We start from the raw sequence: 57,495 nt of genomic DNA on the forward strand, positions 1-57,495 counted from the left end.
GCGTTCGGCTCGTGACCGAAGTAGTCAGCGGCAAACTCGGTAGCTTGAAACTCATCTTGGGGAGCGCATTCCCACAAAAAATTGATATCCAAGGTTTGAGACAGTGTTTCTGCCTGCTCGAGCAGTGTGCTGGGTTCGGGCTGTTCAAATTCAAAAAAGACGGTGTTTTTTTTGATTTTGCTGCGTTTTCCGCTAGCAGACTCTACTTGCAGGGTGCTGTCTGCGTCGGAAAATATTTTTTCAGCTTTGAACTTACCGCTGTCTTCAAAAAGGACGTACATAAATCGGGGTGTAACTTGGAAAACTAGGGGTGGGTAGTAGTGCGGAGTTTCTCGAGAATAAAGGCGAGAATCTCGTCCTCGTACTCTGCGAAATCAGAAATGCCGTGATCACTACCTTGTATGATTTTGCCTTGGCTACCAGCGTAATGGTCAGCCATTTCTTGCCAATTTAGAACCTCGTCGCCTGTGCAGGCTAATAGATAGTAGCGCTGCGGATCTTTTGGGGGGTGTTCGGCTAATGCTTCGAGTTCAGCGACGTACTGTTCTAGAAAGTGGAACGGTTCGTCGCTATGAAATAAGGTGTGTGAACCCACGTGTTTTCGTAGGTCGCGCGCTGCATGTACTACTGGGTTCAATAATACAGCCGGAGCGCGATAGTGTTCAGCTAAATGTGCGGCGTAATAACCGCCTAGTGATGAACCCACCACAACCAGAGGTTGGTCTGGTGTGGTGGCTTGGTGTTGTGCAATGAGCTGGTGACACAAAGCAATGGTTTCCGCTGGGCTAGCAGGTAATTGTGGGCATACCCATGAGTTTTCTAGCCCTAATGCTCGTAGTCGCGCTGCCAAGCGCTGTGCCTTGAACGAAGAGGGGGAAGAGCGGAACCCATGCAAATAAAGAATCATGATGTGTACGTTAGACTGTAGTGGACAACGCGTTCAGTAGTTTTTGGTGTATGCCACCAAAACCGCCATTACTCATGACCACAATATGATCACCGGGCTGTGCTTGACGGACGATGGCCTGAATCATGGTATCTAAATCATGCCATACCGAGGCTTTATCACCCAGTGGGGACAGTACGAAGGCCGCGTCCCAACCTAGCATGTGTTTACCTTGGGATTCACCGTAGCAGAAACTAAGATCAGCCTCTTGCAGTGCTGTAGGGAGTCTGGCTGCCATGGCGCCAAGCTTCATCGTGTTAGAGCGTGGCTCAAGTACCGCCAGAATGCGGGCATTGCCTACTTTGGCACGTACACCTTCTAATGTTAGAGCAATAGCAGTGGGATGGTGAGCAAAGTCGTCGTATACCTTGATACGGTTGACCTCACCGCGCAACTCCATGCGACGCTTCACGCCTTTAAAGTTAGACAGTGCTTCACATGCAACTTCTGCCGAAACGCCTGCGCTTTGTGATGCAGCAATCGCCGCCAGCGCGTTGAGTACGTTGTAGGAGCCGGTAAGTTCCCATTGGATACGGCCACATAACTTTTGCTGATGGTAGACCAGCAAATCGCTGCCATCTAATTCAGCATGCCATTCACCACCGTTACCAAAGCGGGTAACGGGTGTCCAGCAACCACGTTGCAACACATGATCTATATTAGTATCTTGTGCAGGTGCAATGATTTGCCCTTCGGCAGGGATGGTGCGTACCAAATGATGGAATTGGGTTTCGATGGCAGACAGATCCGGGAAAATGTCAGCGTGATCGTATTCCAGATTGTTCAAAATGGCCGTGCGTGGACGGTAATGCACGAACTTGGAACGCTTATCGAAGAAAGCCGTGTCGTATTCGTCGGCTTCAATCACGAAATAGCGTTGTTCAGGTTGGTAGCGTGCTGATAAGCCCAGATCGGGGGCGACGCCGCCAATCAAGAAGTTAGGCTGCAAGCCCGCGTGCTCTAGAATCCACGCCAACATAGAACTGGTAGTGGTCTTACCGTGTGTGCCAGCTACAGCGAGTACATGTTGGTTACGCAGTATGTGTTCACCTAGCCATTGAGGGCCAGAGATATAAGGTAGTCCTTGGTTGAGGATGGCCTCCATCAGCGGGTTACCGCGTGACACTACGTTACCAACTATATATAGATCAGGGTTGAGTTGTGTCTGGCTAGCATCAAAACCTTCAATCAGTTCTATGCCTTGCTCTTCCAGTTGGGTACTCATGGGGGGATAAACGCCTGCATCACAACCAGTGACGGTCATGCCAGCAGAACGAGCGATCAGGGCCAAACCGCCCATGAATGTGCCGCAAATGCCTAAAATATGTACGTGCATGGGAAACCTCCGGCGTTCATTGTAGTCAGTTATGTATTGGCTTGGGTAGAGTGTGTACAGTAGTATTTAGGCAGTTCAAATTGAGTAGAAACATGGATAGACGCAATTTTATGAAAGCCTGTGCGGCAGCCGGGCTATATGGGTCAGCAATATCATCAGTATGGGCCACTGATGTGACAGCCAGCGGTTTCTACCAGCAGTCATTTACCACGCTGGATGGCGAAAGCCGTGGCATGGAAGATTACCTGGGTAAACCGCTGTTGGTGAACTTCTGGGCGACATGGTGCCCGCCTTGCGTCAAAGAGATGCCAGATCTTGATGCTCTGAGCAAAGAGTTTCCGGATGTGCGTTTTCTGGGAGTTGCCGTCGATACCACTGCAAATGTGAACAAGTTTCTGCTGAAAACTCCAGTCAGTTATGACATTTTGGTGGCAGGCCATCGTGGCATACAAATCATGCGCGATTTGGGTAACCGACAAGGTGGTTTACCGTACACGATGCTGTTTGATGCTGAAGGTAGTGAGCAGCATCGCGTATTAGGGCAAATTAGTAAGGCATCTTTAGCATTAGAATTGGCAAGCCTCGCCGGGTAGGCGTAGAATTGTGCGGATGCTATGATGCGGTATTTATAGACATTTAGCGCATTTTGGCGTAAAAAGTCGAACTGTCTCCACGAAAAGATAAAGCATGGCGCAAAACATTCTGGTTCTGCATGGGCCCAATCTGAATCTGCTCGGTATGCGTGAACCCGATATTTACGGGCGACAAACCCTGGCTGATATCAATACACATCTACTGGATGTGGCTACTGGTATGGGAGCTCAATGCCATGTTTTTCAGAGCAATCACGAAGGTGCTCTGGTAGACCGCATTCAAGCGGCTGCTGGTGAACGCATCGATTACATCATCATTAATGCTGGTGCCTACACTCACACCAGTGTGGCGATTCGTGATGCTCTGGCTGCAGTATCCATTCCTTTCGTGGAGGTTCATCTTTCAAACGTATATCAGCGGGAAACTTTTCGCCATCACTCGTATCTGTCTGCGATGGCTAAAGGTGTTATTGTGGGGCTGGGTGCATATGGCTATGAAGCTGCATTGCGCTTTGCTTTGGCACAATAAGTTTCGCTAATGGATATGTCCGATTTGACCAATTTTTTCCGCACCGTATCAGCTTTAGCCTGAGGCGGTGTAGCAGGAAGCACGCATGGATCTTAGAAAACTCAAAACCCTGATTGACCTAGTAGCAGAATCCGATATTTCTGAGCTGGAAGTAACTGAAGGTGATGGCAAAGTACGCATCGTTAAAGCGTCTGCTGCTGCCCAGCAAGTAGTGTATGCAGCCCCTCAAGCGGTTGCTCCTGCTGCTGCACCAGTTGCTCCCGTTGCTGCTGCACCTGCCGCTGAAGCTGCACCTGCAGTGCAAACTGGCCATGTGGTGCCTGCACCAATGGTTGGTACTTTCTACCGTGCGCCTAACCCAGGTGCTGCACCGTTCGTAGAAGTAGGTCAGTCCGTGAAAGAGGGTGATGCCCTGTGTATCATTGAAGCCATGAAACTGCTGAACGAAATCGAAGCAGACAAGAGCGGTGTGATTAAAGAAATTCTGATTGAAAACGGTGAACCCGTTGAATTTGGTCAACCTTTGTTCGTGATCGGCTAAGTCCATGTTTGACAAGATCCTCATTGCCAACCGGGGCGAAATCGCCCTACGTATCCAGCGCGCATGTCGTGAAATGGGCATCAAAACGGTGGTGGTGCACTCGGATGTTGACCGTGAAGCCAAGTATGTACGATTGGCTGACGAGTCCGTGTGTATTGGTCCAGCGCAGGCTCGTGATAGCTACTTGAGCATGCCCGCCATCATTTCCGCCGCCGAAGTCACCGACGCTGAAGCCATTCACCCTGGCTACGGTTTCTTGGCTGAAAACGCCGACTTCGCCGAGCGTGTGGAAAAATCGGGGTTTGTTTTCATCGGTCCTCGTCCTGAAACCATTCGCCTGATGGGCGATAAGGTGACGGCCAAGAAAACCATGATCGAAGCAGGTGTGCCGGTAGTACCGGGCTCTGCTGGCGCATTGCCGGATGACCCTCAAGAAATCACACGTATTGCTCGTGACATCGGGTATCCCGTGATTGTTAAAGCCTCTGGTGGTGGCGGTGGCCGCGGTATGCGCGTGGTCTTCACCGAAGGCGCATTGCTGACAGCCGTCGCGACAACGCGTACTGAAGCTGCAGCAGCGTTTAACAATCCCGAGGTATACATGGAAAAATACCTCGAGAACCCACGTCACATTGAAATTCAAGTGATGGCTGATGGTGGCCGTAATGCAGTGTGGCTAGGCGAGCGTGATTGTTCCATGCAGCGTCGTCACCAGAAAGTTATTGAAGAAGCGCCTGCTCCAGGTATTCCACGCAAGCTGATCGAACGTATTGGTGATCGCTGTGTAGATGCATGTAAAAAGCTGGGCTATCGCGGTGCAGGTACATTCGAGTTCTTGTACGAAAACGGCGAGTTCTACTTTATTGAGATGAACACCCGTATTCAGGTTGAGCACACTGTGACAGAAATGATCACAGGCTTAGACTTGATTCAAGAACAAATTCGTATTGCTGCCGGCGAGAAATTCACTCTGCGTCAACGTGATATCGTGTTTGAGGGCCACTCTATCGAGTGCCGTATCAACGCTGAAGATCCATTCAAGTTTATTCCTAGCCCAGGGAAAATCACCAACTGGCACACACCAGGTGGCCCAGGCGTACGTATGGATTCGCACGTGTACTCTGGTTACACAGTTCCGCCTAATTATGATTCCATGATTGCGAAGCTGATTACCTACGGTGCAACACGTGAACAAGCGATCGCACGTATGTCTATCGCATTGTCTGAAATGGTGGTGGAAGGTATCAAAACCAATATTCCTCTGCATCGCGAACTGATGCAAGATGGTGCGTTCCGTGAAGGCGGGGCCAGCATCCACTATTTAGAGCAAAAACTTGCCCAACGCCCATAAGGCAAACGGTAAAATAAGAACAGGGGTTTAGTACCCCTGTTTTCTTTTGGTGGAATAAATTATGCGAGAACTGATACTGCATTGCAGCGAACAACAGGCTGAGAGCTTGTCCGATGCCTTGCTGGAGCTGGGCGTGCTTTCGGTGTCGGTTGAAGATGCTGATGAGCACACCGATCAAGAAAAACCGTTGTTTGGTGAGCCAGGCCTAGAGCCTGAAGTATTGGCATGGCAGCGTAACCGTGTGGTAGCGCTATTGCCAGAAGACGTAGAGCCCGAAGATATGGTGGCTCAGCTTCAAGAGCATGTGGATATCTCTGTGCCGGCTAATGCATGGTCGGTGCGTGAAGTTCCAGATAGCGATTGGGTACGTATTACTCAAGCGCAGTTCGGCCCCATCCGTGTGGGCGAAAAAGTATTGATTGTGCCCAGCTGGCACCGTGATGATCCTGACTTGGTTATGCCAGATCAAGGCGATGAAAGCGGTGTGCGTATAGAGTTGGATCCAGGTCTAGCTTTTGGTACGGGTAGTCACCCCACCACGCACCTGTGTTTGCACTGGTTGTCTGACGCCAACTTGGCTGATCAGCGCGTACTGGATTACGGCTGTGGTTCGGGGATTTTGGCTATTGCTGCTAAAAAACTGGGTGCCAGTTCCGTAGACGCGGTAGATATAGACGAGCAAGCTGTTAGCTCCACAATCTACAACGCTGAAGTCAATCAGGTAGCTGTGAATGCAAGTCTGCCTGATGCCTTAGAAGATGGGCAGTACGATGTGGTAGTGGCGAATATTCTATCTGGCCCGCTAAAAGTGATGGCTTCTATGCTGTGCGGACGTGTACGTCCGGGCGGCTACTTGGCATTGTCTGGTATTTTGGATTGGCAAGCCGAGGACCTGATTAAAACCTATGGACAGTGGATTCCCATGGAGGTATGGCAAGAGCGCGAAGGCTGGGTATGTTTGGCAGGTCGCCGACCCGCTTGATTAGGTAGTGATGGCTATGGAACTGGTTACGCTTTGTCCGCATTGTCAGACGCGTTTTACGGTAAACGTTGAGCAGTTGCAACGCCGTAAAGGGTATATACGTTGTCCACAGTGCGCAGCCATTTTCGATGGTTTTGAGCAGGTAGTTCCTGAAGGGCCGCAACCGCAAACGCCACGTTCAGTGACGCAAGCAGATGGCTTACAACAGTGGCAGCCTGAGCCTACCCCAGCTCCCGTTAGCCGTACTCCATTAGTAGAAATACCACAGTCGTTTGTTCCCGTAGAGGAAGAGACGGCTGAGTACGATGAGACAGACTACGTTGATGATCAGGACGATTACGACGATCAGGATGCTCAAGAAGACGCAGAAGAGCAAGAATCAGAGCCAATCGTAGACAACGTAGAATGGATTTCTGCTCGCTACGAACCTCCTGCGGATGATGAACATCATCAACCTATTTATGAAGATCCTGATGATCATCGTGAAGAGGAAGACAGGTTCTTTGTGTCACCACGAAGTGGTGCAGCAGCAGCCCCACGTGAGCCAGCATGGCGTATAGGTGCTGGGCAAGATGACGAGTCGCCGGTGTTTATTGCCAGTGGCCGTGCACGCGACGAAGAGCGTCCCTATCACCGTTATGATGAGCCCCACGACCTGCCGCGTAGCTTTAGGCTAGCCAGATTGTTCTGGGCACTCGTGGCTCTGCTACTCTTAGGTGTGTTGGCGGTGCAAGCCCTGTATGTATTTCGTTTGCAAATAGCCAGTGCCGTACCGATGACGCGCCCTGTGTTGGAAGCATTGTGCGAAAAATTAGGCTGCACAGTACCCTATGTACGTAATATTGCTGATATCAAAGTGGTTTCGTCGGCGTTGCAGGTACAGCAAGCAGGTTCGGGCAATAGTGTGCAGCAATATCAGCTACGTGTACGTCTGCGTAATGCCGATGATCAAGCGCAAGAATGGCCAAGTTTGGTGGTGACGTTTACCGATGTGGCTGCAGCCGTGGTGGCACGCGTGGAAGTATTACCCAAACAGTATCTGACTGCTCAACAGCTAGAACAGCCTTTTGCGGCACAGTCGGAAATTGAGTTTGTGTTGCCGGTGCAATCAGCAACACGCATCAATGGTTATAAAATCGATAAATATTTTAGGTAGGCTTATGTCTGAGCGAATTCTGGTATGTGGGTCGTTGGCTTTTGATACTATCACGGTATTTGAAGGGTGCTTTAAAGATCACATTCTGCCTGATAGTGTGAAATCACTGAGTGTGTCTTTCCTAGTTCCTAGCATGCGTAAAGAGTACGGCGGTTGTGCTGGGAATATTTCCTATAACCTGAACTTGCTGGGCGCTCAGGCAGTACCTGTGGGCACTATTGGTATAGATGCTCAAGATTACCTGCAATACCTGAATAATTTGGGTATTGATACCAGCATGATTCAGATGCGCCCCGAGACGTTCTCGGCGCAGTGCCACATCACTACCGACTTAGACGGTAATCAGATTGCAGCCTTCCACCCCGGAGCGATGCAATACTCTAGCGAGAATGACCTGTCAGGCCAAGAGGCTGGTTGGGCTATTGTGGCCCCAGATTCTAAAGCAGGTATGTTTGCCAATGCAGAGCGCTTGCACCGTCAAGGCACTCCGTTTATTTTTGACTTGGGCCAAGCAATGCCTTTGTTCGATGGTGACGACCTGCAACGGATGATCAGCATGGCCAGTATTTTGACTGCAAACGACTACGAAGCTGAAGTCATTGAGCAACGCACACAGCGCTCTATTACTGACATCGCCAAGGGGTTACAAGCAGTAATCATTACGCGTGGTGCCGAAGGTGCTAGCCTGTATACTGACGGTCAGGAAATCACCATTGCTCCTATCGCTGTGAGCGATTTGGCTGACCCTACAGGATGCGGTGATGCGCATCGCGGTGGTTTGCTTTACGGCTTGGCAAAAGGTTGGAGTCTTTACGATTCTTGTTGCTTGGGTAATGTGATGGGTGGGATTAAAATTGCATCCCAAGGTCCTCAGAATCACCAGCCTTCGCGTGCAGAGATCAGTGCATTGCTGAAGCAACATTACGATCTGGATGTGAAATTCTAAGGCGTAGCGCCTTAAGGGCATCGTTCCCGTATTTAATAATGGAGTACCTATGATTAGTCTAGCAACAAAACAAGGCGCAGCACGACGTTTTGCTGCGGTTGCCTTGGCCGTGTCTCCTTTAGTGTTCTTGGCTGGTTGTGCCAATAAATCTGCATCCAGCAATGTGTATACCTATGGGCAAGCACAACGCGAACAAATTGTGCGCATGGGTACAGTGATTTCTAGTCGCCCTATCGTCATTCAAGACGAACAGAGTTCTGGCGTAGGCATGGGTGCTGGCGCGGCGATTGGTGGCGTTGCCGCAAGCACTATTGGTGGTGGTCGTGGCCAAACGTTGGCGACTATTGGTGGTGCGTTACTTGGCGGTTTGCTGGGTAATGCCATTGAAAATCGCGTAGGTAAAACAGACGGTTTGGAAATTACCGTACGTTTGGATAACGGTGAAACTCGCGTTATCGCCCAAGAGGCTGATATCCAGTTTGTACCTGGTCAACGCGTACAGTTGTTGAGCGGCACAGGCCCAACTCGCGTGGTACCTGCTCCGGCGCAGTACTAATACTGCAGCAGTTACAAAAAACGGGACACTACATCGTGTCCCGTTTTTTTATTCCCGACTGGAAATAGCACGTCCAGCTTCTATCAGTAACGAGGCGATGCGTAGCTCATCGTCCGGGCCTTTCCAGCGCGATAGTGACACAGCTATATTGATTGCACCCACAGGTCTATTGTCGGAATTCACAATCGCCACAGCCGTGGAAATATCGCCCAGATACAGCTCGTTTTCTGCATGCGCATAACCTTTCATGCGTATGTCTTCTAAGCGCTTCAGAATGCTAGGTTTGTCGTAGATGGTGTGCTGTGTATAGGGCACCAGCTCAGACGCATCCAAAATAGCTTCTGCTTCAGCGGTAGGCAGTGCGGCCAGCATGGCCAACCCTGACGACGTACAGTAAGCCGGTAGACGCGTACCAACAATCACTTCAGGTGTTAGCACGTGACGGCTCACAATACGCTGCAAATACACAATTTCAGTGTTATCTAACGTCGAAAAGTTGACGGTTTCTTCTGTTTCTATGGCCAGTTGCTGCAAAAACGGTGTAGCACGACTTACTGAGTCATTAGAAGAAATGTACTGATGCGACAGGTCCAGCATACGAGGCGACAGCTCATAGAGCTTTGACTCCTCATCTTTCATTAAAAAGCCTAAATGCTGCAGCGTAAATGTAAAGCGCTGTGTAGCGCTGATGTCCAATTTGGATAGTTGAGCAATCTGCGATAACGACAGTTTGCGATGTTTATGGTTGAACACTGCCAGTACCCGAAATGCTTTCTCTACCGAGTTCACGAACAGCGACGACTCGGTAGGGGCTTTGACGGCACGACGACGTTTTGGGGACTGAGCAGCAGTTTGGGAAGAGTTCACAGTCATGTTTGAGTGTTTGTAAATATTTATCGCATAACAATAACATGCGATTTTTCTGTTTTCAACGCAAACCAAAGTCTACGTTCTTATGTGATTGTTATAGAAGAAATTTTACTTATTGTTGATGTTTTTCCTTTTATGCATCGGGGAAGGAATATGTCTCTGTTAATGGATTTCCCTAGTTTTTTTACTTTTACTAAGAAAATATCATTGTTTTCACTAACAATTAATCGCTATGCAATAAAAGGTTATTTTATGAGCAATAAGTTTATCGAGACAGAAAAAATTGGCAACGTTGCAGTGATCCGTTTGAACCGACCAGCGAAGCTAAACGCATGGCATGGCGCGATGCGCGAAGAAATTATGCAGGCGCTAAAAACCTTTGATCATGATGACAGTGTTCGCTCATTGATCATGACGGGTGCTGGCAATCGTGCGTTTAGCGCGGGTCAAGATTTGGAAGAAGCGCAAAACTTTGACGTCAGTGATTCAGGGGTATGGATTCAGTCTTGGGAACGTTTTTACGATGTGCTGCGTAATCTGCAAAAACCATTAGTAATGGCGTTGAACGGTACCGCTGCAGGTTCAGCCTTCCAAGTCACCTTATTGGGTGACGTACGGGTTGCGCACGCAGGCGTGAAAATGGGCCAGCCTGAAATTAACTCCGGTATTGCGAGCGTGACTGGGCCGTGGATCATGAATTTGATGTTGGGTATGTCCAGAACCATTGAGCTCACTTTGACTGGCCGCATGATGGAAGCCGACGAAAGTCATCGTATTGGTTTGATTCATCACTTGGTGGCAGAAGACCAAGTGTTTGCTAAAGCGTTGGAAGTAGCCCAAGAGTTAGGCGCTAAGCCGCCTGTAGCGATGCGCTTGAACAAGCAGCGCTTTAGAGAAATGTCTGCAGCCAGTTTTGCAGAAACAATGGATGCCGCCACACGCCTACATGCCGAATCGTATGCCAGTGGTGAACCTGTACGCATGATGGAAGAGTTCTTCAAAGTGCGTAGAGATCGTAAAGCCGCACACTAATCTACATACCTAAAAATCAGTTGTGGCTGTGCTGTGAAGAACCACTAAACGAGTGCACTGGAGAGAGACATGGATACACCTAAAAGTATGATGCGCCGCCGAATATTACAAGCCACAGGCGGTTTGGCATTGGCGGGGACTGGCCTAGGCGCGTGGGCCAAAGACCAAAAACTTATCGTTGCTGACCCTGGTGGTCCGTACTCTGCAGCGTACCGTAAAGCCTTTTACGATCCGTTTGAAAAAGAAACGGGAATACGTGTGGTGAACGTGGCGCGTGAGGCGCAGCCAGTGGCTCAGATTAACGCCATTGTGCAGACCAAAAACTATATTTGGGATGTGACCACACTCACCCTGTCGGCAGACATTCCGTATTTGGAATCGCAGAACTTGTTGGAGCCTTTGGGCTTTACGTTAGCCGACGTGCCAGGGTTGATTCCAGAGGCGCTAACGTCTACATGGATGGGTGTGGATATTTATTCCACGGTATTGGCCTATAGAACCGACAAGTACGGTGAGCAAGGCCCACAGACATGGGCTGATTTCTGGAACGTAGAGAAGTTTCCAGGGCGTCGCTCGCTGCGTCGTAATCCGCTCGATACCTTAGAGCAAGCGCTCATGGCAGATGGTGTACCGATGGATCAACTCTATCCACTGGATGTAGACCGCGCTTTTCGTAGTCTGGACAAGATCAAACCGCATATCGCTATTTGGTGGACATCTGGTGCACAAGCTATGCAAGCCATCCAAAACGGTGATGTAGACATGATTTCCACATGGAATGGGAGGGCGCAAGCTGCTATAGATAATGAGGCGCCTGTCAAAATCGTGTGGAATGAAGGGTTGTACTCCATCGAAGGGTGGGGGATTCCTCGCGGCACACCACGTGCCGACATAGCCAAACAGTTTGTACGTTTTTGTGCCGATAAACAGCGCCAAGCTTTGTTCACCGATGAGCTGGCATATGGGCCTACCAACCAAGAAGCGTTTGAGTTTATTTCTCCAGAACGGGCAGAAATCCTTCCTAGCGCACCACAGAACTTTACAAACATGGCATTGCCAAGCCCTGAGTGGTGGGCAGCGAACCGTCAGGAAGTGACGGAGCGCTTTAACAACTGGATTATTTCTTAAGAGTCTCTGGTATGTACAAGTTGGAAACTAAAGGTCTCGCCAAACGTTATGGCGAGACGGACGCTCTGTTGCCTACAGATTTGCAAGTGAAGGCAGGTGAGTTCCTGACCTTGCTAGGGCCATCAGGCTCGGGCAAGACCACGTTGCTGATGATGATTGCTGGTTTGGTGGACCCTAGCGGTGGCCAACTACTGATTGATGGGAAAGATGCCACCCATGCCGCAGCAGGTCAGCGCGGCATAGGGATGGTGTTCCAAAGCTATGCCTTATTTCCGCATATGAATGTGTGGGACAACGTTGCCTATGGTTTGCGTATGCGACAAGTTAAAGGCGCAGCGTTGAACTCAGCAGTAGAGGACGCGTTGGCCATGGTCAAGATGAGTGACTACGCCAAACGCTTGCCTAAAGAGTTATCGGGTGGGCAGCAGCAACGGGTAGCACTGGCGCGATGCTTTGCTTACCGTCCATCCGTGGTGCTGCTGGATGAGCCTCTGGGTGCGTTGGATAAAAAACTGCGGGAACACATGCAGCTGGAAATCCGCCGTTTACACGATGATTTAGGTGCCACCTTTATTTATGTGACCCACGATCAAGACGAAGCGCTGACCATGAGTGACCGCGTCTGCTTGATGAATCAAGCTCGTATTGAGCAACTGGGTACCCCACAAGAGTTGTACGACCGCCCTTGTTCACGTTTTGCTGCCGACTTTATTGGGCAGTCCAACCTCTTAGATGGATGTATGACAGCCACGCAAACCTTTGCAGCGGGTGCATACAACCTGTCAGTAGAGTCGGCCTATGTGCCAGCGAACCACCACCACGAGGCGTCTACGTTACTGGTACGTCCAGAAATGGCCGAGCTAGTCACACCTGCAGACGGTTTCGTACAGGGCACGGTAGCTGAAATGGTGTTTCTGGGTTCAGAGATACGCGCACGCGTGAAGCTGGATGGGATGGCAGACTCTGACGAATTGTTCAGTGTTCGTTGCCATAGACGTCATGCAGCAAGTTTGGGTGACAAGGTGGGCATTCGTTGGGATGTAGCCTCTACCAGTGTGCTGATGCAGTAGGAGCAAGTCATGAACAATAGGGCTGCGACGCTCTCGTTAAGTGAGCCTAGACCATCCAAACTGCGAAAAAACTTACGGGTATGGCTGCCAGCTTTGCCAGCCATCGTTTTTTTGGGTGTCTTTTTTCTATTACCGGTACTGCAAATTCTGCAGGGCGGGTTTATGTCTGCCGAGGACGAGTTCAGCATTAAGCAGTTTGCACGACTGTTTGAAACGCCGGTATACGTCAAAGTGCTGTGGACAACCTTTGGTATTTCCGTCTTAACCGCTGTATTTTCAGTGGTGTTTGGCTATCCCATTGCGTTGCTACTGAGTAGCTTCAATGAGCGCCGCAGGAACCGCTGGTTACTGTGGATTATGCTGCCGTTTTGGACCAGTTATCTGGTGAAAACCTATGCATGGATGCTGCTGATGTCACGTAGTGGGGTATTGACCAGCGTGGCCGAAGCCTTGGGGCTGATTGATGGCAATGCGTCCTTGATGCCTTCGTTGTCAGGCGTGCTAGTGGGTATGGTGCATGCCATGTTGCCCTTAGCCGTGTTGACCATGCTACCTATTATGCAAGGCATTAGCAGACAACTGGGACAAGCCGCTGAAACCTTGGGTGCAGGTAGAGCAACAGGTTTTCTGACCATCTTCTTGCCGCTTTCTATGCCGGGTGTGGCCGCCGCCGGGTTGTTGGTGTTCATTACTAGCTTGGGCTTCTTTATTGTGCCTGCTTTGCTGGGTACGCCACGCGAAACCATGATTGCCCAGTTGGTAATTTCTTCCGTGCTGGAGCTGTTTGATCTGAAGTTTGCAGGAGCGTTATCAACGGTATTGCTGTTGTGCTCCATTGTGGTGTTCTACGTGTATGACCGTATGGTGGGGTTGACGTCCTTAGCCGGTGCCGAGGCCAAGCGCAGTAGTAAGTCTGGCTCCGGAATGATGCTGAAACTGTTGCTGTTTATAGGCCAACGGTTGGATAGATTCTTGCCGCTCGCCTCGCCAGCCTCATCATCGTCGAATCGTGTGCTCAATGGTTATACCTGGCTGATTCTGCTGTTTCTAGTGTTGCCCGTCATTATTGTTGTGCCCATTGCGTTTACTAAGAATGCTGTTGTGGCGTTCCCGCCAGAGCTATTCAGCCTGCGGTGGTTTAAAGAGTTCTTTAACTCTTCGGTGTGGCAAGCCGCGGTGATTCGTTCTTTTGGCATAGGGCTGACGACGGCATTTTTAGCGGTGGTACTGGGTTTTGGGGCCACCTTTGCGTTGACTAAATTGCCTTCCAAATGGACCAAGCTGTTGTTTGGGGTGTTTGTTGCACCGTTAATCGTGCCTCGTATCGTGATTGCCATCGGCTTGCTGTACTTGTTTGCCAGCACTGGCTTAGTGGGCACGGATCTGGGGATGGTGATTGGTCACACCGTGTTGGCATTGCCTTATGCGGTGGTCACGTTATCGGCAGGATTGCGGTTGTTTGATTGGCGCTTGGATGATGCTGCACGTATTTTGGGTGCGTCCGTGATGGCGCGTCTACGTACGGTGATTTTGCCATTATTGGCTGGCAGTTTAGCGTCAGCGTTTTTGTTTGCATTCATCGTGTCGTTTGATGATCTGACCATCGCTATTTTTGTCAGTGGCGGTATCAACACCACGTTGCCTAAACAAATGTGGGATGACATCCAGTTGGCGGTAACGCCTACGTTGGCAGCGGTATCAACAGTATTGCTGATTGTGGTGACTGCAGTGATTTCAATTTCTTCCTATTTCAAAAACAGGCGTAGTGGACTATGAACGGTTTTGAGCAGTATTTTGCAAAACGTATAGAAAATGATCAGTGGGATGTGGTGCCGCTCTTGTACCGAGGGCTGAGTCAAACTGCTGAGCAAGATGTGATTGAGTTTGAGTCTGTGCCGCTTTCTAGGAAACAGTTAGGGCAACAGGTAGCGGGATTCCAGCAATGGTTGGCGGCGCGTGGCATCCAAAAAGGGGATAGTGTTGCAGTCATGCTGAGCAACACAGCCGAGCATATAGCGTTGTTGTATGCACTGATGTTGTCTGGGGTGATTTGGATTCCTGTGAATACCAAAGTGAAGGGGCCAGGCGTACGTTACATCGTAGAGCATGCCGTGCCATCCTTAATTATTGCGGAAGCTGAATTTGCCGAGGTGTTGGCTGATGCCGGAGTCAGCGCAGAGGCCTGGGTAGAACTGCAGCATATACAGATAGCGAGTGATGCGGTGTTGCAGAATCCTGCTATTGCGCCATCGGACACCTTATGCATTATCTACACATCGGGAACCACTGGTGCGCCTAAAGGCGTGGTGTTCACCCATAGGATGATGCGTGTAGCCAGTGAGGCGGCGATTCAGGTTGCAGGTGTCAAAGAAGGAGCACGCTTGTTTTTGTGGGAGCCCTTATGTCACATAGGGGGCGCACAGATGTTGTTGGTGCCGTTCTTAGAGCGTGTTTGCCTACTGATTGTGAAGCGTTTCTCAGCCAGTCGTTTTTGGTCGCAATGGCAAGCAGCCAGAGCTACCCATTTACATTATCTAGGTGGCATTCTGGATATTTTGGTGCGATTACCGCACGACGAAGTACCAGAAGGCGCAAGCATTCAAACGGCATGGGGGGCTGGCGTTTCTAAAAATGCATGGCAAAGCGTGCAAGAGCAATTAGGCTGCGAGTTACGCGAGTGCTATGGCATGACGGAATGCTCCAGTTTTGCCACTTTTAATGCATCCGGGAAACCAGGCTCTATAGGTACGGCGTTGCCGTGGATTCGGGTAGAACTACTGAATGACGAAGGGCTAGCCGTTGGCGAGGGTGAAATTGGTCAGATGGTGCTGTCCAGTCCGCTAGAGGGCGTGTTTTTACCTGCCTATTTGCATAACCCAGAAGCCACACAAAAAGCGTTAATACAGGGCAAGCTCTACACCGGTGATGCTGCATGGCGTGATGCGGATGGTGATCTATTTTTTGTAGGTAGAAAAACCGATAGCATGCGAGTACGCGGTGAAAACGTCTCGGCATGGGAAATTGAGCGGGTTTTTGCCGAGCATGATGCCGTAGAAGCCTCTGCAGCGGTAGGGGTAGCTAGCGACATTGGCGAACAAGAAATCATGTTGTACGTGAAGTTCAGACCCGATAGCGAGGTGGAATGGAGTACGCTGATAGAGTGGGCAACTAAGAAACTGGCGTCGTACCAAATGCCGCGTTTTTACCGTGTAGTAGATCGTTTCGAGCTAACACCGAGTGAACGCATCAAAAAGCATTGTTTGGATAAAAATAGTGCACTGGCTTGGGATAGACTCGCCACGGTGGCATGACAGCAGTAACCTAGGCATATTAAAAAAGCCCGCAAAAGCGGGCTTTTTTGATGGGGCGTTGTAGCGGGCAAGCACTTAGAATGCGCCAGTAAAAACGCCTAATTTCAGTCTACCCAAAATAAAGATGCAGATTTGGGCCAGTACCAGCAATGCCAATGGCGAGAAGTCAAAAGCGCCAGTGCGTGGCAACAGTCTGCGTATGGGGTTCAGCAATGGTGCTGTCAGCGTATTGAGTATAGGCATGACAGGCGCCATTGGGTTGATCCAAGACAGCAGAGCTTGAATCAATGTGACCCACAACACCATGTTGGCAATCCAGCCGCCTACTGTGAACACAGCTGACAGCAATGCACGCAGCCAGAAGTCACTTGGCACAAACAAACCGGCATCGGTGAGCAGCAGCAAGGTCAAGGCGACGTGTACGTAGGCCACGATGTAGGCGGCGGCAAGACTTGGCCAGTCTACGTGTTGTTGATTGGGGATGAATCGGTGCAAGGGGAGTACCGCCCAATCAGTCACTTTGAAAATGGCTTGGGAGTAGGGGTTAAATGGGTGCAGGCGTATGGCATACAACCATGCACGCAGCACAAAAGCTATGCCCAGCAAACTGAGGGCAATATTCGCAATAAAGTACAAAATATCAGTGAACATGGCAGAGAGCGAAGAAAAAGCAGAAAGGGTAGATCCAGAAGGTCAAAAAACACGGGCCAGTCTTGATGCGCTGGCCCAGATGTTTTTTGGTCTTACCTTATGGGCGGTTACCGGTAGGAAACGGCCAGGAACCTGCAGGGTTCACATCACGCTTTGCGGCGGGTGCTTTCGTGGCAGATTTGGCAGGTTTTTTGGTAGCCGCTGCTTTGCTAGCGGTGGTACTGCTGGCTTTTTTTGCTGTGGCCATAGTGAGGCTACTCCTTGCGTGTAAGTCATAGCAGTGGCGAGGTGGCAAATGCCGGCACACTGGCTATAGAGATTCAATCATGCCTATTTTACAGGCATGAGTCTGCTTTCTAGTGTCCTATTTTAGTCCTCTCTGCGGTTAATGTTTTAGCTACCTACAGAGAAATACCTAGGGCCTCTCTAGGGTAACAAAATGTAGGTGCTTACAGTGTGTAGAGAAATTCCCATATAGGGCAGGCAAAGGCTATGAGCTGAGGTAGAATATTTTGCTAGGACACAGAGATAGTGCTCTGTTCAATACAGTATTCGCAAAGGTGACTTATGCGTGCAGGCGCACAGATGAAGCGAAAAGGGATGAATTACCTGGCAGGTTTGGCAACACTGGTTTTGGCTGGTTGTGTGACTATGCCTACTGAAACACCAACTACTCAACCTACTGCGCCAGTGGAAACGCGTCCTACCGCGTGTACACCGGCTAGCCCAGAAGATCCGGTGATCGGGAACTGGTTGAGCAAGCGTAACGAAAAAGGTATTAAAGGCGAGCTGCGTACACTGGTGACGCTGCAGGCTAATGGGCAAATGCTGTATACCGAGCAAGTGAAACGTCCACGCCAACCGTCCCAAGGATTATCCGAAGCCGGATGTTGGGTACGTGATGGCCAAGCTGTGGTGCTGCAAACCTTGGAGTCCAACGGTTTGGCGGTAGAGCCGGATGATCCGTTGTTCACTAACCGATTCGTGATTGAGCGTCAGCAAGGTAAACGATTGGTAGTGCGTTCTGAAAGCGGTACACGCTACAGCCTAGAGCAGGTGTCCCCAGGATACCGACTGCCGTTCTAAGTCAGTCATTAAGCTGTTTCCATCAAACCCCTGTTAGCGTACGGTTAACAGGGGTTTTTCTTGGTCATTACACAACACTTTAGTTGTAGATATGTGCTGTTATAGGGGTGATGTTCGTATCGCACAGCAAAAGACTTTATCGCACACAAAAAATCGTTAATTATTTTAATAGCCTAATCAATAGGTATAGCTCACCGCATAAGGATGATAACGATGAGAATAGGGATACCCAGGGAGACAATACCCGGTGAAACACGAGTAGCCGCTACACCTAAAAGTGTGGAGCAACTACTGAAGCTGGGTTTTGATGTGGTGATAGAAACTGACGCAGGAAAAGCCTCCAGTTTTGATGATGCACTGTACAGCGCTACTGGCGCAACGGTAGCGGATGCAAGCAGCGTATGGGAATGCGAATTGATTTATAAGGTCAATGCGCCTACTTCCCTCGAAATTCAGCTCATACAACCCGGTACTATGCTGGTGTGCTTTATTTGGCCAGCCCAAAACCCCGAATTGTTGCAAAGCCTACAAGCAAAGCAGATTACTGTGTTGGCCATGGATATGGTGCCGCGTATTTCTCGAGCACAAGCGATGGATGCCTTGTCGTCCATGGCGAATATCAGCGGTTATCGAGCGGTAGTTGAAGCAGCCAGTGCATTCGGGCGCTTTTTTACGGGTCAAATTACCGCCGCTGGAAAAATGCCTCCTGCCGAGGTGTTGGTGATTGGTGCGGGCGTGGCAGGGTTAGCTGCTATAGGGGCAGCTCGTCAACTAGGTGCGATTGTGAAAGCCTTTGATACCCGCTTGGAAGTGGCTGAACAAATCACCTCCATGGGGGGCCAGTTTTTGAAGTTGGATATCCCTGTAGAAAATACGGGTAGTGGTGATGGCTACGCCAAAACCATGAGTGATGAATTTATCGCCGCCGAGATGAAACTGTTTGCTGACCAGGCGAAGCAGGTAGACATCATCATCACGACAGCAGCGATTCCTGGTAAGCCAGCCCCTAAACTGATTACTCGCGAAATGGTAGACAGCATGAAAGCGGGTTCGGTGATCGTGGATTTGGCCGCGTTAACGGGCGGAAACTGCGAATACACCGTGCCAGGCGAAGCCATTACGACGGCAAACGGCGTGACGGTAATTGGTTATACCGATTTGGCCAACCGTTTAGCAGGTCAAGCATCGCAGTTGTATTCAACGAACTTGGTGAACTTGGCTAAATTGCTCGCACCCGCTAAAGATGGTGTGGCGGTGCTAAACCAAGAAGACGTAGTGCTGCGTAATATGCTGGTCTGTCACCAAGGCGAGCTATTGTATCCACCGCCACCTATTCAAGTGTCGGCAGCACCTACGCAAGCTAAAGTCGCTAAACCGACTGAGGCCGTTGCCGCACCGCCCATGGCGCTGTGGAAAAAATTACTGGCAGTGGGCGTAGGTGGGCTGTGCTTCCTATGGTTGGGCGCGAATGCACCCGCTGCATTCTTGAATCACCTAATTGTGTTTGTGTTGTCGTGTGTGGTGGGCTACTACGTGGTCTGGAATGTCACACACTCTCTGCATACGCCATTAATGTCGGTGACCAATGCGATCTCCGGCATTATTGTGGTGGGGGCTTTATTGCAGATAGGTCAAGGCAATGGTTGGGTGTCATTTCTAGCTTTTATTGCCATCTTGATTGCTAGTATCAATATTTTCGGCGGGTTTTTTGTGACTCACCGCATGCTCAAGATGTTCCGTAAAGACAAATAAAAGGAAAAGAAATGTCTCAAGGTCTAGTAACAGCTGCTTATATCATCGCAGCATTGATGTTCATCCTGAGTTTGGCGCGTTTGTCCAAGCAGGAAACCGCACGTAGCGGTAATTACTTTGGTGTGGCTGGCATGACGCTGGCGTTGATCGCGACAGTTTTCAGCGATCAAGCCTCTGGTTTTGGCTGGATTATTCTGGCCATGCTCATTGGTGCAGCTATTGGCCTGATCCGTGCTCAGCGCGTAGAAATGACCCAGATGCCTGAGCTGATTGCATTACTGCACAGCTTTGTGGGGTTGGCAGCCGTATTGGTGGGCTATAACAGCTACGCCAATGCCGACAGCGTATCCCCTGATATGCACACTATTCACTTAGTAGAAGTGTTTGTGGGTGTGTTTATTGGTGCTGTGACATTTACAGGGTCGTTGGTGGCGTTTGGTAAGTTAAATGGCCGTATTTCCAGTAAACCTTTAGTGTTGCCGCATAAACATAAGCTGAATTTGGCTGCGTTGGTGGTCGCGTTCTTGTTGTTATTGGTGTTTGTGAGTGCCGATGGTTCTACCATTGCCTTGCTGTTGATGACGCTGATTGCGCTAGCTTTTGGATGGCACTTGGTGGCCTCTATTGGTGGTGCGGATATGCCCGTAGTGGTGTCTATGCTGAACTCTTACTCTGGGTGGGCAGCAGCGGCAGCTGGGTTCATGCTAGAAAACGACCTGCTAATTGTGACGGGGGCGTTGGTGGGTTCGTCGGGTGCGATTCTGTCGTACATCATGTGTAAAGCCATGAATCGCTCATTTTTGTCAGTGATTGCGGGCGGTTTTGGCACCGAAAGTGGAGCGTCAGATAGCGCCGAGCAAACTGGCGAGCACCGCGAAATCCAGCCTGCCGACGTGGCTGATATGCTGAAAAATGCACGCTCTGTCATCATCACCCCCGGTTACGGTATGGCAGTGGCTCACGCACAAAATGCGGTGTCTGAGATCACCGAGTTTTTGCGCCAAAAAGGGGTAACGGTGCGCTTTGGCATACACCCTGTAGCGGGGCGTTTGCCGGGACACATGAACGTCTTGTTGGCTGAGGCTCGCGTACCTTACGACATCGTGTTAGAAATGGACGAAATCAACGATGACTTCGCCAATACGGATGTGGTGTTGGTGATCGGTGCTAACGATACGGTGAACCCAGCAGCCGCTACTGACCCGCACAGCCCTATAGCTGGCATGCCGGTATTGCATGTGTGGGAGGCACAAAACGTGATTGTGTTCAAACGCTCTATGAACTCCGGTTATGCAGGCGTGCAAAATCCGCTGTTCTATAACGAGAACTCGTTCATGTGTTTTGGGGATGCCAAAGCAACGGTAGAGCAGATATTAAAAGCGCTATAAACCATTCAAAGGCCTGTTTAACAACAGGCCTTTGTTCCTTGCGGGCTGGCGTCAGCGTAATGTATGTAGACGCAATGGCCATTGGCATCGTGCTGTATGTGTAAATCCCAGCCCAGCTTCTCACACAATAAGGTCACGATGTAGAGTCCAAGACCGCTACTGCCTTTTTGAGGTGGGGTGGTAGATAATCTAGTCACAGGCAGCCCAGTACCTTGGTCACAGATGCCTATGTGTGTGTGTTCTAAGGTGATGGTGATGGGGCCGCTGGTGTGCTGTAAGGCATTGTGTATCAGATTACGCAGCAAAATTCTGACCAACACAGGGTTGCTGATGAGTAGTACTTCTGAGGACGGCGCTTGCAACGATACCCGTTGGTTGGTGTCATAAAAGTGCGATGTATCTTGGATAATCTCTTGTACAGTTTGCGTCAGCGCAATGGATTCTATAGGAATATCTTGGGCGTCTTGGCGCGACAGTTTCAGCAGCGCATCCACGTTATCCGCCATTTCCGCCGACGCACGACGAATTCGCAGCAATGTCTGTTTATCGTTAGGTGATAACTGATTACGGTGCTCAATCACATCTAAGGCACCCGACACCACTGCAATAGGCGTGCGTAGTTCGTGACTGGCTAAGCTAAGTAGCTGCTGCTCACGAGCAATGAAGGACTCTATTTCAGTCAGAAATAAGTTCATGGTCACGGCAATGTGATGCAGTTCCTTGTCTTGGTAATGTAAATCCAAGGGTGGGATTTTTTTTCCAGTGGGCAACGAGGCAATTTGTTCGCTCAGTGTTTTCAGTGGCGAAATCAGTTTGCGGCTGCTCCAGTACGCCAGTAGCAAACTCAGCAGTACCATCCCTATCATGATGGCGGCGACGGTAAGCAATAAGTCTGATTCGCGCTCTTCGAAAGCGGTAATGTCACGTGCCCAGTACAGAGTGCCTTGCTCAGTCTGTTCTACATTGATCAGATAGGTCTTATTGCCCAGAGTGACTTCTGCCTTAGTGTGTTGATCCGTAGGTGAAAAAGGGGCGGGTAATGCTTCAGGTATAGGAGTACCAGTAGGCACAAAGGCAATTTTGTTCAGTGATCCATCCCAAATGAACAGGTTTTGCTGATGTTGAGCATTTAAAAGTTCAGGCGGAATGTGGTCTGCCTCTGCACCCAGTAAGACATCCTCTAGGTTTTCATTGGTCAGCAGCACAGTAATGACAGTCACCAGCATGCTGATGACCGAGAGTGCAAACAGGGCTTTGTAAATTCTAGAGGAAATGCTTTTCATGGGTTACTCAGCCGTGTGCAAAATGTAGCCCCGCCCGTGCAGTGTTTTCACTAGCGGCTGCTGGGTGAACTCGGTGAGCTGTTTACGTAGCGCATATACGTGTGTGCGTACCGTATGGTGTTCAGTGGCTCGGCCATCCCATACTTGCTCCACCAATTGTTCATGGGTGACCGGTCTGGGATAGGCACGTAATAGCACCTCAAAAATCTTCGCGCTGTAACCCGTTAACGTACCTACACGCTCTTTTTGCATAAACACTGTGTACGTATCGGGGTCAAAGCTGACGTCTTTAAAGTGCAGCAAGGGGTCTGATGATACTGTTCTACGACGGGCCAAAGCCTGTACACGTAGGCTAAGTTCTTTAAGGTCAAAGGGTTTGACCAGATAGTCATCTACGCCTGCATTAAACCCCTGAGTTTTGTCATCAATATGGTCTTTGGCTGTAATCAGGATGATGGGTGTGCAGCAACGTAAGTCGTGGCGTACCCGTTGGCTAATTTCAAAGCCGTTAATACCGGGTAGCATCACATCCAACACAATCACGTCATATTGGTTAGTGGCTAGCAGGTGTAACGCAGTGAGCCCATCCGAGGCAAAATCAGGAGAGTACTGCGATTCATCATTAAAGTATTCAAACAGATTTTCAGCCAGAGAAACATTGTCTTCAACGATCAACAAGCGGATTTTGCCAAAGTTTTGTGTCATATCAAGGTTGTGAACGCATAAATAACTGATAACGCTTGGAATAAGCAATAGCGGTGTAGGGCTGGTCTGTTATGGTTTTCAACGTTTGGGTATTGTCGTTCGCGATCACAACAAATCGAGGGGCAGCAGCTTTGTCGTTGCTGTTAAAGACTGCCGGATCTATTGATGCGGTGCGCTCCTGACTGTAAAACCTAGCGGAAAAGGTAGGTTTGCTTACGAAGTATAAGGTATCGCTAGGTGTGGCACGCGCTAAAAATGCTTGGACAATAGGGCGTTCAGTCTTGGTAATGGTGACATCCTGTAAGCTGAAGCCTGCCAACACGAGCCCGGCCATAGGGACTAATGCCGTAGAGGCCGTAACTATACGCTGGATAGGGCGGTTGATAGGAGGGCAGTAATACGCCGTCAAGATAGCCAGAGGGGCTAAACCAGGTAACAAATACGTCCATAAGATGTTGCCGGCTGCGGTAAAGAATATCGCGGGAAACAGCGCCAAAATAAACAGGTACAGGCTACAGGTAGGTAGCGACATAAAGGCGCGTAAACCATGTTTGTGCCACGCTTTAATCAGCAAGCACAGACTGAGTAATCCCCACGGGAAAGTAGCGGGGAACAGCGAAATCCAGATACTGCCTAACGGGGCTTTATGGGCTGTACCGTACAAGTCGCCTTGCCAGCCGGGCACCAAGAAACGGCTGATGTGCTCACCGATCAAAAAGTAATTCAGAAAGCCGGGTGTTTTGAGCTCAGCCAAGATATACCAAGGCAGGGACAGCGCACAAAACAGCAGTGTGCCACTTACCCATGGTAGGCGACGCAGTAGATTCAGCACAAAGCGACGTCTGAAGAAAGCCAGCAGCACTAAGGGGGTAAAGCAAAACACCAGTGCTAGCGGGCCTTTAGCGAGCATACCTATGCTCAGTCCCACAAAAAATGCCCAGCCCCATGCTTTAGACGGTTGCGTTGCTTGCTGTAGCAACGCCACCATGCTGAGGCTTAGCCCCACATTCAAATAAGGGTCAGTAAGTACGGCACCGGCATTGCTGAATGCCAAACACATGGTGTTGTAGATCACCGCAGCCAGTAGCGGCGTGTAAGACTGGGCGCGGGTAAGATGCGGTTGCAGCTGCATGAGGCAGCGTGTGCCATGCATAATCAGCGCGGTAATGGCGATATTTACTAACCATGAAGGTAGCCTGCCCGTAAACTCGTTGATGCCAAACACCTTGAACGACAAGGCTTGCGCCCAGAATGACAGGGGGGGTTTACCCCAAAAAGGGACATCTGGAGAAAACCACGGTGTAATCCAATCATTGCTTTGCGCCATGATTTGGGCGATAGCCGCATAGCGAGGTTCAGAGCTGTCGGCATACGGCAATGCCCACATGATTACTAACTGACTACACAGTGTAAACAGCAGAAGCGACCACAGTGTACGAGACACGCTGTTAGATGTGTGAGGCATGTTTATAGTCTTGTTGATAAGACGATAGCAGTGATGTGTCGGCGCCAATCACGCCTTTGATCAGGAATACAGGGCGTTGTTTGGTTTCTAAATAGGCTTTGCCCACGTAGTCACCCACCAAGCCCAAGGCACTCAATTGCAAGCCACTGAACATACCCAATAGCAAAATGCCTAAGGTCAGGGTGGTGACGGGTGTACCCATGTATAAATGCTCTACTAGTAGCCATACACCGGTGATCATGCTGCCGATGAAAATGAGCAAGCCACTGAGCAAAATTAAGCGTAATGGGGCGGACGAGAATGAGGTAATACCATCCAGCGCCAAGTTGCAAAGATGCAGGTAGTTCCACTTGCTTTGACCAGCAGGGCGTGGAGCACGGTCATACTCAATGACGTGAGTGTTAAAGCCCACCCATGCAAACAAGCCTTTGTTGTAGCGGTTGCGCTCCGGCAATTGCAAGATAGCGTCAATCACCTGTCTGGACATCAATCTGAAGTCGCCCGTATCAGCAGGAATACTAATGCTGCTCATGCGGTTCAGTAGGCGATAGTACAAGTGTGCGGTGCTGCGTTTTAGCCAAGAATCGCCCTGACGAGTACGACGTTTCATGGTGACTACATCGGCACCTGCTGCCCATGCTAATACCATGTCGGGGATCAGTTCAGGTGGGTCTTGCAAGTCGGCGTCCATCACAATGACGGCATCGCCTTTGCAATGTTCCAAACCAGCGCTTACTGCGGCTTCTTTACCAAAGTTACGGCTTAGAACAACGATGCGTAATGGCAGTCCTTGAGTGACGGCTTGGCGTAGCAGAGTAAGGCTGTTGTCTTGGCTGCCGTCATCCACAAACACGATTTCGTGACGTAAACCAGTGGTTTGCAAAATGGCCAACAAACGGGGAATCAATAGCGGCAGTACCGCTGCTTCGTTGTAGAGTGGGATCACTACGCTCAGCATTTTCGCTGATGATGTATGCAGTGTTCTCCAGGGTTCAGCAGGAGCGTTCATGAAAGATGATCCTCTGATAAGCAAATAAATTAAGTGTGGCAAGGCTGGCGCTTGTGAGCGCTTGTAGTAATAACGGGTGGAGCGTAGGTAGCAGTATGGTTAGCCCCTGAAAAATAAGTGAGTTCAATGCAATGTTGGTGCAGACCAGCAGCAGGTATCTCAGTACCGCTGAACGGTGGGCTCGCGTGCTGCGATACACCAAATGGTATTGACACATATAGTTCAGAACAGCACCGCTAATCGCTCCAATAAAGGTCGCCGTTTGGGCGGGAACCGAGTGCTGCAGCAAACCGTAAAACACACAGATATGCAGCAGCGTCGCGGTCACACTACTCAGCAGCGACGCTGAGAGGGTGGGAATAAGTGTTTTGAACATCGTTGGTAGTAGGTACGGTATAGCTACGAGAGTCATACATATAGGTAGGCCATAGCGCATAGGCTTTAGCGGTTTCCAGCGCTTGCTGGCGTGTTTCTACTACCTGATATTCAGCGGGGGCGGTATAGGTGAATTGGCGATGTTTTTTGCCAGGTTCCAATACCGTCAACAAGTCTTGATACAGGTAGCCAAAATTCTCGCCGTATTGCATGATGGCGCGTTGTACGGTCTGACGTTTGGTCAAATCTTGACCAATCATCGGGTGCACAATAGAGGCATCGGCTAACGATAACAACGTGACAGGCAAGTCGATTTGGCTGATGATGCGGTCGTCTTGTCTGGCGGCAATAGAGCCACCCAAAATCAATGCAGGAATATGGAAGTGGCGCAGTGGGATTGCATCGGCACCACCGACACGGGCGTCATGGTCAGCAGCCACCAAGAACACGGTGTTTTCCCAGTAACTTTCTTGTTTGGCGCGTTCAAAGAACTGGCCAATCGCCCAGTCGGCATAACGCACGGTATTTTGTACGCTAGCAGCTTCACCTTCAGGAGTGATGCGGCCGCTTGGGTATTCCCAAGGCGAGTGGTTGCTGACAGAAAAAGCCAAACATAGGGTAGGGGTGTCGTTAGCTTGGCTCAGAATGTCATGCACTTTATTGAACATGTCTTCGTCGCTAGCACCCCATGTGCCTACAAACGCAGGGTCTTTGAACTGAGCGCGTTCATGCAGCTCGTCAAAGCCGTTGCCCATGAAAAAGCCTTTCATGTTGTCAAAGTGCGCTTCGCCGCCATACACAAAGTGCGAACGGTATCCCAAGGGTTTTAAGCCTTGTGCCAAGGTGAAGAAGTTCTGTTGAGCACCGGAAAGACGCAGCACAGCATCGGAGGCAGAAGGGGGGAAGCCACATACCAGCGCTTCCAAACCACGAACTGAACGTGTGCCGGTGGCATAGGCTCTGCGGAAATTCCAACCTTCGGTAGACAGTTTGTCTAAATGCGGAGTGAGGTCTTGCCCGCCCAAGTTACCCACAAACTGGGCACCTAAGCTTTCTTCCACAATGATGACGATATTCAACGGTCTGGCGTGCGAGTGGTTAGCAATGTGCTGGTGCACGCTAGGCAGATTGGGATTGGTGCTTTGGATACCCGCTTGCTCCAGTACCAAGCGCTGCATGTCTGCAGTAGGTAAATCACCATACAGATCAGCCGCCGAACGCTCGTTTTTCAGGCTGTACAAGGCATAGGCCACGTTATAGGTGGAGTTTAGTGCCAAGCTATTCAACAAGCAGTCACCGCAATATGCAACGGTAGAAGGGTTCAGGGGGCGGTGACGCAGCGTGCCACGAATGGCCAAGAACGACACAGCAGCACCTGCCAAGCTTAAACCTAAGGCAACAGGCCAGCTAAACGATTGTGCTAAGGGGAAGGTGCGGCCAAACACGGCACTACCGGCATAACATAGGGCTGCCAATAAGACTAAGGCTCCGATCACGGGCAATTTATAACCTTGCCACAACATGCCAGCCACTTCTTTTGGGTGTTTCAGATAGTCGGTGTACAGACGGTTTGGACGTACATCGTATTCCAAGATGAATTGCATGCTGGATAACTCAGGCAAGAGCACGAGTAGCCATGTCACGCCTAGAAATACAGCGGTAACTTGCTGTGCCCACAGTACGTGGTTGAACCAAGGTGCAAACAGTAGGGGCAACGCCACGATAAAACCTACCGTAGTGGTATCAACGCGCAAACCACCTAGCATAATAGGCAGCAAACCGCCGGCGCTCTGAACCCGTTTGTGTTGCCAAAGACTCAGCAGCAGTCTGGAGAGACTTAGGCATACATAGGTGCTGATGCTGAAAAAGAGAATTTGCCAATACATAGTGTGAGCGACTCGTCTTGTGTGCTGAAGATGTCAGCGTAGTAAGGAGAATGTAGGCAAATTGTAGAAAGGCGCTTGGTAGTGATATATCAAGCAAATATCAAGATTTCATCAAGTTGAAGGTTGAAATAACATTGTCGAGTAACAAAGCGCGTAAATAAGTGGTTCTGTTTGAGCGAGTGATAGAGCTATGTGTGGCATACCACAACAAAAAAACACAGTGCCTAACGAGAATATGAATACTGGCTTAAAATACGGTGTAGTCAGACGCTACAGCGTCTGTATTTATTTGGAATTACGTTGAAATCGCTATGACCACCTCCACTGTTAGAACACGCTTTGCTCCTTCACCAACCGGCTTTTTGCACTTGGGCGGGGCGAGAACTGCTTTGTTTTCCTGGGCATTTGCACGCCATCACAAAGGTACTTTTGTGCTGCGTATTGAAGATACGGATCTGGAGCGTTCTACACCGGAGGCAGTGCAGGCCATTATTGATGGTATGAGCTGGTTGGGCATGCATGCCGATGAAGGCCCGTTCTACCAAATGCAGCGTATTGAGCGTTACCAAGAAATCATCGCGCAGATGCTAGAAAACGGTACGGCTTACTACTGCTACAGCACACCAGAAGAAGTAGAGGCCATGCGCGAGAAAGCGCGTGCGTTGGGCATGAAACCTCGTTACGACGGTACATGGCGTCCTGAAGCAGGCAAAACATTGCCGGCTATTCCTGCTGATCGCAAACCGGTAGTGCGTTTCAAATGCCCACAAGAAGGCGTAACAGCGTGGGACGACATGGTGAAAGGCCGCATCAGCTTCAGCAACTCTGAGCTGGATGATCTGATCATTGCGCGTCCTGATGGCACCCCTACGTACAACTTCTGCGTGGTGGTAGATGACTGGGATATGAACATTACTCACGTGATTCGCGGTGACGATCACGTGAATAACACGCCACGTCAGATCACTATCTTGCAAGCCTTGGGTGCAACGGTACCTGAGTACGGTCACGTGCCTATGATTTTGGGCCCAGATGGCGAGAAACTGTCCAAACGCCACGGTGCTGTGAACATCATGGATTACGACACCCAAGGTTACTTGCCTGACGCTATGGTGAACTACTTGGCACGTTTGGGTTGGAGCCACGGTGATAACGAACTGTTCAGCCGTGAGCAATTGATTGAGTGGTTTGATACGCGCAGCCTGAGCCGTTCCGCATCACAGTGGGATCCTAAGAAACTGAACTGGGTGAACGCACATTACATCAAGCAAACCGATAACGACGCGTTGGCTGCTGTGGTGGCTCCACGTGTGTTGAAGCTGGATCCAGCGGCTAACGTTAACCAGTTGCCAGCCGTATTGGCCCTGATTAAAGACCGTGCTGAAACCTTGAATGATTTGGCTGAAGGTGCATTGTTGTTCTGCAGCGCGTTTACGCCAGCGCCAGCCGAGTTGCAAGCTGAAGCGCTGACCGAAGAGTCCCGCGCTGTGTTGGCGACCTTTGCTGAAAAGGCGGTGGCGTTGACAGAGTGGAATACCGAAGCCTTGGCTCAGGTCATCAAAGACACACTAGAAGCCCACGGCATCAAAATGCCTAAACTGGGTATTCCGCTGCGCGTGGCCGTAACAGGTCGCAAACAAACCCCAGCGATTGATGCTGTATTGGCCTTGTTAGGACGTGAGCAAGTTCTGGCACGTTTGGCGCAAGCTGTATAAAAACGTCGCTTTTTTGCCTGTGAGGGCAAAACACAAAACCCCATCTTTACTAACAAAGATGGGGTTTTTGTTTGTAGGACCAACAAAGATTGTCATCAGCAAATAATCAGCAGATTGAAACGTATAACTTGGTGGTAGCATAGCGCGACCTAACTAACTGCCTGTTATCACCAAGGAGTTTCGTGCAATGCAGGTCGATTCTTTTCAAAGCTTTACGCTGACAATTTTGTTGCTGTTTATTGGTAAGGGATTGGTAGCCCGCATCAATTTTTTGCGTGCCTACAGTATTCCTGAGTCCTTGGTGGGTGGGTTGTTGTGTGCTGTGACGACATGCGTCATTTTTTATGGTTTGGGGCTCACCATAGATTTTGATTTACGCCTGCGCGACGTGCTGTTGCTGTATTTCTTTGCGGGTATTGGCCTAAATACCGATATACGTTCGTTGGCCAGTGGTGGCAGGCCGTTAGCGATACTGACAGGGCTATCGGTCTGCTTCATGGTGCTGCAGAACATGACAGGCATGGGCTTAGCGCAAGTCTTTGGTTTGGATCCGCGTGCAGGACTGATGCTGGGCTCTATTTCGCTGACTGGTGGAGTGGCCACCACCTTGTCGTGGACGGAGTACTTTACCGATAACCTAGGCATTGCCAATGCTAAAGAGCTGGGCTTGGCGGCGAATACCATAGGCTTGATTGCTGCATGTGTGATTGGTGGTCCTATTGCTGCGGCCTTGATTGGCAAATATAAGCTCACTCCTTCCGAGAGCATAGAGTTGGAAGTGGGTAGCATGCACAAAGAGGAAAAAGTCGCCCGTATCGACTATTACGGTGTGTTGATGGCCTTGTTCTGGTTGAACATGGCATTGATTGTGGGTGGTTTCATCAACCAAGGCTTGGCGCAAAGCCCCGTGGTGCTGCCTGAGTTTGTAGGGTGTTTGGTGGCCGGTATTGTGATTCGGGCCATAGGCACGTTAAGCACATTAGAGCGTCAAGGCAGAATGTGGCGATGGCCCATTATGCAGCCTGGTTTGGCGCTTATCTCTGACATTTGTTTGGGTGGTTTCATCACCATGGCATTGATGGGGCTACAGTTGTGGACGCTACAACCAGTGTTGGGTTTTATGCTGGTATGTATGCTGATTCAAGTAGCCTTGGTTGTGCTGTTTATCTTCGTGGTGGTCTTTCGTGTCATGGGTAAAGACTACGAGTCTGCAGTGATGTGCGCAGGCTTTGGTGGGATTACTTTAGGCTCTACCGCAACGGCGATTGCCAACATGACTGCGGTAACACAGCAGTATGGTGCTGCCCACAAAGCCTTCATTGTGGTGCCACTGGTGTGTGGGTTTTTCATCGACTTAGCAAATGCACTGGTGATTGGTGTAATGGTGAACCTCACGCCATAATCTAAATGAGAACTGTTGCTTTTATCAGCCAAATAGTGGGTTTTAGGTAGTTATACTCTCTATAATATCCGTAATAGGAATTACTATCATTAACATTCAGTTGATGTGCTGTAGTTTTTATTACGGAAAATATCGTGACGTTCAAATCAAATCAGACGTTAGGCGGGGTAATAGCAGCTTTATCTTGCTTAAGCGTGGCAGCCCCTGTGTTGGCTCAGCCGGTGCAGCAGTTGGAAAGCATTAAGGTGCTAAGCACCGCCGAAGAAGAATTAAAAGAGTCTCTAGGCGTTTCCATTATTACCTCCGAAGATATAGAGAAAAATCCATCCGTGACGGATTTGACCGATATCTTGCGTAAAGAACCCGGCGTGAACTTAACCGGCAGTGCCAATTCTGGTATGCGCGGTAATCGCCGACAAATTGATATACGTGGCATGGGCCCCGATAACACCATGGTGTTGATCGACGGAAAACCAGCCACATCACGCAATGCATCACGCCAAGGTTGGACCGGCGAGCGAGATACTGACGGCGATACTGGTTGGGTACCACCCGAAGCGATTGAGCGTGTAGAAGTATTGCGCGGCCCAGCGGCGGCGCGTTATGGCTCTGGTGCGATGGGTGGTGTGGTGAACATCATCACCAAACGCCCTACGGATGAGTTCCATGGTTCGGTGACAGCATTTAGGCAGATACAAGAAGACGGTAAAGAGGGTGATAACTGGCGTACCAACTTCAATTTGTCAGGCCCTATCAGCGACCGCCTCGGGTTTAGGGTGTATGGGGGCTATAGCAAGACTCAACCTGACGCCATAGACATTAATAAAGGCCATGCACCTGAGAAGAACGGTTTCGTGGATGCTTCCGGCAAAACAGGTGTGCGTGATAAATATATTAATGGTTTATTGGCGTTAGATCTTACATCAGAGCAGCGCCTAGAGCTGAGTTTTGGTAGCAGTAGAAAAAGTGACCTGTATTCGGGAGATACGCAAAACACCATCGGTAGCAGTACCGAAAATGGTGGGAACTTTATCCCTGCTTCAGAGCTTTTTAATTCCGAAACTACCATTGTCTATCGTAATACGGTGGGCTTAAGCCATCATGGCGACTGGTCATGGGGTACTTCGCGTTTAGAGGCCAGCTATAGCTACACGCGTAATAACCGAGGCACTGAGGGTTTGTTTGGTGGGCCTGAAGGAGCATTCTTGTCAGGACAAGGTACGTCTGGCCAAGACTTGCGCTACAACAGCGTACTCAAAGAGTCACGATTAGACGGCGAGGTGAATATCCCATTCATGGCTGGTGGCATGGATCAAATGCTAACAGTGGGAGGCGAGCTTTTACATGAATCGTTGAATGATCCAGGTAGCTTGCGTTCGTTGATGGTGGGAGGAAATAGTTGGGAGCCATCTGGCCTTGCTGGGCGTAATGGTAAAACGAAAACCACGTATACCAGTGGTGCGCTGTATGTAGAAAACAATATGCGTATCAGCCCTGATTTCACGCTGATTCCCACCATACGTTTTAATCAGCACGAAGAGTTCGGTTTCAACGTAAGCCCAGGTTTAACAGCTTCTTACGCATTGGGTGATTTCTGGTCGGTAAAAGGGGGTATAGCTCGTGCCTATAAAGCACCTAGCATGTACCAATCTAATCCAAATTACTTGTTGTACAGCCAAGGTATTGGTTGCCGGCCTGGCTACTCTACTGGTGGTTGCTACTTGCAGGGTAATGATGACCTGAAAAGCGAAACCAGCATCAACAAAGAAATTGGTATTGCCTACGATGACGGTGAGTTAAGCACTAGCTTGACCTATTTCCGCAATGATTACAAAAACAAAATCATGGCTGGGGTAGAGTCTTATGGCACGGTCACCAACGGTCGTGGCCCTGCAGATATTTTGAAATGGGAAAATACGCCTAAAGCGGTAGTGTCTGGCTTGGAAGGTAATCTGTCCATGCCGCTAAGCGATACAGTAGATTGGAACACCAACTTTACTTATATGTTGGAATCCAAAGACAAAACCTACAATCAGCCGTTAAGTATTATTCCTAAGTACACCGTGAACAGCTATGTACGTTGGATGCCTACTGAAAAACTTACCTTACAAGCTAATGTGACATGGTATGGCAAACAAGAGGCTGCCGACTTTGATATCCGTAAAGGCACAGACGTGTCTGGCCCATCGCTGAATCCTTACGCATTGGTAGGCTTTAGCGCCGGTTACGAAATCAGCAAAAACGTGTATGTGAAAGCCGGTGTGAACAACTTCTTTGATAAGAAACTGTATCGTTATGGCTTAAGTAATGGTAACCAAGCATCGGTGACTAACAGTGCTGGTGCTCGTACGTACAATGAGCATGGTCGTTCCTTATTTATCGATGTACGTGCTTCGTTCTAAATAAGCAGCATACAAATCAAAAATGCCCAGACGACACTACTGTCATCTGGGCATTTTTTGATCAACTATGTTGAAAGCTAAGTGCTAACAGGCTTAGCACTAGACATTCACGCGTTGTCCTCAAACTTATGCACAGCCTCGGGGGACAATATTTCTGCGTTGGCATTGATTTCCTCAGGGCTGAGTACGGCAATCAATACTTGTGCCAATGCTTTAATCATGGGGTCGGTATTAGGCCGATGCAAAATCGCCAATTCAAAGGCATCAATACTGGGTAGCCCTTGAGCGGCGCCCAGCTCTATGTGCTGACTGGTGACAGCGCGGCGCGGCAATAAGCTGATGCCCATACCGTGCGCAACAGCGCCTTGGATGCCGCTCAAACTAGAGCTAGTAAAACTGATGCGCCAGCGGCGACCTAAGGACTCTACTGCACTGATAATTTCCTCTCGGTATACCCCTCGATGTGGGAAAGTAACGAGTGGAATGGGATCTAGGTGAAATACGGGGTGGGAGGCACTGTCTACCCATGCCGTATGCTCGGGCAGTAGAGCCACTGCAGCACGGTTATGGTGGCGCTGCTTAATCAGAATAAGGTCCAGATCACCTTGGTCGTAATCTAAAAGCAAGTCACGGCTTAGCCCACTGGTGACTTCTAAACGTACTTGTGGGTAGCGTCGGTTAAACGAGGCCAACGCTTGCATAGTACGGCCACTGGCAAAATCTTCTGGCACGCCTAAACGTGCTGTCACCGTAATTTGTGCGCCTGACAGTGCCTCTGACATTTGATCATTGAGCATCAGCATTTGTCGGGCATAGCCTAGCAAGGTTTGCCCCATCTCAGTGGTGGCTATGCCTTGGTTATTGCGTTCTAGTAGGCGGTGTCCGGCTTGTTCTTCTAAGCGCCTAATCTTTTGGCTGACTGTGGATTGGGTAGAGTGCAGGCGGGTAGCGGCACTGGTAAAGCTGCCACATTCTACGACGGCCAACAGGGCACGCAATAAATCTAGGTCGTACAACAGTCTATTTGTTTTATCACTGCTCATCATCGTTGTAGTGGGATTCTAAATTGATAGGTGTGCGGCTTACATGCATGCGTGTTACGGTAATTACGTAAAGTGGACGCCGTGCTGATGATAAAGAAATCTATGCAATAACAGTAGGATAGCTGGATACTAAAAAGCGGCATGCATATCAGGTTTGTGCAAATAGTAGCTCACTATCATTCATTTAATAAATGAATACACTAAATTAAAACATTTAATTTGCTAATGAATGAGCCTGCCAGTAAGGTATAAGAGTCCCCGCGCATTGCAGCGACGGCGTAAAAAATGCCGCTACGGCAGGCTTTCCTCGTCCTACACAACGCGACAGGCGTTTCTACTGAATCTCTATCGGAATCGTTATGTCCAAAGTCAATTACTATGCCCCCGCAGGTGGTCATCCGCCGCAGACACAACTGCTGACTGACCGTGCCATGTTCACCGAGGCTTATGCCATCTTGCCTAAAGGTGTATTGCAAGACATCGTGACCAGTTACTTGCCTTCGTGGGAAAAAACCCGCTTGTGGGTACTGGCTCGTCCACTGTCCGGCTTTGCTGAAACTTTCTCGCAATACATTGTGGAAGTTAGCCCAGGCGGCGGTAGTAACGATCCTGAATCCAACCCAGAAGCTGAAGGTGTGGTGTTTGTGGTTGCAGGCCAGTTGGAGCTCGAACTGAACGGCGAGAAACACACGATGGACGAAGGTGGTTACGCCTTTATTCCTCCTGCCAGCAAATGGAAACTGCACAACCGCACCAATGCGTTGGCAAGCTTCCACTGGATTCGCAAGCGCTACCAAGAGGTAGAAGGCGTGCCACATCCAAAAGCTTTTGTGACTAATGAAAAAGACATCACTCCTATCGTGATGCCTGACACCGAAGGCCGTTGGAGTACTACACGTTTTGCTGACATGTCTGACATGAGTCACGACATGCACGTGAACATCGTGAACTTTGAACCCGGTGGCGTGATTCCTTTTGCGGAAACGCACGTGATGGAGCACGGTCTGTACGTGTTGGAAGGTAAAGCGGTGTACCGTCTAAACCAAGACTGGGTAGAAGTAGAAGCAGGCGATTTTATGTGGTTACGCGCATTCTGCCCACAAGCATGTTATGCCGGTGGCCCTGGTCGCTTCCGCTACTTGCTGTACAAAGATGTGAACCGTCATGCCAACCTGACCATTGGCGGTACACGTTAAGTAGTATTGATTCTCCGTGTCAAAAAAGCCTGAGTTCTGTGTATACAGACTCAGGCTTTTTTGCGGCGTAGCACCTTAGTGAGGTACGGTGTTTTCAGATAGCTGCGCGTGATACGGCTCTAACCGCATACCTATGGTTTTAGCCCAGTCAGCAAGGGGTAGCGGCGTTGTTGAGCGTAGTACGCGATTCATACCTGCTTTGATCAGTCCAAAATTATGCCAACCCCCAAATTTGTAGGGGGTGACTTCACGCCAGTTTTGTTGATCATCTTGTTCACCCACTACAAAGCGGAATGAATAGTTGCCAGAGCCTGCTCCCATACGCAGGTCGCTAACAATAAGCAGATCGTCTTGCACATCAAAACGTACCCAATCACCACTGAACCAGCGTAAGCGTTGCAGCGAAGCGGCCGTAGGAAGGCTATCAGCTAAGTGATGGTTATTGGCAGCGCAAAAATATTCTGATTCGGTGGTGTCTAGCAAACCAGTAATAACCTCGCAGTCTACGCCGGCATCTGTACGTACGATGGAGCGCCATAACAAGGTGGTGAATAGCTCTGGTGTCGTGAAACTGGCGGTAGGGGTGTAGCCTAATTGTTGAACTCTAGCTTGGGCTTGGGTATCCACATGATGCTGTATAGCTACGGTTAAGGCTAAATAAGCCGTGCTTAATCCTAAGGCCCAATGACATGTTTTGATGACGCCACTGCGCCCACCCCAGCCCAATAGCAGCAGCGTGGCTACCAACAGTGGCAGGGTGTAGACCGGATCAATAATAAAAATACTGGCCCACGATTGCGGTATAGGTTCTAGCGGCCACAGCAATTGCGTGCCGTAACTGGTGAAGGCATCCAGCAAGGGGTGCGTGATTAACGTGAGCCACAGCGCTAAGAACAGTCGGCTAGCCCCGTATCTCGGGTCGGGGCGCATCAGTCGCCACAAGCAGGTTATTAGCAGTGCTAACCCTGTGAGCACGAACAGCGAATGTGAGAACCCACGATGGCTGGTCATCGCCAAAATGGGGTCCTGATAACGCATGACTACGTCTAGATCAGGCAGTGTGGCCAACACGGCACCAGCAATAGCAGCTTTACGACCGTGATAACGACCAATGATACTGCCACAAATGCTGGCACCCAGAACGGCTTGGGTAAGAGAATCCATAAACAACGCGGGGTATAATAAACAACAATGAGTGAGTATCCACCTTGGTCTATTGTACGGGCCTTTTCTTGCGCTAACGCAAAGAGCCTGCAGTTTTACTGACATTGGCAGGGTGGATAACGTTATGATTCTAATTTCTTCTTCCTGCCGAGTACCATGGCCAAATATCTTGTTGCTGCCCTCTACCATTTTGCTGAGCTAGACGATTATGTCAGTTTGCGTCAGCCGCTCTATGACTTCTGTGCTGAGCGTCAGATCATTGGTACGCTGTTGCTAGCCCGAGAGGGGATCAACGGTACTATTGCTGGCCCTGAGCAAGGCATCAAGGAAGTGCTGGCGTATTTGCGTTCCGATCCACGCTTGGCCAAGTTGGTGCACAAAGAGTCGTGGGCTGACAGCATGCCGTTTTACCGTTTGAAGGTAAAACTGAAAAAAGAAATCGTGACTTTAGGTGTGCCTGACCTGAAAACCGCTGAAATGGTGGGTCAATACGTAGCGCCTGAAGATTGGAATGCGCTGATCGAATCTCCTGATGTCGTGTTAATCGATACTCGTAACGACTACGAAGTGGGTATTGGTACCTTCAAAAACGCGATCAACCCCAAGACCGATAGTTTCTCAGAGTTTCCTGAATGGGTAGCTGAGCAACGTAAAGAAGGCGGTGTGTTGGCTGGTAACCCTCGTGTGGCTATGTTCTGCACAGGCGGTATACGCTGTGAGAAATCCACTGCCTTTATGCGCTCCCAAGGTTTTGAAGACGTCTATCACTTGCAAGGCGGCATTCTAAAATACCTGGAAGATATCACCGAAGACAAAAGTTTGTGGGATGGTGAGTGCTTTGTGTTCGACGAGCGCGTTTCGGTAGGGCACGGCTTACGCCAAGGAGATTACTCGTTCTGCCGTGCGTGCCGTATGCCACTCAGCGAAGCTGATCGTCACGACGAACAGTACGAAGAAGGCGTTAGCTGCCGTCATTGCCATGACAGCCTAGACCCAGAAAAAGTTGAACGTTTACGTGAACGTCAAAAACAAGCGCAATTGGCGCAAGAACGTCGTTCACGTCATATCGGCGCTCCGTTAAGTGAGCTGCGCGAGAAAAAGCATGCGTGGAGACAAGAACTGGCCGAGCGTTCGCGTTTGGCTCAAGAAAAAGCTGAGGCAGAGCGTAATAATTAAAGTACGTATTCACCTACAGCTATAGGCGCTGCGCAGGCGCTATGGTAAAACCGGATGAGCATATCTTATGCCATCCGGTTTTCTTTTGCGGGTAAGCCACCACGACAGTCGTACTTGGATGTGCTGACATACCACGCCGCGCTAGCTGTTTTTGGAGTAATTGTGAGTTTGCCGATTTTGTATTCTTTCCGACGTTGTCCCTATGCCATGCGTGCACGTTTGGCATGGGCTGCTAGTGGATTGCAGTGTGAACTACGCGAAGTAGTACTGCGCGACAAACCACAGGCATTGCGTGATGCGTCTCCCAAAGCAACCGTACCTGTGCTGGTGTTACCCACAGGGCAAATCATCGACGAAAGCCTTGATGTGATGTATTGGGCACTGGGGCAGCAAGATCCTGAGGGTTTATTGCAGTCAGCACACGAAAACACCATCAAAGAACTAGTACGTGCTAACGATGGCCCTTTTAAAAAAGCGCTAGATCGCTATAAATATCCACAGCGTCACGAAGCTGAACATGGTGAGCGTAGTGCAGAAAGTTATGCACAAGAGCAACGTGAGCTCGCCATGCAGCACATTGCCAATTTAGAGGTACGTCTGCAATCTCATACCTACTTATTGGGTGAGAACATCAGCCTAGCAGATCTGGCATTAGCCCCTTTTGTGCGTCAATTCGCACATACCGATGAGCAATGGTTTGCCGCTCAGCCCGTACCAGCAGTACAGCGTTGGCTGGCTGCATTTATTGCATCGCCTAGGTTAGAGAGGGTGATGAATAAGTATGAGCAGTGGCAAGAAGGGCAAGAGCCGGTGATGTTTCCACCGGCTTAAAGAGCGAATGTATTCAACAAATAGCCCTGCAGTTCCCCGGCATGTGCGATGAATGCAGCATCAACATACTCACCGCTGGCTGCAGTAGCTAGCACTGCGAAAAGTATTTTTTAATTTGTACACCAAATAAAAAAATACTTTCCTCCGTTTTCCCTCCGTCGCTTGCCATGGTTTTTGGTTTAGTAGCAGTTGAGGGTGTATGGTTCTTCTGCGGTTGTCCCGCATATGCAATATCTGTAGCAGTTACAGAGCAACAATTAATAAAGAGGCTGCTAAAGAAAGGGCAGTAAACCTAGCCATACTTAGAACATTCGGGGGGACGGAGAGGAAACTTTTTTGATTTGGTGTACAAATCACAAAAAGTATTCCTGCAGTTCCCCGGCGCGTGCGATGAATACAGCCGTCAGCAGCTAACCCTATACGCAAACAATAACTCGCCACAAACAACAAACCCCTAGCAAAAGCCAGGGGTTTGATCGCGGTCTCCACCTAAGCCTGCATCAGCAGGCAGTAGGCGAGGAATAGGCTATTAACCTTACTCCACCATACCTGCAGCTACGCACGAGAAACCACCATCAACGTGAGTGATCTCGCCAGTAATACCAGCAGCTAGGTCAGACAACATAAAGGCAGCTACGTTACCAACGTCTTCAATGGTCACGTTACGGCGGATTGGTGTCACGCTTTCAACGTATTTCAACAACATAGAGAAGTCTTTGATACCGCTTGCAGCCAATGTTTTGATTGGGCCAGCAGAAATACCGTTAGCACGAATACCGCGTGGACCCAATGCAGCAGCCAAGTAACGTACGCTAGCTTCCAAAGAAGCTTTAGCCAGACCCATGGTGTTGTAGTTAGGTACAGCACGCTCAGCGCCCAAGTAAGTCAGTGTCAGTACGGAACCTTGACGACCTTCCATCAGTGGCAAAGCTGCTTTGGCCAATGCTGGGAAACTGTAGGAGGAAATGTCGTGAGCAATTTTGAATGCTTCACGAGACAAGCCTTCCAAGAAGTCACCCGCAATCGCTTCGCGCGGCGCAAAGCCAATAGAGTGCACCAGACCATCCAAACCGTCCCAGTGGGTACCCAGAGTGGCGATCGCATCGTCGATTTGCTGATCTTCAGCTACATCCAGAGGGATAACGATGTTGCTGCCTAATTCGCTGGCGAATTCTTCCACACGCTCTTTAAAACGCTCGCCCACATAAGTAAGAGCAATTTCTGCACCTTGCTGATGACAGGCTTGGGCGATGCCATAAGCAATGGAGCGATTGGAAATTACGCCGGTGATAAGAATGCGTTTGCCGGTGAGGAAACCCATGCTGAATAGTCCTTTCTTCTCTAAAAAATAACGTGCCAATTTACCAGAACGCAACTCAAGACGGTACGCGTAGCTGACTGCCTGGCTGTATATTGTTGTTGCGTAGTTTATTCAGTTTTTTCAGCTCTGAAACAGAAGTGTTGTATTTACGAGCAATGGCGAAGAGTGTATCGCCTTTTCGTACGCGGTAGTTACGAACCACAGCACGACTGGCTGCAGCACGTGGTTGTTGTGCCTGAGCTGCCAAGGTGGCTTGGGCGGTGACCGGTGCGCCTTGCGCTGTCATGGTGATACGGGCATCCGTAGCATCAATAGGTAGCAACAATTGTGCACTAGCAACGGTTTGTTTGGCGTTTAAGCCGTTTAATGACCGTAGTTCAGCCACTGAAATGCCATGATCTTTGGCAATAGAAGCGAAAGACTCGCCGCGTTGAGGCTGGTACACCTTCCAGTTACTGAGCTTGCCGGTATACGCCGCTAAGTTGCGTTTGAAGGTTTCTACTTTTTCAGTGGGCAGCAGCAATGTGTTGTTGGTCGCTGGTATTACCGGGCGATTGTGTGCGGGATTCAGCATACGCAGTTCATCCACACTCATTTCAGCCAATTGTGCAGCAACCGTCATGTCTATATCACCGTTACGGGGAACCGAGGTGAAATAGGGTTCATTGCTGATGGGGGGAAGTGTAATGCCGTAGCGCTTGGGATCAGTGATGATGTTTTTCAGCGCTTGCAACTTAGGTAAGTAGTTGCGAGTTTCTTCTGGCATGGTGAGCGATTGATAATCGCCCGGTAGGTTTTGGCTTTCGTTGCGAGCAATAGCGCGTTTTACAGAGCCTTCACCCCAGTTGTAAGAGGCCAAAGCCAAATACCAGTCGCCTTGGAATTCGTACAGATAACTTAAATAGGTGAGCGCGGCATCGGTAGAGGCTATAGGATCACGGCGCTGATCCATCCACCAGTTTTGCTCTAGGTTGTAGTACTTGCCTGTGCTTGGAATAAACTGCCACAGACCAGAGGCATGAGCACGAGAGTACGCATCGGGGTTATAGGCGCTTTCTACAAAAGGCAGCAACGCCAGTTCTGTAGGTAGACCGCGTGCTTCAATTTCATCCACGATATGGAAGAGGTATTTGCTCGCGCGTTGGCTCATTACCAATAACGATTGTGGGCGGGACGCGTAGTAGTCAGTCCAGTAATCCACTAGATCGCTGTTTAAGTTGGGGATGGAGTAGCCCCTACGAATGCGATCCCACATGTCGCGTGGTGGGTGGGTGAGGTCAATGGTGCGCGATGTATCAGCGGCGATGATCGGACCATCATTTTTTTGCACGTGTTGTTGCTGGCTAGCGCAACCAGCAAGCACCATCAGCATACATACGGTAAATAGACGAATTATTCTCATGGGCAGAGTCAGGCTTGATTTTTCCATTCGCGTAAACAGGTGAAAACATCTACAGGCGTAGCCAATGGGGTTTGTGCGCGGGCGGTGGCAGCATGTACAACGTCTGATTCGCGAATACGCAGAAACGGATTAGTGGCCAGTTCTGTTTGCAACGAGGTGGGAACGGTAGGCAAATTGTCTGCGCGCTGCTGCAGAGCCTCTTCATACCGTGCCAATAAAGCCGGATTATCAGGTTCAACGGTTAAGGCCCATCTAGCGTTGGATAAGGTGTACTCATGCGCACAGCAAACCAACGTGTCGGGCGGTAAAGACGTAAGTTTACCCAGAGATGACACCATTTGGGCAGGGGTTCCCTCAAACAATCGTCCACAACCCATGGAAAAAATTGTATCTCCACAAAAAAGCAGGGGGGGACAGCCTTCGGGTATGCTGTAATACGCCACATGGCCTGCCGTATGACCGGGTATATCTACCACAGTACAGGCAAGCTTCAGATCAGGGATGTGTAGTTGGTCGTCTTGTTTGACGGCGACGTTGCGGGAGGGAATGCGCTCACTGGCGGGGCCATAGACTACCGCATCGGGAGCATGGCGCAGTAAGCCGTTGATTCCGCCCGTGTGATCGCCATGATGATGCGTGATCAAAATAGCGCTAAGCACCAAATTGCGTTGCTGCAGTGCGTGCAACACAGGTTCGGCCTCACCCGGATCTACAACTAGAGCATATCCGGCGTATTCAAGTAACCATATATAGTTATCATTGAAGGCAGGAAGTGGCGTGAGCGAATAGCCGGTAGTAGCAAAGGAAGCTAGCACATTCATCATAGTTTAGGACGATCAAAACAATGGAACAGGCCCGAACCGAACAACTGATGCAGTGGCAGCATACGGTACCAGGACGTCATGCTCGAGCCTGGATGCATAGACAAGTCAATGCACTGGTAGGCAATACATTCGGGTATCATGCCATACAAATTGGTTTGCCTCATTGGGACTTACTACGAGCGAATCGCATCGCTAACAAATTTTGTACGGTGGACACTCAGGACGTGGACATTGTACGCAAAGGTTTAGTGATCTGTGTGCCAGAACAGTTACCCTTTGAATCAGAGAGTGTAGATCTGATGGTATTGCCCCATGCGTTGGAGTGCTCACATCAGCCACACCAGATTTTGCGAGAGGTAGAACGGGTCTTGCGTCCAGAGGGTAAAGCGGTTTTTGCAGGGCTGAATCCCTATAGTTTGTGGGGCCTGCGTGACCGTATCCCTGGTTTGGAATCGCATTTGCCAGTGGCGCCAGCACAGTATGTTTCGCAGGCGCGTTTAGAAGACTGGCTAGAATTACTGTCTTTTGATGTGACGCAGGCAAGTCAGGGTGTGTATATGCCGTATTGCCAAAGCCGTCGGTGGTTACACCGTTGGGCATTTATGGACAAGCTAGCATTGCGTGGTTGGCCGCTCAGTGGCGCTGTCTATGTGGTAGAGGCCATTAAGCGTGTCAGTGCCGCCAAGTTGGTGGGGCTGGAATGGAAGCAAGTGCCCCCTAAATTTAAATCCCGAGCTGTTGCTGCGGCACGCCGGGATGCCAATATGTAAAGTAGTAGCTCATGGAACGAAAAGTGGTAAATATCTGGACAGACGGTGCATGCAAAGGAAACCCCGGGCTAGGCGGTTGGGGTGCGTTGCTACGTTATGGCCCTCACCAAAAAGAGATTTTTGGTGGTGAAGAAGATACCACCAACAATCGCATGGAACTTCTGGCCGTGATTCGGGCCTTAGAGTTGTTGAAGCGCCCCTGTAATGTGACAGTGCATACTGATTCGCAGTATGTACAAAAAGGCATGCTGGAATGGATGTCGGGATGGAAAGCTCGCGGGTGGCGTACAGCGGATAAAAAACCTGTTAAAAATGCAGACTTGTGGCAGGAATTAGATAGCTTGTCGCAGCAGCATACCTTGCAATGGCAGTGGGTGCGTGGGCACGCTGGCGATGCAGGTAATGAGCGAGCCGACGTGTTGGCAAACATGGGGGTAGACAGCGTGCGACAGCATAATGAGGCGTAAATGAAAAAAAAGTGGGTGATCTGGGGAATTCTTGCCATCCTGATAGTTGGGGTTGGATTGGTGTACGGCGGTGCCAAATTATTGGTTAACGATGCAGGCACCAGACAACCAAGTAATGCCAAACTGGTTGAGGCTACCGAAATAGTGGCTACAGAACGGGTAGGCGTACAAGTGGCAGATGCCCAGTTCCACGAATTACAGCGTTCGCTGAGTGCTGTAGGTTCTTTGAAAGCACGTGATTCTGTTGCCTTGCGAGCCGAAATCACTGGCACGATTAAAGACATCACCTTTGAAGAAGGCCAGCCTATAGAGCGTGGTCAAATTTTGGTGCGTTTGGATGACAGCATTGCGCAAGCCCAATTGTTGGAAGCAAAAGCCAAACTGAGCTTGGCCAGTAGTCAGCATCAACGTTCTAGACGACTCAGCGAGCAAGGGTTTATTAGCTCACAAGCTCGTGATGAGTCAGCTAGTCAGTTGCAAGTTGCTCAAGCAGCTGTGGCGTTGGCGCAAGCGCAATTGGATAAAACAGTAATCTTGGCACCGTTTTCTGGCTTAGCTGGATTAAAAAATATTTCGGTAGGTGACTATGTGAGTCCCGGCAGCGAATTGCTGTTGTTAGAGGCTGTAGACATGTTGGAAATCGACTTCCGCATTCCCGAACAGTATTTGTCGCGCGTGACTCCCGGCACGTTGGTAACAGCGCGTGTGGATGCTTTTCCTAAAGAAGAATATGACGGCCAAGTCACGGCTATTAATCCCGTCGTAGATGCCGCAGGGCGTTCCCTGTGGTTGCGTGCACGTTTGCCTAATGAGTCGTTGTTATTGCGCCCTGGGTTGTTTGCTCGTGTGACGTTGCAGTTAGGGACAGATTCTGTGGTGATGGTGCCAGAAAGTGCTATTCAGCCAGCAGGTGACGCACAGTATGTGTTTTTGGTGGTGGATGGCATTGCTCAGCGTACCGAGGTGAAAGTGGGGGCGCGTGAAGCAGGTTGGGTAGAGGTACAAGGCGTTGCGCCTGGTGAAGTCGTGGTGGTGTCAGGCGTGCAAAAGCTCGTTGATGGCACGTCCGTTCTGATTCAACAGCCTAAGTGACGCTTTCAGGAAACCGCTACTATGTTGCTTTCTGATGTTTGTATACGCAGACCGGTATTTGCCACCGTTTTATCGCTGCTGATCGTTCTGATAGGGCTGATTTCTTACGATCGCCTCACTGTGCGTGAGTACCCTGCTATTGATGAGCCTGTAGTGTCGGTATCCACCACCTACAAAGGGGCCTCGCCCGAGGTGATTGAGTCTCAAATCACCAAGCCACTGGAAGATCAGTTGTCGGGTATTGAAGGCGTGGATGTGATGACTTCCCGCAGTCGCTCGGAACGTAGTCAAATCAATATTAAATTTGATTTAAACCGTGATCCCGATGCGGCGGCAGCGGATGTGCGCGATAAAGTGTCACGTGCTCGTAGGTTCCTGCCAGACGAGGCAGACGAGCCCATCATCAATAAAGTCGAAGCAGACTCCACACCTATTGTGTATGTAGGGGTGGATATGGGGACTTTATCGCCCATTGAGGCCTCTGACTACATCAACCGTTATATCAAAACCCGTTTGTCCGTATTACCGGGGGCGGCAGAAGTGCGCGTGTTTGGTGAACGCTTGCCTTCCATGCGTATTTTTGTAGACCGCGCACGGTTGGCGGGGTACGGTTTGACGGTGCAGGATGTAGAGGATGCGTTACGCAGCCAGAACGTACTGATTCCGGCAGGGCGTATAGAGTCTAATGACCGTGAGTTTACCGTAGTGTCGTCTACCGATTTGCAAACTGTAGACGAGTTTAAACAGATCATTGTGTCACGTTCACAAGGCTTTCCCATACGTTTGGGTGACATGGCCGATGTGCGTATTGCTCCAGCAGAAGAGCGTGTATTGGCACGTTTTAATGGCCAGAACAGTTTGACTATTGGTGTGACAAAGCAGTCCACGGCTAACCCGTTGGATTTGTCGCGCGCGGTGCAGTCTGAACTGGAAGTCATTAATACCAACTTACCTGGCGACATGCAGTTGCTGGTGTCTTACGACAGCTCCATTTTCATTGAGCGCTCTATCGCGTCGGTGTACAGCACTATTCTGGAAGCGATAGCGCTGGTGGTGCTGGTGATTTTCTTCTTCCTGCGTAATGTGCGTGCCAGCTTAATTCCTATTGTGACCATTCCGGTGTCGCTCATTGGTGCGTTGGGCTTGATGTACGCTTTCGGGTTCTCCATCAATACGCTGACCTTGTTGGCAATGGTGCTGGCGATTGGTCTGGTGGTGGATGACGCGATTGTGGTGCTGGAAAACGTCTATAGGCACATAGAGGAAGGTAAATCCAGCATAGAAGCCTCGTTTATTGGTATTAAGGAAATTGGCGGTGCGGTAATTGCCATGACCTTAACGCTGGTGGCGGTGTTTGCGCCCTTGGCATTTGCAACAGGCCGTACTGGGCGATTGTTTATCGAGTTTGCGCTAACGCTAGCTGGGGCGGTGGGTGTGTCGGGTTTTGTGGCGCTGACCTTAACCCCCATGATGTGCTCCCGTTTACTGAAAGCACCTACAGGAAATCCTGGCCGTTTATATCAACTGATTGAGGATTGGTTAAACGGCTTAACTCGCCGCTATCGCAAGCTGCTACTTAAAGCGCTGCGATATCGTGTGGGTGTAATGGTAATGGGCTTGGTTGTGGCGCTCTCTAGTGGTTGGCTGTTTACCATTATTAAAAGTGAGCTAGCGCCTATTGAAGACAGGGGCGTTATCTTCGGTATGGTGACCTCCCCAGACGGTGCAACGCTGGATTACACATTGCGAAATGTGTTGGAAGTGGAAGGCATGTATCGCGAGTTGCCAGAAATGCAGGGTATTCAAACCATTATTGGTTTCCCCACGGTAACGGACTCTTTTGCTATTTTGCGCTTGGTTCCATGGGAAGAGCGCGATCGTAGTCAGCAACAAATTGCGAACCAATTACAGCCTAAGTTCAAGGCACTAAGTGGTGCACGTGCTTTTCCAAGTAATCCGGCGTCACTAGGGCAGCGTGCAACGTCCAAGCCTGTACAGTTTGTGATCATGGGGCAAGCGCCGTACGTAGAGCTAGATGCAATTGCCAAAGACTTCATGAAAGCGCTAGAAAGCTATCCTGGTTTGCAGAACTTGGATATAGATTTGCGTTTGAATACGCCAGAGCTACGCGTAGAGTTGGATCGCGATAAATTGTCCGACAGCGGTGTGAAGGTAGATGTAGTAGGCCGCACGCTAGAAAGCTTGATTGGTGGGCGTCAGGTTACGCGCTATGAAACAGATGGCGAACAATACGATGTGATTGTGCAGGTAGATAAGCCAGATCGCACGCGTCCTAATGATATTTTGGATATTTATGTGCGTGCCGAAGACGGCAGCATGGCACCGCTAGATAGTTTCTTAAACATACGAGAAAGCGTGTCGCCACAGTCGTTGAACCACTTTAACCGTCTGCGTGCGGTGATTGTAGAAGCTGGTGTAGCACCGGGCTATGCCTTGGGTGAGGTGTTGGCGCACATGCATCAAGTTGCTGCTGAAGTACTACCCGATAGCGTACAAACCGATTTGGATGGGCAGTCGCGTGAGTTCAGGGATTCCTCTGGCAGCATGTACTTTATTTTTGCGATGGCGTTAATGTTCATCTATTTGGTGATGGCCGCGCAGTTTGAGAGTTGGCGTAACCCGTTCGTCATCATGTTGTCGGTACCTTTGTCCATGACAGGGGCGTTATTGGCGTTGTGGCTAAGTGGTGGAACTTTATCCATCTATAGTCAGATTGGCCTGATTACCCTAGTGGGATTGATTACCAAACATGGTATTTTGATAGTAGAGTTTGCTACCCAGTTACGGGTACAAGGAGTAGGACTATACGCAGCCGTGGTGAAAGCCTCTGAGTTACGTTTGCGTCCTATTCTGATGACCACCGGCGCGATGGTGCTAGGTGTGCTTCCGCTGGCATTTGCGACAGGCGCGGGGGCAGAAAGTAGACACCAGATTGGTTGGGTGTTGGTGGGCGGGTTAACATTCGGTACGTTATTGACACTTTTCGTGGTGCCAGTTGCGTATACGTTTGTAGCAAAAAAAATGTTGAAGAATTAAGGCCTAGATCGAATACTAGGTAGTCAGGGCGAAATAAAGGATCATCTGGATAATGCGACAAATAGTTTTTGATACGGAAACCACAGGTTTGGATCCCGCAGAGGGGCATAGACTGGTGGAGCTGGCTGGGGTAGAGGTCATTAACCGTACGCTGACTGGTCGCCATTTGCATCTGTATGTGAACCCTGGGCGGGACAGCGACCCGGAAGCCTTGGCAGTACACGGACTGACTACTGAGTTTTTGTCGGACTATCCGGCGTTTGAGCAGGTAGCACCCCAAGTGTTGGAGTTCATCAAAGGGGCGGAGGTCATTATTCATAATGCTCCGTTTGACTTGAAGTTCATGGATGCTGAGTTCGCGCGTTGTGGGTTGCAGAACTTCACGAGTTATTGTGAAAAAGTAACCGACTCTTTGGTGTTTGCGCGTGAGCTGCACCCAGGTAAGCGCAATAACTTGGATGCACTGTGCGAACGTTATGGCATTTCTAATGCGCATCGTACTTTGCACGGCGCGTTGTTGGACTCGGAGTTGCTGGCTGATGTGTGGCTAGCAATGACCCGTGGGCAAGAAAGCCTGATGATGAATGCTTATGACGACGGTGTTAGTGATGATGATCAAGCCGCTCGTTTTGGCTCAGTGGATTTTTCAGTATTGCCTATTGTGCGAGCCACGGATCAGGAACTGCAGGAGCATCAGCAGTATCTGGAAGCGTTGGCAAAGGCGAATGGTGAGCCGGCTCTCTGGAGTAGGCTTGCCGATTAATAATGGTTTCATGTGTTGCAATGGGCGTAGTGCAGCCGTAATCGAATAACCCCATCATTTATGTATTAGGTCGTTTGCTGTAGGAGCTGCGATAAGGGCGAGTTCATACGTGCTATACGCATTGCTACACCGTGGAGATGCACGCTTCAATGTTTAGTCGTCAAACTCAGAGCCCCAAAAAAACAGTGTATGGATATGCATTGTTAGTGATGGTGATCTTTCTGGCGTTGGTGTCTTATGCCGTGGTGCAGTTGGTCAACCAACAAAAGAATATGCGCACAGAAATGGCTGGGCACATGCTGTGGGCCAGTACACAGGCCCAGCAAGAGGGCTTGCGCCTAATGGCTCAAATTGCCATGGTGCGTGCTGATAATGGCGCGTCCTACGACAGCCTATTCAGCCAATACGAAATATTCCTTAGTCGTTTGACGCTGCTGCTGACTGGGCCGCAGAAGCGTAATTTGATGCGTTCCGGCGAGCTGAATTCTTTGCTAAATGTGGTGGGTGAGTTTGAAGGCAGTGTGATTTGGAGCGATGGTAGGAAGCTATCCACAGAAGAGCTTTTACACTTGGAGAGCAGTTTAAAACCATTGTTGTCTCAGCTTCAGGTGTCTAGCAATAGAGTCTTGTTGTATGAGCGTGAAAACACTAGCCTCTCACGTGATGTGCAGATCAAAGCCGTTTGGCAGTTAGTGATAGGTGTGCTGGGCTTATTGGTCAGTGGCGGATATTTGTTCTTCTGCCAACTTATGGAAGTGCAGCGCGCGCAGAATGCTGAGCGCATGACCATACGGGCAAAGGAGTTCTCCGAGTTGTTGCTGGGAGCGTCTGACGAAGGCGTACTGGTCTTGGATGAGCGTTTTGTGTGTTTATCTTGTAACCGCGCAGCGCAAAGCATGCTGAATCTGAACCCTGAGCGGGTAGTGGGCAAGAGTGTGCTGTCTATTCGTCTGTTTCCGCAGTTAGAGCCTGCTGTGATTGAGGCGTTGAACGGTCATAAAGCAGAGCTGAACAACATAGAACTGATTGATGCCTCGGGTGAAATTCGCTACTTAGACTTCGCCGTCTTCCCCTTGCACCTGAAAAATGGCCCCGATGGTGTGGTGGTGTTCGTTCGTGATAATACCGAGCGGTATTCTTCCACACTGGCGATGGAACGTCAGTGGGATGAAAAAGCGACGCGAGCATGGCGACGTAGCCAAGAGCTGGAAACCGTACAGCGGCAATTGGTACGCGTTTTTGACGCGGCTCCAGTGGGATTGTGTGTGTTTTCCTCGACTGGTGAATGCTTGTATTCCAACGTTACTAGCCAAAAGCGGTTGATAGAAGAACTGGGTGAGCAGCAACAGCACGTGGCCGTAGGTTTGCAAGGAGCGTTGGATCGCCTGAACTATTTGCTAGAGCAGCAAGGTCAGTTGCAGCCCGGGCAAGGTCCTTGGTTTGAGGAAGGCAAACGCGCTGATGCGGATGTACACATGCCGGATGGTTCTTGGCAGCGTGTGAGTTACGACATGCTAGAAGGCGGTGTGCACTTGTTCTGTCAAACAGATATCAGTGCGTATAAACAAACCTTGTGGCTACAGCAGCAGCTAGGTCTGCACACGCAACACCTCAGTACATTGAGTACGAAGTTTGCTGAGCAATTGGGAAGCTTACTGTCTAGCAGCGAATCCATACGGGGTGATGAGAAAACCAGCTCTATGCTGCAAACGCAGCGTGAAAACGTAATGGATATGCAGCGCAATGTGCAATGGGTGAATTACCAAATTAATACGGCGCTTGAAACGTTACGCTTTATGAGTGGTGAGGTACGCGCTATTCCAGCGCCGTATGCTTTGTTCGATATGCTGGATGAGGTGCTGGTGCAGTCTAAAAAGCTAGCCCCTGATTTATGGATCAATCTGCACACTGAGGTGTATAGCGGCTTGATGATTGAGGGTGACGAACGCCTGATACAAAAAGCGTTATTGGGTTTGTTACTGCAATATGCAGATAGCTTGGGCAGACAACATGCGATTTCGCTACAAGTAGAAGAGCATGCGTTCCAGATTGGTATCGTGCTGCGTCCATTGATGCCTAATGAGCAGGTTGAAGCTTTGTTAGGTCTGGGAATGGATAAATTGCACGATACCAGCCCTGATGTCATGGGGATGGGAATTTATCTGGCACGCCAAGTTGCCCGTATGCATGGCGGTGACGTGTATTGGGGACATGACGACGAAGGTTCGTTATGCCGCTTCACCTTTGACAAAAGCTTTAAAACAATAACGATCTAGGTTAGAGCGGCAGGTGGTAGCGACGTTTGTGTCGCTCGCCCATGGCATACATGGGACTGTTAGGGGGCACATCTACCGTATCTACGTAGGTGGCGCCCAAGTTTTCACAGGTGCGTCGTGACGGTGTGTTGTCAGGGTTGCAAGTGATCCAGATTTCTTCTAACCCATTTAGCTTAGCCAGTGGCAATAGTAACTGGCAGGCTCGGCGCGCGTATGCTCTACCGCGAAAACGCGGGAACACTTCATAGCCTATGTGGCCCAAGTGATGCAGAAGATCAGCGTGGGTACCGATGCGTAGATGAATCACACCCGCGATTTCTTGCCCGGTTTGCATACTGAATTGATAAAACGGTGCCCAGCCTTTCACAGGGTTGTGGTGGCAGATAATATCAAGTCGCAACTGGAGATCGCGGTCTACAAACTTCAGATGTTCAGGATTGGCCAGCAAGGTGAGGAATAAGGCAAAGTAGTAGGAGAGAGGCTAAGGCGCAAAGGCCCGTAGCGTTGGCTTCTAACCAGTATATATCAGCTTGCTAAGAATTTTTTGGTTGTGCTCTTGAATATCGTTATATACATGATACTATAGCGGTGCTTGTAGCAATTTTTTTGCTGTACTCCAGTCATGCTCAGCTGTCCCTGTGCAAAACATCTGACGGAGTATTTGCCGCAACTCTGTGTATGCAGAGTGCGGCATTTTTTTTGTTTCAGCGATTGAAAAGTGATGTAACAGTATGGTTAGAAAGTAGAAAATGTATCTGCGCGTGGTTTTTTTGTCTGCGAGTCATGACCTGATAAAGCTGACGGCGTAAAATACGCTTCCGTATTTTTGTGCACCACAGTCTGCATTACGCAGATTTTATTAGGAAGAATTATTTTGGCTACTCGACGGACAGCGCGTTGGAACGGCGAGCTGGAATCGCTTTCCCCAGAGTTTTTGAAAGACGTGATTGAGCGTATGGAGTCTTACGGCGATCGCGTACAGTTAGAATTCCCTGGGCATGCAAAGCGCCCCAATTATCAGGTCATCAACAGCCGTGGCTTCAAGATGGCATTTGACAGTAAAAACCTGTTAATGCAATTGAACGAGAACGGCGAAGTGAGTGATAACCTGTCCGATGTATTCAGCTTGGAACAGGTTAAACAAGCATTGGTGGCTCCTGCAGCACCAGTACGCCGCAGTAGCAGCAGCGGCTCACGCAGTAGCTCCGGCACGACTCGTGCTCGTGTGGCATCACGTGCTGAGCCGGATCCTGTGGAAGTGGAAAAATACAATTATTTCCGCGTACACCGTGAGTTCTTGCCTGATGGCATACAGCAATACTCTGCAGACATTACTCGCCTGATGCGTACAGGCCTGAGTGCAGAAGATGCATTTAACCAAATCGTAGACGAGCACTTCTAACGTTACGAATTGGTAAGAAAACAGGCATGGTCTTGCCGTGATGGCAGCCATGCCTGTTACTGATGTGCATCAAATACTCACAAAAAAAGCATGTCAGTATCGGGAAACCCCTCTTGTCGCGCTAGCCTGAAATGGGCATTGTTATAAGGTTATGGTTCTGGGTGCAAAACACCTGACCGCGTCATATCAACAATACATTCAGGAGGTAGGCGTATGCGTTTTATCAAAGCGCTAATGGGGACAGCCTTGGTGGCAACATCACTAGTAGGCGGGGCAGCATCAGCCCAGAAAACGGAGTTCATCAATATCCTCACCGGTGGACAAAGTGGGGTGTATTACCCAATTGGGGTAGCACTTTCACAGATTTATGCGCAAACCATTCCTAACGTCAAAGCAACGGCGCAAGTTACCAAAGCTTCAGCAGAGAACATGAACTTGCTGCAAGCTGGGCGTGGTGAACTGGCGATGGCTTTGGCTGACTCAGTGTCGGACGCATGGGAAGGCAATGAAGAAGCAGGCTTCACCCGTAAATTAGACAAATTGCGTGGCCTATCTGGCACTTACAACAACTACATTCAGATTGTGGCGAATGCTGGCTCTGGCATTAACAGCCTAGAAGATTTACGCGGTAAGCGTATTTCTGTGGGGGCTGCTCGCTCAGGTACAGAACTCAATGCACGCGCTATCTTTAAAGCAGCTGGCATGAGCTATGACGACTTTAGCAAAGTAGAGTACCTGCCGTTTGGTGAGTCTGTAGAGCTGATGAAAAACCGTCAGTTGGATGCCACCCTACAATCTGCTGGGTTAGGTGTATCGTCCATTCGTGACTTGGCAACATCGGTAGACATCGTCGTAGTGCCTGTGCCAGTGGAAGTGGTAGAAGCCGTAGGCAGTGAAGCTTACCAGCCTGCCGTGATTCCTGCAGGTACCTATGCAGGTCAAGAAGTGGATGTAGCAACTGCTGCTATTCCTAACTTCTTGGTCACACACTCTGGTGTGTCAGATGACTTGGCCTACGAAATGACCAAGCAGTTATACGAAAACATCGACTCACTGTACGCCGCACACAATGCAGTGAAAAACATGAAACTGGAAAACGCGGTTAAAGGCATGCCTGTGCCTATACACCCTGGCGCCGAGCGCTACTACCGCGAAAAAGGTGTAATTCAGTAACTTGCTAATGAATGGCATACGTTGATTAGCGTGTAAGCAGTGATTCTGAGCATCATCAGGAATCACTGCTTTTTTTGATGTGAGTAATGGGCAATATGAGCATGGATCACGATCAATCCGCGGGGGCGCTCCCACGGTCTATCTTTTGGGTAGCGGTACTGTTTTCTGTTTTCCAGATCTACACCGCTGCATTCAGTCCTATTTCCAGCCAAGTGGTACGTGCCATACACGTAGGCTTCGTGCTGTTGATGATTTTCACCTTGATGCCTACATTTTTTGGCAGAAAAATTCCAGTATTAGGGTGGATTCTGGGCTTAACAGGTTTTGTATTCAGTTTCTACCACTGGGTGTTCGAGTCTGATCTGACGGCTAGGGCCGGCGAAATGACCACCGAAGACATGGTGGTGGGTATTGTGATCATTGTGTTGGTGTTTGAGGCAACACGCAGAATGATGGGGATTGCCTTGCCCATCATTTGTGGTTTGTTCTTGTTATACGGTTTGTATGGCGAGTTCTTACCGGGCAGTTTTGCGCACCGAGGTTACGGCTTTGACCAAATTATTAGCACCTTGAGCTTTGGTACAGAAGGTATTTACGGCACACCAACCTATGTGTCTTCTACCTATATCTTCTTATTCATCTTGTTCGGTTCGTTCTTGGAACGCGCTGGGATGATTTCGCTGTTTAGTGACCTAGCGATGGGTACTGTGGGTCACACCCGTGGTGGTCCGGCAAAAGTATCCGTAGTGAGTTCTGGCTTGATGGGCACTATTAACGGGTCTGGCGTGGCCAACGTGGTGACCACAGGGCAGTTCACGATTCCGTTGATGAAACGTTTTGGGTATTCCTCGGCGTTTGCGGGCGGTGTGGAGGCTACGTCTAGTATGGGTGGGCAGATCATGCCTCCGGTAATGGGGGCGGTGGCCTTCATTATGGCCGAAACCATTAACGTGCCTTATGTGGATATCGTCAAAGCGGCTATTATTCCAGCCATTTTGTACTTCTTCACTGCATTCTGGACTGTGCACTTAGTGGCCGGTAGAGAAGGGCTATTTGGCCTGCCTAAAGAAGAATGTCCAAACCCCTGGAAAGCTATACGTACCCATTGGTATTTGCTGATTCCATTGATTGGCTTGGTGTTCTTGCTGTTCTCGGGCTATACACCACTCTTTTCTGGAACAGTGGGGTTAGGGCTGACGGTCATCCTGATTTTTGGTGCGGCCGCGATTAGTGGTTGTAGCCAGAAAATGATGCGCTATGTGTTTTGGATACTGCTGGGATTAGCGTGTACAGGTTTTGTGAAGTTTGGTGTGATTACCTTCTTTGCGATCATTGCTTTGCTTGCCGCCTTCTTGCTGATACAGCGCAATAGCAAAGACGTATTGCGTGACTCTATAGAATCTTTGGCTGACGGTGCACGTCATGCACTGCCGGTAGCCATTGCGTGTGCGCTGGTAGGGGTGATTATTGGCATTATCAACCTAACAGGGGTAGCGGCTGAATTTGGTGGTCAAGTGATTGCCATTGGTAAAGACAATCTGCTGTTAGCGTTGTTCTTGACCATGATTACGTGTTTGGTATTGGGTATGGGGATTCCTACCATTCCTAACTACATTATTACCAGCTCGTTAGCAGCGCCTATCTTGTTGCAGTTGGGTGTGCCTCTGATCGTTTCGCACATGTTTGTGTTCTATTTCGGGATCATGGCAGATTTGACACCGCCGGTAGCGTTGGCGGCGTTTGCGGCTGCACCTATAGCCAAAACCTCAGGCTTGAAAATCAGTATACAAGCGCTGCGTGTAGCGATTGCGGGCTTTATCGTGCCCTATATGGCGGTGTATAGCCCAGCCTTGATGCTGCAGGATTACACCAGCCCTATCGAGGTGATTTATGTGGTTGCTAAAGCGGTTTTCGCCATCGTGTTGTGGGGTGTGGCAACGACGGGCTTCATGAAAACCAAAGTGCAAGTCTGGGAGCGTATCTATGTGTTCGTCGCCGCTGCCATGTTGGTGTGGGCAGATCCTATTTCTGACCAAATCGGTTGGGGTATGACCGCACTGTTCCTTGTGTGGCACTACATGCGTAGTCGTGGTGTAGAACAAAAGGCAGCCTAATGCCCTTAAGTGCAGTAGTAGGCATTTGTTTGCAATTAGCTGGGGCACCGGAAGCGGTGCCCCGCTATGTGCCTACCCAACGCTTTACGTTGGCGTGGGAACATTCCATTGAAAAAGTACGCTGGGAGGAAGACTACCTATTGGTACCAGCGAGTTCTACTGAAGACATTGCTGATATTTCGTTAGTAGAAGCCAGAGTCAAAGGTTCAGCGGCTGGCATGGAGCCGCCTGATGATGCGTATTTGAAAGACGGGTGGTATCACTACACGCCCGCCTCATTACCCGTGCAGGAACTACGGCTGACTCGTTCGGGCTATACCGCTGACTATGATCTGTGCATAGATCAACAGTGCCAACGCTTAGAACATTACGTGGAAACAGATGGCGGCATCACGCTGCTACGTGCGTGTAAGCCCCCAGTTACTGCAGACCGCGTTCCTTCGCAATAAGCTGGCGTTCTAAACGGCTGGTATAGGTTTGCACCAAGTTTTCAGCAGCGCCTTGTAAATTCACAAAAGCAGCGCCTATATGGCGTATAGGCGTGCCGCTAGGCAGCAGCAGTTCGCGCTCGCGTGTTATCTGCAAGGTAGCCGTGACTGTGCCTACATCGGGTAGATGCAGCGTACAGTCATGCAGCATCATGCCCAAGCGGAAGTTAATGTGCCGGTTTTTATCCAGTAAGGCCACGCCGCCCACGCTGATATCGTACAAATCGAATACCACAGGTGGCTGAGTGAGCATCAGCGCGCAGGTGGCTGGGTTAGACACAGGCACAGGCACACGGAAAAATTCGCGGCGTTGAATACGGCGCATGAACCTAGGCAGTGCCAAGCACAAAGCCGGTTTCCCCTCAAAATAGGTGGCGGTGATTTGATCGGTGGAAAACTGTACTTTGACGTGATCAATGCTGGTTTCAAAGTCTGCCGTACCGGCATCCAGAAACCGCTGGTTGATGGCGTCGTGTGAGGCGCAGTCAACAATTAAGTGTTCGGCATCCAGATCAATATCCAGCATGGTGGTAACCACGGAGATCTGGGGATGCGGCCCCTGCATTTGAATGAGCAAACCATCATCTAACATGCGTCGTAGCAGGCGCAACATTTCATAACGGGAGCCGATACGGTGCGGATCGTGCTCAGTAGCAGGGGAAGTAGACATAGCTGGTTAGTATTCAGCAGAAAGTAAATAAAAAAGCTAAGTGGGGGAGCTTAACACTAACCAGAAGGCTTTAAGGCTTGAACAAGCCGCTACTTGCAGGGCTATAGTCTATTTTAGGTGCTGACGAGCGCAACGAGCGGCAGCTAAATCCCATGCAGCACAACCTATGCTTTTATAAAACAAAGGGCGTGAGGGGTGTGGGGCGTGTTGTTGAGCAAGAGCGATAGGCTGCACTTGATCCCAATCTACCTTTGCTTGTATTAGATCTCCTGCTTCGTGCGGGCCAGAAACTTTGTCGTCTATATAGTGCAAACTTGCGCGTACCGTGTCGGCGGCGAACTCGGCCATATCGTGTCGATAAGCCCCCATACCTATTAATAAGCGATCAGCTCTGGCCGGGTGATGGTACACCGGGGTTGAACTGCTGGTCGTGCCAATAACAACATCGGCATCATCCGGGACATGGTTGGCAATATGCAGTGGAATATGTGGTAGCGCTTGCTCCAGTGCGCGTGCTTTTTGGGTGTTGCGAGCGACTATGCTGATGCGGCAGTTTGGATAGAGAGCATGTATGGCTTGCGCATGGCCTTGGGCTTGCACGCCAGAGCCCAAAATGGCGACATGGCGGCATTGGTTCTGCCACAGTAATCGTATACCCAACATGGATACCGCAGCAGTACGTCTAGCAGTAACGGTCGGGCCATCCAAAACAAACAGTGGCAGACCATTCACGCCATCGTATGCACATACCAATCCTTGAATAACGGCCAAATTGATGTCCGTATTTTTTGGCATGATAT

At 49.8% G+C, this 57,495-nt stretch carries 52 protein-coding genes (2 of these 52 only partly in view); 32 read left to right on the plus strand and 20 right to left on the minus strand.

The window, feature by feature from the left end; all coding sequences use genetic code 11:
• The 3 genes in view from AC3QL0_RS01940 to mpl are tightly spaced (at most 23 nt apart) and all read right to left on the minus strand, a layout consistent with a single transcriptional unit that may run on beyond the window.
• A protein-coding gene (locus AC3QL0_RS01940) for a ribonuclease catalytic domain-containing protein (RefSeq protein ID WP_493009828.1) crosses the window boundary here: on the minus strand, positions 1-281 show its start. It extends 1,618 nt beyond the left edge of the window; the window shows 281 of its 1,899 coding nt (coding positions 1-281); its start codon is at positions 279-281; its stop codon lies beyond the left edge, outside the window.
• Positions 282-304: 23 nt separating this feature from the next.
• Positions 305-907 (minus strand): YqiA/YcfP family alpha/beta fold hydrolase, encoded by a 603-nt coding sequence (locus AC3QL0_RS01945; protein ID WP_493009829.1) that lies wholly within the window; start codon positions 905-907, stop codon positions 305-307.
• A 10-nt stretch (positions 908-917) separates the two neighbouring features.
• A complete protein-coding gene (gene mpl / locus AC3QL0_RS01950) occupies positions 918-2,282 on the minus strand; it encodes a UDP-N-acetylmuramate:L-alanyl-gamma-D-glutamyl-meso-diaminopimelate ligase (RefSeq protein ID WP_493009830.1) in 1,365 nt (454 codons plus the stop codon).
• A 92-nt stretch (positions 2,283-2,374) separates the two neighbouring features.
• On the opposite strand from mpl, the gene AC3QL0_RS01955 reads away from it, so the two are divergent.
• The 8 genes from AC3QL0_RS01955 (at position 2,375) to AC3QL0_RS01990 (ending at position 8,936) form a co-directional block, all read left to right on the plus strand.
• Entirely contained in the window at positions 2,375-2,875 is a 501-nt protein-coding gene (locus AC3QL0_RS01955; RefSeq protein ID WP_493009831.1) for a TlpA family protein disulfide reductase, read from the plus strand.
• Between the two features lie 94 nt (positions 2,876-2,969).
• Positions 2,970-3,404 carry a type II 3-dehydroquinate dehydratase gene (aroQ, locus tag AC3QL0_RS01960; RefSeq protein WP_135864296.1) on the plus strand — a complete coding sequence of 145 codons (435 nt, stop codon included), beginning with the start codon at positions 2,970-2,972 and terminating at the stop codon, positions 3,402-3,404.
• Between the two features lie 85 nt (positions 3,405-3,489).
• Complete coding sequence (gene accB / locus AC3QL0_RS01965; protein ID WP_493009832.1) at positions 3,490-3,945, plus strand: acetyl-CoA carboxylase biotin carboxyl carrier protein; 456 nt, start codon at positions 3,490-3,492, stop codon at positions 3,943-3,945.
• Between the two features lie 4 nt (positions 3,946-3,949).
• The gene (gene accC / locus AC3QL0_RS01970) at positions 3,950-5,296 is read left to right on the plus strand and encodes an acetyl-CoA carboxylase biotin carboxylase subunit (protein WP_493009833.1); all 1,347 of its coding nucleotides are present in this window, start codon (positions 3,950-3,952) and stop codon (positions 5,294-5,296) included.
• 61 nt (positions 5,297-5,357) lie between these two features.
• Complete coding sequence (prmA, locus tag AC3QL0_RS01975) at positions 5,358-6,278, plus strand: 50S ribosomal protein L11 methyltransferase (RefSeq protein ID WP_493009834.1); 921 nt, start codon at positions 5,358-5,360, stop codon at positions 6,276-6,278.
• A 16-nt stretch (positions 6,279-6,294) separates the two neighbouring features.
• A complete protein-coding gene (locus AC3QL0_RS01980; protein ID WP_493009835.1) occupies positions 6,295-7,434 on the plus strand; it encodes a zinc-ribbon and DUF3426 domain-containing protein in 1,140 nt (379 codons plus the stop codon).
• Positions 7,435-7,438: 4 nt separating this feature from the next.
• The gene (locus tag AC3QL0_RS01985; RefSeq protein ID WP_493009836.1) at positions 7,439-8,380 is read left to right on the plus strand and encodes a carbohydrate kinase family protein; all 942 of its coding nucleotides are present in this window, start codon (positions 7,439-7,441) and stop codon (positions 8,378-8,380) included.
• Between the two features lie 49 nt (positions 8,381-8,429).
• Positions 8,430-8,936: an outer membrane lipoprotein gene (locus AC3QL0_RS01990; RefSeq protein WP_493009837.1), complete on the plus strand. Its 507-nt coding sequence runs from the start codon at positions 8,430-8,432 to the stop codon at positions 8,934-8,936.
• Between the two features lie 48 nt (positions 8,937-8,984).
• Here AC3QL0_RS01990 and AC3QL0_RS01995 read toward each other — a convergent pair whose 3' ends face one another.
• Complete coding sequence (locus AC3QL0_RS01995; protein WP_493009838.1) at positions 8,985-9,809, minus strand: IclR family transcriptional regulator; 825 nt, start codon at positions 9,807-9,809, stop codon at positions 8,985-8,987.
• A gap of 249 nt (positions 9,810-10,058) precedes the next feature.
• Between AC3QL0_RS01995 and AC3QL0_RS02000 the strand changes: the two genes are divergently transcribed.
• From AC3QL0_RS02000 to AC3QL0_RS02020, 5 genes are all read left to right on the plus strand, one after another.
• On the plus strand, positions 10,059-10,838 hold the full coding sequence (locus tag AC3QL0_RS02000) for an enoyl-CoA hydratase/isomerase family protein (protein WP_493009839.1): 780 nt from the start codon (positions 10,059-10,061) through the stop codon (positions 10,836-10,838).
• A 69-nt stretch (positions 10,839-10,907) separates the two neighbouring features.
• Positions 10,908-11,966, plus strand: a complete 1,059-nt coding sequence (locus AC3QL0_RS02005; protein ID WP_493009840.1) for an ABC transporter substrate-binding protein — start codon at positions 10,908-10,910, stop codon at positions 11,964-11,966.
• 11 nt (positions 11,967-11,977) lie between these two features.
• Positions 11,978-13,036 (plus strand): ABC transporter ATP-binding protein, encoded by a 1,059-nt coding sequence (locus AC3QL0_RS02010; RefSeq protein ID WP_493009841.1) that lies wholly within the window; start codon positions 11,978-11,980, stop codon positions 13,034-13,036.
• Positions 13,037-13,045: 9 nt separating this feature from the next.
• Positions 13,046-14,812, plus strand: coding sequence for an ABC transporter permease subunit (locus AC3QL0_RS02015; protein WP_493009842.1), 1,767 nt, complete (start codon positions 13,046-13,048; stop codon positions 14,810-14,812).
• Entirely contained in the window at positions 14,809-16,347 is a 1,539-nt protein-coding gene (locus AC3QL0_RS02020) for a class I adenylate-forming enzyme family protein (protein ID WP_493009843.1), read from the plus strand. Before AC3QL0_RS02015 ends, AC3QL0_RS02020 begins: the two co-directional genes overlap by 4 nt.
• 75 nt (positions 16,348-16,422) lie before the next feature.
• On the opposite strand, the gene AC3QL0_RS02025 is transcribed toward AC3QL0_RS02020, so the two are convergent.
• The gene (locus tag AC3QL0_RS02025; protein ID WP_493009844.1) at positions 16,423-16,998 is read right to left on the minus strand and encodes a YggT family protein; all 576 of its coding nucleotides are present in this window, start codon (positions 16,996-16,998) and stop codon (positions 16,423-16,425) included.
• Between the two features lie 97 nt (positions 16,999-17,095).
• The gene (locus tag AC3QL0_RS02030; RefSeq protein ID WP_493009845.1) at positions 17,096-17,245 is read right to left on the minus strand and encodes a hypothetical protein; all 150 of its coding nucleotides are present in this window, start codon (positions 17,243-17,245) and stop codon (positions 17,096-17,098) included.
• Positions 17,246-17,583: 338 nt separating this feature from the next.
• Between AC3QL0_RS02030 and AC3QL0_RS02035 the strand changes: the two genes are divergently transcribed.
• The 3 genes from AC3QL0_RS02035 to pntB all read left to right on the plus strand — a co-directional run bounded on the left by AC3QL0_RS02035 (position 17,584) and on the right by pntB (position 21,224).
• Positions 17,584-18,084 carry a hypothetical protein gene (locus AC3QL0_RS02035; protein ID WP_493009846.1) on the plus strand — a complete coding sequence of 167 codons (501 nt, stop codon included), beginning with the start codon at positions 17,584-17,586 and terminating at the stop codon, positions 18,082-18,084.
• A gap of 213 nt (positions 18,085-18,297) precedes the next feature.
• Complete coding sequence (locus AC3QL0_RS02040; RefSeq protein WP_493009847.1) at positions 18,298-19,836, plus strand: Re/Si-specific NAD(P)(+) transhydrogenase subunit alpha; 1,539 nt, start codon at positions 18,298-18,300, stop codon at positions 19,834-19,836.
• A gap of 11 nt (positions 19,837-19,847) precedes the next feature.
• Entirely contained in the window at positions 19,848-21,224 is a 1,377-nt protein-coding gene (gene pntB / locus AC3QL0_RS02045) for a Re/Si-specific NAD(P)(+) transhydrogenase subunit beta (RefSeq protein WP_493009848.1), read from the plus strand.
• 17 nt (positions 21,225-21,241) lie between these two features.
• Here pntB and AC3QL0_RS02050 read toward each other — a convergent pair whose 3' ends face one another.
• Genes AC3QL0_RS02050 through AC3QL0_RS02075 form a run of 6 tightly spaced genes read right to left on the minus strand, consistent with a single transcriptional unit; the run spans position 21,242 to position 27,947 of the window.
• A complete protein-coding gene (locus tag AC3QL0_RS02050) occupies positions 21,242-22,507 on the minus strand; it encodes a sensor histidine kinase (protein WP_493009849.1) in 1,266 nt (421 codons plus the stop codon).
• Positions 22,508-22,510: 3 nt separating this feature from the next.
• A complete protein-coding gene (locus AC3QL0_RS02055) occupies positions 22,511-23,212 on the minus strand; it encodes a response regulator transcription factor (RefSeq protein ID WP_493009850.1) in 702 nt (233 codons plus the stop codon).
• A gap of 1 nt (position 23,213) precedes the next feature.
• Complete coding sequence (locus tag AC3QL0_RS02060) at positions 23,214-24,677, minus strand: ArnT family glycosyltransferase (protein ID WP_493009851.1); 1,464 nt, start codon at positions 24,675-24,677, stop codon at positions 23,214-23,216.
• Positions 24,661-25,686 carry a glycosyltransferase family 2 protein gene (locus tag AC3QL0_RS02065; protein WP_493009852.1) on the minus strand — a complete coding sequence of 342 codons (1,026 nt, stop codon included), beginning with the start codon at positions 25,684-25,686 and terminating at the stop codon, positions 24,661-24,663. Before AC3QL0_RS02065 ends, AC3QL0_RS02060 begins: the two co-directional genes overlap by 17 nt.
• Complete coding sequence (locus tag AC3QL0_RS02070) at positions 25,670-26,122, minus strand: GtrA family protein (protein WP_493009853.1); 453 nt, start codon at positions 26,120-26,122, stop codon at positions 25,670-25,672. Before AC3QL0_RS02070 ends, AC3QL0_RS02065 begins: the two co-directional genes overlap by 17 nt.
• Positions 26,016-27,947, minus strand: a complete 1,932-nt coding sequence (locus AC3QL0_RS02075; protein WP_493009854.1) for an LTA synthase family protein — start codon at positions 27,945-27,947, stop codon at positions 26,016-26,018. Before AC3QL0_RS02075 ends, AC3QL0_RS02070 begins: the two co-directional genes overlap by 107 nt.
• A gap of 311 nt (positions 27,948-28,258) precedes the next feature.
• Between AC3QL0_RS02075 and gltX the strand changes: the two genes are divergently transcribed.
• The 3 genes from gltX (at position 28,259) to AC3QL0_RS02090 (ending at position 33,466) form a co-directional block, all read left to right on the plus strand.
• Positions 28,259-29,662, plus strand: a complete 1,404-nt coding sequence (gene gltX, locus AC3QL0_RS02080) for a glutamate--tRNA ligase (protein WP_493009855.1) — start codon at positions 28,259-28,261, stop codon at positions 29,660-29,662.
• A 187-nt stretch (positions 29,663-29,849) separates the two neighbouring features.
• Complete coding sequence (gltS, locus tag AC3QL0_RS02085) at positions 29,850-31,064, plus strand: sodium/glutamate symporter (protein WP_493009856.1); 1,215 nt, start codon at positions 29,850-29,852, stop codon at positions 31,062-31,064.
• Between the two features lie 134 nt (positions 31,065-31,198).
• Positions 31,199-33,466, plus strand: coding sequence for a FepA family TonB-dependent siderophore receptor (locus AC3QL0_RS02090; protein ID WP_493009857.1), 2,268 nt, complete (start codon positions 31,199-31,201; stop codon positions 33,464-33,466).
• A 107-nt stretch (positions 33,467-33,573) separates the two neighbouring features.
• On the opposite strand, the gene AC3QL0_RS02095 is transcribed toward AC3QL0_RS02090, so the two are convergent.
• Positions 33,574-34,512, minus strand: coding sequence for a LysR family transcriptional regulator (locus AC3QL0_RS02095; RefSeq protein ID WP_493009858.1), 939 nt, complete (start codon positions 34,510-34,512; stop codon positions 33,574-33,576).
• A 356-nt stretch (positions 34,513-34,868) separates the two neighbouring features.
• Here AC3QL0_RS02095 and AC3QL0_RS02100 point away from each other — a divergent pair, with 356 nt between their 5' ends.
• Positions 34,869-35,705, plus strand: a complete 837-nt coding sequence (locus tag AC3QL0_RS02100) for a bifunctional allantoicase/(S)-ureidoglycine aminohydrolase (RefSeq protein WP_493009859.1) — start codon at positions 34,869-34,871, stop codon at positions 35,703-35,705.
• A gap of 75 nt (positions 35,706-35,780) precedes the next feature.
• On the opposite strand, the gene AC3QL0_RS02105 is transcribed toward AC3QL0_RS02100, so the two are convergent.
• Positions 35,781-36,869 carry a metal-dependent hydrolase gene (locus AC3QL0_RS02105; protein WP_493009860.1) on the minus strand — a complete coding sequence of 363 codons (1,089 nt, stop codon included), beginning with the start codon at positions 36,867-36,869 and terminating at the stop codon, positions 35,781-35,783.
• A gap of 156 nt (positions 36,870-37,025) precedes the next feature.
• Here AC3QL0_RS02105 and trhO point away from each other — a divergent pair, with 156 nt between their 5' ends.
• Positions 37,026-38,045 (plus strand): oxygen-dependent tRNA uridine(34) hydroxylase TrhO, encoded by a 1,020-nt coding sequence (gene trhO, locus AC3QL0_RS02110; RefSeq protein ID WP_493009861.1) that lies wholly within the window; start codon positions 37,026-37,028, stop codon positions 38,043-38,045.
• A 54-nt stretch (positions 38,046-38,099) separates the two neighbouring features.
• Entirely contained in the window at positions 38,100-38,876 is a 777-nt protein-coding gene (locus AC3QL0_RS02115) for a glutathione S-transferase (protein ID WP_493009862.1), read from the plus strand.
• A 535-nt stretch (positions 38,877-39,411) separates the two neighbouring features.
• Here the strand turns inward: AC3QL0_RS02115 and fabI are convergent.
• Genes fabI through gloB form a run of 3 tightly spaced genes read right to left on the minus strand, consistent with a single transcriptional unit; the run spans position 39,412 to position 42,423 of the window.
• Positions 39,412-40,197 carry an enoyl-ACP reductase FabI gene (gene fabI / locus AC3QL0_RS02120; protein ID WP_135862707.1) on the minus strand — a complete coding sequence of 262 codons (786 nt, stop codon included), beginning with the start codon at positions 40,195-40,197 and terminating at the stop codon, positions 39,412-39,414.
• Positions 40,198-40,252: 55 nt separating this feature from the next.
• The gene (locus AC3QL0_RS02125) at positions 40,253-41,599 is read right to left on the minus strand and encodes a transglycosylase SLT domain-containing protein (protein ID WP_493009863.1); all 1,347 of its coding nucleotides are present in this window, start codon (positions 41,597-41,599) and stop codon (positions 40,253-40,255) included.
• An 8-nt stretch (positions 41,600-41,607) separates the two neighbouring features.
• Positions 41,608-42,423, minus strand: coding sequence for a hydroxyacylglutathione hydrolase (gene gloB / locus AC3QL0_RS02130; protein WP_493009864.1), 816 nt, complete (start codon positions 42,421-42,423; stop codon positions 41,608-41,610).
• Positions 42,424-42,443: 20 nt separating this feature from the next.
• Between gloB and AC3QL0_RS02135 the strand changes: the two genes are divergently transcribed.
• The 6 genes from AC3QL0_RS02135 (at position 42,444) to AC3QL0_RS02160 (ending at position 50,848) form a co-directional block, all read left to right on the plus strand.
• Positions 42,444-43,193, plus strand: a complete 750-nt coding sequence (locus AC3QL0_RS02135) for a class I SAM-dependent methyltransferase (RefSeq protein WP_493009865.1) — start codon at positions 42,444-42,446, stop codon at positions 43,191-43,193.
• An 11-nt stretch (positions 43,194-43,204) separates the two neighbouring features.
• On the plus strand, positions 43,205-43,660 hold the full coding sequence (rnhA, locus tag AC3QL0_RS02140; protein WP_493009866.1) for a ribonuclease HI: 456 nt from the start codon (positions 43,205-43,207) through the stop codon (positions 43,658-43,660).
• Positions 43,661-44,752, plus strand: coding sequence for an efflux RND transporter periplasmic adaptor subunit (locus tag AC3QL0_RS02145; protein ID WP_493009867.1), 1,092 nt, complete (start codon positions 43,661-43,663; stop codon positions 44,750-44,752).
• A gap of 21 nt (positions 44,753-44,773) precedes the next feature.
• Positions 44,774-47,809, plus strand: a complete 3,036-nt coding sequence (locus AC3QL0_RS02150) for an efflux RND transporter permease subunit (protein WP_493009868.1) — start codon at positions 44,774-44,776, stop codon at positions 47,807-47,809.
• A gap of 52 nt (positions 47,810-47,861) precedes the next feature.
• Complete coding sequence (dnaQ, locus tag AC3QL0_RS02155; RefSeq protein ID WP_493009870.1) at positions 47,862-48,572, plus strand: DNA polymerase III subunit epsilon; 711 nt, start codon at positions 47,862-47,864, stop codon at positions 48,570-48,572.
• A gap of 149 nt (positions 48,573-48,721) precedes the next feature.
• Positions 48,722-50,848 carry a PAS domain-containing protein gene (locus AC3QL0_RS02160; protein ID WP_493009872.1) on the plus strand — a complete coding sequence of 709 codons (2,127 nt, stop codon included), beginning with the start codon at positions 48,722-48,724 and terminating at the stop codon, positions 50,846-50,848.
• A 1-nt stretch (position 50,849) separates the two neighbouring features.
• Here the strand turns inward: AC3QL0_RS02160 and AC3QL0_RS02165 are convergent, their stop codons facing one another.
• Positions 50,850-51,215 (minus strand): GNAT family N-acetyltransferase, encoded by a 366-nt coding sequence (locus tag AC3QL0_RS02165; protein WP_493011027.1) that lies wholly within the window; start codon positions 51,213-51,215, stop codon positions 50,850-50,852.
• A gap of 507 nt (positions 51,216-51,722) precedes the next feature.
• On the opposite strand from AC3QL0_RS02165, the gene AC3QL0_RS02170 reads away from it, so the two are divergent.
• The 4 genes from AC3QL0_RS02170 to AC3QL0_RS02185 all read left to right on the plus strand — a co-directional run bounded on the left by AC3QL0_RS02170 (position 51,723) and on the right by AC3QL0_RS02185 (position 55,986).
• Complete coding sequence (locus AC3QL0_RS02170) at positions 51,723-52,250, plus strand: hypothetical protein (RefSeq protein ID WP_493009874.1); 528 nt, start codon at positions 51,723-51,725, stop codon at positions 52,248-52,250.
• 213 nt (positions 52,251-52,463) lie between these two features.
• On the plus strand, positions 52,464-53,423 hold the full coding sequence (locus AC3QL0_RS02175) for a TAXI family TRAP transporter solute-binding subunit (RefSeq protein WP_493009876.1): 960 nt from the start codon (positions 52,464-52,466) through the stop codon (positions 53,421-53,423).
• 101 nt (positions 53,424-53,524) lie between these two features.
• A complete protein-coding gene (locus AC3QL0_RS02180) occupies positions 53,525-55,537 on the plus strand; it encodes a TRAP transporter permease (RefSeq protein WP_493009877.1) in 2,013 nt (670 codons plus the stop codon).
• The gene (locus tag AC3QL0_RS02185; RefSeq protein ID WP_493009879.1) at positions 55,537-55,986 is read left to right on the plus strand and encodes a DUF1850 domain-containing protein; all 450 of its coding nucleotides are present in this window, start codon (positions 55,537-55,539) and stop codon (positions 55,984-55,986) included. Before AC3QL0_RS02180 ends, AC3QL0_RS02185 begins: the two co-directional genes overlap by 1 nt.
• Here AC3QL0_RS02185 and AC3QL0_RS02190 read toward each other — a convergent pair.
• A complete protein-coding gene (locus AC3QL0_RS02190) occupies positions 55,958-56,695 on the minus strand; it encodes a flagellar brake protein (RefSeq protein ID WP_493009880.1) in 738 nt (245 codons plus the stop codon). The genes AC3QL0_RS02185 and AC3QL0_RS02190 overlap by 29 nt on opposite strands.
• 108 nt (positions 56,696-56,803) lie before the next feature.
• On the minus strand, positions 56,804-57,495 hold the 3' portion of the coding sequence (locus AC3QL0_RS02195) for a delta(1)-pyrroline-2-carboxylate reductase family protein (protein WP_493009881.1). It continues 211 nt past the right edge of the window; 692 of the gene's 903 nt are visible here — the last part of the coding sequence; its start codon lies off the right edge, out of view; it ends in the stop codon at positions 56,804-56,806.

This window comes from Paenalcaligenes sp. GW821-LYS-B07-1, assembly GCF_058803365.1.

What these genes read in the sequence shown, in the direction of transcription:
- AC3QL0_RS01945 (WP_493009829.1), bottom strand. Translation starts at nt 907, where the DNA reads ATGATTCTTTATTTGCATGGGTTCCGCTCTTCCCCCTCTTCGTTCAAG.
- mpl (WP_493009830.1), bottom strand. Translation starts at nt 2,282, where the DNA reads ATGCACGTACATATTTTAGGCATTTGCGGCACATTCATGGGCGGTTTG.
- AC3QL0_RS01955 (WP_493009831.1), top strand. Translation starts at nt 2,375, where the DNA reads ATGGATAGACGCAATTTTATGAAAGCCTGTGCGGCAGCCGGGCTATAT.
- aroQ (WP_135864296.1), top strand. Translation starts at nt 2,970, where the DNA reads ATGGCGCAAAACATTCTGGTTCTGCATGGGCCCAATCTGAATCTGCTC.
- accB (WP_493009832.1), top strand. Translation starts at nt 3,490, where the DNA reads ATGGATCTTAGAAAACTCAAAACCCTGATTGACCTAGTAGCAGAATCC.
- accC (WP_493009833.1), top strand. Translation starts at nt 3,950, where the DNA reads ATGTTTGACAAGATCCTCATTGCCAACCGGGGCGAAATCGCCCTACGT.
- prmA (WP_493009834.1), top strand. Translation starts at nt 5,358, where the DNA reads ATGCGAGAACTGATACTGCATTGCAGCGAACAACAGGCTGAGAGCTTG.
- AC3QL0_RS01980 (WP_493009835.1), top strand. Translation starts at nt 6,295, where the DNA reads ATGGAACTGGTTACGCTTTGTCCGCATTGTCAGACGCGTTTTACGGTA.
- AC3QL0_RS01985 (WP_493009836.1), top strand. Translation starts at nt 7,439, where the DNA reads ATGTCTGAGCGAATTCTGGTATGTGGGTCGTTGGCTTTTGATACTATC.
- AC3QL0_RS01990 (WP_493009837.1), top strand. Translation starts at nt 8,430, where the DNA reads ATGATTAGTCTAGCAACAAAACAAGGCGCAGCACGACGTTTTGCTGCG.
- AC3QL0_RS01995 (WP_493009838.1), bottom strand. Translation starts at nt 9,809, where the DNA reads ATGACTGTGAACTCTTCCCAAACTGCTGCTCAGTCCCCAAAACGTCGT.
- AC3QL0_RS02000 (WP_493009839.1), top strand. Translation starts at nt 10,059, where the DNA reads ATGAGCAATAAGTTTATCGAGACAGAAAAAATTGGCAACGTTGCAGTG.
- AC3QL0_RS02005 (WP_493009840.1), top strand. Translation starts at nt 10,908, where the DNA reads ATGGATACACCTAAAAGTATGATGCGCCGCCGAATATTACAAGCCACA.
- AC3QL0_RS02010 (WP_493009841.1), top strand. Translation starts at nt 11,978, where the DNA reads ATGTACAAGTTGGAAACTAAAGGTCTCGCCAAACGTTATGGCGAGACG.
- AC3QL0_RS02015 (WP_493009842.1), top strand. Translation starts at nt 13,046, where the DNA reads ATGAACAATAGGGCTGCGACGCTCTCGTTAAGTGAGCCTAGACCATCC.
- AC3QL0_RS02020 (WP_493009843.1), top strand. Translation starts at nt 14,809, where the DNA reads ATGAACGGTTTTGAGCAGTATTTTGCAAAACGTATAGAAAATGATCAG.
- AC3QL0_RS02025 (WP_493009844.1), bottom strand. Translation starts at nt 16,998, where the DNA reads ATGTTCACTGATATTTTGTACTTTATTGCGAATATTGCCCTCAGTTTG.
- AC3QL0_RS02030 (WP_493009845.1), bottom strand. Translation starts at nt 17,245, where the DNA reads ATGGCCACAGCAAAAAAAGCCAGCAGTACCACCGCTAGCAAAGCAGCG.
- AC3QL0_RS02035 (WP_493009846.1), top strand. Translation starts at nt 17,584, where the DNA reads ATGAAGCGAAAAGGGATGAATTACCTGGCAGGTTTGGCAACACTGGTT.
- AC3QL0_RS02040 (WP_493009847.1), top strand. Translation starts at nt 18,298, where the DNA reads ATGAGAATAGGGATACCCAGGGAGACAATACCCGGTGAAACACGAGTA.
- pntB (WP_493009848.1), top strand. Translation starts at nt 19,848, where the DNA reads ATGTCTCAAGGTCTAGTAACAGCTGCTTATATCATCGCAGCATTGATG.
- AC3QL0_RS02050 (WP_493009849.1), bottom strand. Translation starts at nt 22,507, where the DNA reads ATGAAAAGCATTTCCTCTAGAATTTACAAAGCCCTGTTTGCACTCTCG.
- AC3QL0_RS02055 (WP_493009850.1), bottom strand. Translation starts at nt 23,212, where the DNA reads ATGACACAAAACTTTGGCAAAATCCGCTTGTTGATCGTTGAAGACAAT.
- AC3QL0_RS02060 (WP_493009851.1), bottom strand. Translation starts at nt 24,677, where the DNA reads ATGCCTCACACATCTAACAGCGTGTCTCGTACACTGTGGTCGCTTCTG.
- AC3QL0_RS02065 (WP_493009852.1), bottom strand. Translation starts at nt 25,686, where the DNA reads ATGAACGCTCCTGCTGAACCCTGGAGAACACTGCATACATCATCAGCG.
- AC3QL0_RS02070 (WP_493009853.1), bottom strand. Translation starts at nt 26,122, where the DNA reads ATGCGCTATGGCCTACCTATATGTATGACTCTCGTAGCTATACCGTAC.
- AC3QL0_RS02075 (WP_493009854.1), bottom strand. Translation starts at nt 27,947, where the DNA reads ATGTATTGGCAAATTCTCTTTTTCAGCATCAGCACCTATGTATGCCTA.
- gltX (WP_493009855.1), top strand. Translation starts at nt 28,259, where the DNA reads ATGACCACCTCCACTGTTAGAACACGCTTTGCTCCTTCACCAACCGGC.
- gltS (WP_493009856.1), top strand. Translation starts at nt 29,850, where the DNA reads ATGCAGGTCGATTCTTTTCAAAGCTTTACGCTGACAATTTTGTTGCTG.
- AC3QL0_RS02095 (WP_493009858.1), bottom strand. Translation starts at nt 34,512, where the DNA reads ATGATGAGCAGTGATAAAACAAATAGACTGTTGTACGACCTAGATTTA.
- AC3QL0_RS02100 (WP_493009859.1), top strand. Translation starts at nt 34,869, where the DNA reads ATGTCCAAAGTCAATTACTATGCCCCCGCAGGTGGTCATCCGCCGCAG.
- AC3QL0_RS02105 (WP_493009860.1), bottom strand. Translation starts at nt 36,869, where the DNA reads ATGGATTCTCTTACCCAAGCCGTTCTGGGTGCCAGCATTTGTGGCAGT.
- trhO (WP_493009861.1), top strand. Translation starts at nt 37,026, where the DNA reads ATGGCCAAATATCTTGTTGCTGCCCTCTACCATTTTGCTGAGCTAGAC.
- AC3QL0_RS02115 (WP_493009862.1), top strand. Translation starts at nt 38,100, where the DNA reads ATGAGCATATCTTATGCCATCCGGTTTTCTTTTGCGGGTAAGCCACCA.
- fabI (WP_135862707.1), bottom strand. Translation starts at nt 40,197, where the DNA reads ATGGGTTTCCTCACCGGCAAACGCATTCTTATCACCGGCGTAATTTCC.
- AC3QL0_RS02125 (WP_493009863.1), bottom strand. Translation starts at nt 41,599, where the DNA reads ATGAGAATAATTCGTCTATTTACCGTATGTATGCTGATGGTGCTTGCT.
- gloB (WP_493009864.1), bottom strand. Translation starts at nt 42,423, where the DNA reads ATGATGAATGTGCTAGCTTCCTTTGCTACTACCGGCTATTCGCTCACG.
- AC3QL0_RS02135 (WP_493009865.1), top strand. Translation starts at nt 42,444, where the DNA reads ATGGAACAGGCCCGAACCGAACAACTGATGCAGTGGCAGCATACGGTA.
- rnhA (WP_493009866.1), top strand. Translation starts at nt 43,205, where the DNA reads ATGGAACGAAAAGTGGTAAATATCTGGACAGACGGTGCATGCAAAGGA.
- AC3QL0_RS02145 (WP_493009867.1), top strand. Translation starts at nt 43,661, where the DNA reads ATGAAAAAAAAGTGGGTGATCTGGGGAATTCTTGCCATCCTGATAGTT.
- AC3QL0_RS02150 (WP_493009868.1), top strand. Translation starts at nt 44,774, where the DNA reads ATGTTGCTTTCTGATGTTTGTATACGCAGACCGGTATTTGCCACCGTT.
- dnaQ (WP_493009870.1), top strand. Translation starts at nt 47,862, where the DNA reads ATGCGACAAATAGTTTTTGATACGGAAACCACAGGTTTGGATCCCGCA.
- AC3QL0_RS02160 (WP_493009872.1), top strand. Translation starts at nt 48,722, where the DNA reads ATGTTTAGTCGTCAAACTCAGAGCCCCAAAAAAACAGTGTATGGATAT.
- AC3QL0_RS02175 (WP_493009876.1), top strand. Translation starts at nt 52,464, where the DNA reads ATGCGTTTTATCAAAGCGCTAATGGGGACAGCCTTGGTGGCAACATCA.
- AC3QL0_RS02180 (WP_493009877.1), top strand. Translation starts at nt 53,525, where the DNA reads ATGGATCACGATCAATCCGCGGGGGCGCTCCCACGGTCTATCTTTTGG.
- AC3QL0_RS02185 (WP_493009879.1), top strand. Translation starts at nt 55,537, where the DNA reads ATGCCCTTAAGTGCAGTAGTAGGCATTTGTTTGCAATTAGCTGGGGCA.
- AC3QL0_RS02190 (WP_493009880.1), bottom strand. Translation starts at nt 56,695, where the DNA reads ATGTCTACTTCCCCTGCTACTGAGCACGATCCGCACCGTATCGGCTCC.